Below are 57,671 nucleotides of genomic sequence, written 5' to 3'. Positions count from 1 at the left end.
ATGTTTGTACCTGCAACATTAGGACTATTGTTTATGTCATGGCTTATGTATACGGTTTTGAAGAAAAAACTTCCGAAAAAATTGCCTGTTTCTTCATATGATATTGAAGAAATATTCTTCACGAAAAACTTTCATCCGTTAAAAGGAAAAAATTCAGTTGATACGAAACAAAAACGGACAAGGTTCATGCTAAAAGTATTAGGCTTCGTCTTCCTTATGCGCTGTCTTCTATTCGTTGCATCCTTCTTATCCATCCCAATCGAGATTGTTGCCGTACTCGGTTCACTCATTCTTCTCATTTGGAGATGGTACTACTTACGAACGAACCCTGTCGATATTTTGAAAAAGACACCGTGGCACATTTTGATTTTTGCTTTCTCTATGTATGTCATTATTTACGGGCTCCACAACGCAGGATTAACAGCAGCGCTTGTCCAATGGCTTGAACCAGTTGTAAGTCAACATCTGCTTTATGCTAGCTTTGCAATGGGTGGACTCGTTTCTCTCCTCTCCAATGTCTTCAATAATCACCCTGCACTTATGATTGGGACCATTACGTTAACAGAAATGGGATTAGATCCAGTCACATTAAAAACTATCTATCTCGCAAATATCATTGGTAGTGACATCGGTTCACTATTATTACCAATCGGTACGCTAGCTTCTCTCATTTGGATGTATATCCTGAAACAAAACAAAATTAAAGTAAAATGGAAAGACTATTTAAGTGTATCCCTTATCGTTATTCCACTCACAACAGTCGTTACATTATTCCTCTTATTCTACTGGGTACATCTCTTCTTCGCCTTATAAAGTGAAACTTTAATCAGCCCTAACTAATCGGGCTTTTACGGGCAGTTGCCCCCCACCTAACTTCTTTGCTTCCGCTGAATTTTGAGGCGGGGGTCTTACTGCCCACAAATAGCGGAATAAACAACAGAAGCCCGCTTTGCTACCGTCTTAGCAAAGCGGGCTTCTTCTATATTTAAGTTAGGTACTACAGTGTGATCAATCAAGTAAAGAGGTGTAACGTGTTATTGGTATAAATGACTACCTGTTTCTTTAAATTCTTTCGCTTTCTCTTTCATTCCTTTTTCAATTGCTTCTGTCGTTTCTAAATCATTTTCTTTTGCATATTCCCGAATATCATGTGAAATTCTCATACTACAAAACTTCGGTCCACACATGGAACAGAAATGAGCCGTTTTCGCACCTTCTGCTGGCAACGTTTCATCGTGATACTCCATCGCGCGTTCAGGATCTAAAGATAAATTAAATTGATCGCGCCAACGGAATTCAAAACGAGCTTTTGAAAGTGCATCATCACGCTGATGAGCCGTTTTGTGCCCTTTCGCCAGATCAGCTGCATGCGCAGCGATTTTGTACGTAATAACACCTTCGCGTACATCATCTTTATTCGGTAAACCTAAATGTTCTTTCGGCGTTACATAACAAAGCATCGCTGTTCCAAACCAGCCAATCATCGCAGCTCCAATTGCGGATGTAATATGGTCATAACCTGGTGCAATATCTGTCGTTAACGGTCCAAGTGTATAGAATGGTGCGCCCTGGCAAATATCAAGCTCTTTCTCCATATTTTCTTTAATTAAATGCATCGGTACATGCCCAGGCCCTTCAATCATAACTTGCACATCATGTTTCCAAGCAATCTTCGTTAATTCACCAAGTGTTTCAAGCTCAGAGAACTGCGCTTCGTCATTTGCATCTGCAATCGAACCTGGACGTAATCCATCTCCAAGAGAGAACGAAACATCATACTGCTTCATAATTTCACAAATCTCTTCAAAATGAGTGTATAGGAAGTTTTCTTTATGATGGTATAAACACCACTGCGCCATAATTGAACCACCGCGCGAAACGATACCTGTCGTACGCTTTGCAGTAATCGGAATGTAACGAAGTAATACGCCAGCGTGAATCGTAAAGTAATCTACGCCTTGCTCCGCTTGCTCAATTAACGTATCACGATACACTTCCCACGTTAAATCTTCTGCAATTCCGTTTACTTTTTCAAGCGCTTGATAGATCGGTACAGTTCCAACTGGTACAGGCGCATTACGAATAATCCACTCACGCGTCGTATGAATGTTTTTACCTGTAGATAAATCCATAATCGTATCTGCACCCCAGCGAGTAGCCCACGTCATCTTCTCTACTTCTTCTGCAATAGAAGAAGATACAGCAGAGTTTCCGATATTTGCATTCACCTTCACGTGGAAATTACGTCCAATAATCATCGGCTCTGCTTCGGGATGGTTAATATTCGCTGGTAAAATAGCGCGACCTTCCGCAATTTCCTTACGAACAAACTCAGGTTCTACCCCTTCACGAATCGCAACATATTCCATCTCAGACGTAATGATGCCATTACGTGCATAATGCATTTGCGTAACATTTGCACCTTGCTTCGCTCTAAGTGGTTTACGATCCATTTGCGGGAAAACAGGTGTATGTTTCGAAGCCACCTTCACACCGTCATCCTCTGGTTTCACTTCGCGCCCTTCGTATGCTTCTACATCATTACGCTCCAGTATCCAAGAGTGGCGTGGCGTTGGAATCCCCTTTTCCAGCTCCACTTTATACGCGGGATCCGTATAAGGACCGCTCGTATCATATACGCGAATTGGCGGATTCGGAACGCCGTTTGTATCACTTTGTTCAATCTCACGCATCGGCACCTTCATACCTTCTCGTGGTCCATCCACATACACTTTCTTACTTCCTGGTAAACTCGATTTCAATTCAATTTGCTCAGCTGAAACAGACTGTTTCATAACCTTTGTTGCCCCCCTGTACGTGACAAGGACGAGATATGGCCAGCGTATGCCAAAATAAAAAGAGCCAGGTCCATAAAAAAATAAGGACCTGGCTCATAAAGACATCATTATGTAAAGCCGTTAACTTCCCTACGCTGGTACGAGCCAGATCAGGTCCAAAGGGTTAAGAAGTTCACGCGCTTCTCTCTCAGCCTACGCATACGTTAGGCACCCCTAGTTTATCACTGATTTAATTTTCAATACTTTCTCATCATACACGATAATCTGAAAAATGCAAAGTTTATTTCTTTTGTTGTTTATGGAATCATCCACGTTAAATAATATGCCTGTACATACGTCATAATACCAACAATAATTACGAAGAATAAACTATGCTTCACTGTAAACCGGAATAAATCTGATTCTTTTCCAGCAAGTCCAACTGCTGCACAAGCAATGGCAATCGATTGCGGAGAAATCATTTTTCCGGTTACACCGCCCGTTGTATTCGCTGCAACGAGAAGTACTTCAGATACACCGACTTGCTGCGCTGTAATTGCTTGTAAATTTGAAAATAATGCATTCGCTGAAGTATCAGACCCTGTTAAGAATACACCAATCCATCCTAAGAATGGTGAGAAGAACGGGAATAGTCCGCCAGTTCCTGCTAGTGCTAACGCTAGTGTAGAAGATAGCCCAGAATAGTTTGCGATAAATGCAAATCCTAATACGAATCCAATAGATAGAATTGGCATTTTAAGTTCACTTAAAGTTTCTTTAAATGTTACCACTGCATCTTTTACACTCATTTTCAAAATAAACATGGAAATGAGACAAGCAATTAAAATTGCTGTTCCCGTTGCTGATAATACATCAAACTTCAAAATTGCCTCGTAAGGCGTCGCTTTATTTACAATAGGCTCTGCTTTCATTACTAAATTGTGCAAGCCTGGAATTTCAAACTTAAATACAAGGCTTTCTAACGCGCCTCCTGGAGCAAATAATGCTTTAAAGAAACTTTGACTCCAAATGACTACCATAACCGTTAATACGATAAATGGAGACCATGCCTTTACTACTTTTCCTAACGTTAATTTCGGCATCGATGCCGCTGTTGTTGCAGCTACTTCTCTATTTGCTTGCCCTGATTGATAAATTTCTTTTGGTTGCCATACTTTTAAGAACAGCGCTAAACTAACTAAACTTACAAGTGCCGACGTAATATCCGGAAGTTCTGGTCCTAAGAATGTCGCTGTTATGAACTGCGTAATTGCAAATGAGCTACCTGCTACAAGTAAAGCAGGCCACGTTTGTCTTACTCCTTTCAACCCGTCCATTAAAAATACGATAAAGAATGGAACAAATAATGATAAGAACGGTAATTGATGTCCAGCCATTTGTCCAATTTTATGTGGATCAATACCTGTTACTTGTCCAGCAACTGTAATCGGAATACCCATCGCTCCGAACGCTACTGGTGCTGTGTTTGCAATTAAACAAAGACCTGCCGCATATAAAGGATTTAGCCCAAGGCCTGCAAGAAGCGCTGCCGTAATCGCTACTGGTGCACCGAATCCCGCTGCCCCTTCTAAAAATGCTCCGAATGAAAAACCGATTAAAATAACGAGTAAACGATGGTCATTCGTAATGGATAATACAGATGCACGAATCACATCGAATTGACCTGTTTTCACAGATATTTTATATAAAAATACCGACATAATGATAATCCAAGCAATTGGCCATAGTCCGTATAAAAAACCATATCCAGTCGCTGCCATTGCCATCGTGAACGGCATCTTATAAGCGAATAATGCCACTAAAATTGTAAGTACAACTGTAATAAATCCTGCCACATACCCCTTCATGCGGAAAACTGCTAAAGCTAAGAAAAAAAAGATAATCGGAATAAGTGCGACCGCCGCCGAAATCCAAATGTTTCCGAACGGATCATAAACTTGTGTCCATGTGTTCATTGTTCTCTCCCCCTAAAGAATCCCCTTTTAAGTAGAATAACCTCATCAATAGACTATCAGGTCATCATACCTTTAAGTCTAAAAATAAAAAAACGTTTAAGAAAACGTTTTCAATAACTTTCATTTATACTGTACCATAACAATTTCCATTTAAAAAGATTTTTTTGAAAATTTTATTATTTAACAAAAAAATCTTACAAAACCGTCATGTTCTTGTAATGTTCATCGATAGAAAGCTTGCCAAAACTATTGCATAATAATAGTATAACAACGGACATTATTTATGAGGTGATATATATGAATGGAAACAAAATATTAGCAGCTTTATCATACTTTAGTGTATTATTTGCCCCTATCTTATTCCCTATTATTGTGTGGATTGTAGGCGATGCTGAAACGAAACCACATGCAAAACGTGCTCTATGGACACACATTATCCCAAGTATCGCTACATTCATTGGCGTAACTATTTTAGGAATTATGGGTCTTGGATCTGATCAACCGGATGTAACACTGGGCATCGGTACAATGATTGTCTTATGTATTTGCGGAATCATTAGCTTATACTACTTCATTTGGAACATCGTGAAAGGTATTAAAGTACTGAAAGCTTAATTTTAAACAAACGTTTGATTAATAAGAAAAAACCGTCCCAAAATACTTTTTGGGACGGTTTTTTTATCTTCTGCGTTTCTTCTTTTTTCTCATCATTTTCTTACGGCGCGTATTCACTTTATCCGCTATAATGTGAAGCGTGCTTGCCACAACAATTCCCATTACGAACGTTACAATTTCAACCTCATGTTCCTTCGCCATTTCTATTAAATTCCCGTCAAGCGCGATTACATTTAATAGGAATAAAAACGGAGAAAACACAATTAACATGTATGCAATACGAATCACATCACCAAGTATAATTGTGTGTGTAAAGAAGGAGCGATGCGGCATCACCTTCTTATACGGATACCAAAATATACGCAGGAATCCCCATTTATTATACGCATTACTATACGTATCTAAATCCGGTGTTAAAAATGTAGTACCTACTAAAAAGCCAATTGCAAAAGTTAATAAAAAATCAAAATTTGTTAGTCCATACGAAAAGAGCATAAACAAAACAACCGGAAGGGATATTAAGTTTATTTTCGTATGCGTTCTTCCTGACGGCATAATGCACTTCCTCGCTTACGTTCGCCCTGTCACCATGTGACAGTTCTCACCTATTGATCTAATTTTTGATCGATAAAGGATGTGTCTATATCCGAACCAAACCATTCTGTCAACTTCACTCGCGCCTTATCTTTTACATCATCATCGACGTATAGCGACGCTTGTAATAACGCAGCCATTAACGCCCCTAAATCATCCGTATAACCAATTCCAGCAACGAAATCTGGAATCGCATCAATCGGTGCAATAAAATAAGCAAGTGCTCCAATTACAATAATTTTCACTCGCTTTGGAACATCTGGTTTCTGCAAAACGTAAAACAATAATAAACTTGCATAAATGACCGACTGCCCTGCTTGCTTTGCGACATGTTTTACTTTCTTCCAAAATGCTTCAACTGAAAATTTTTGTTTCATGTAAAAGCCTCCCTATTTTTTTAAAAGAAATAAGCTACAATATGTTTTCAGTAAAAGTTCATCAAAATTACACATAATCTATCAATGAACTTTCATTGTAACAAACAAACCAAAAAAAGAACAAGTGTTCGTTAATTTTTACATACTTCCCTTCATATAATAGGTTTCTAGATAACCACTTACCCATTGTCATTTCTTATTTCTCAACAAAGAAAATTTTCACTTTCACTTAACATTCTGCTCTACCTTTGTTATATTTTCTAGTTGACGGACATATAAACGAATGTTAAAGTTTTCTCTGGTAGTGACAAATCTCATACAAAAAATGTAAAATGTTATAGTGTTTCTCAGAAATGAATTTTGTTGTATAATACAGAAATGACGTTATGCTTATGAGTAACACAAGAAACTAAAAGGGTATGCATAGTTATAGTCGTATATGGGTGAATATAGAACCTCTAATTATGGCCAAGAAAACTATGTATTTTTTATTTTAGCATTTTTCGCTCCAAAATCGACCAAGCCTGATAGAGAAAGGGTGGAAATGAATGAAAGAAACCTTGAAATCACAATTTCAAAATGTGCGTTTCACTGCATTCGTAGCTTTAGCCTTATGGTTGAAGACATATCTTATTACACGCACAAGCTTTGATTTAAAACTTGAATCTTTCATGCAAGAATTCATTTTATTCCTTAGCCCATTAGCAGCATCATTACTGCTTGTTGGTCTTGCATTATTTGCAAAAGGGAAAAAACGTAACTATATAGCACTTGGAATTAATTTTGTCTTAACAATCGTTCTTGTTGGTAATGTAATGTTCTACGGATTCTACAATGACTTCGTTACTTTACCAGTACTAGGACAAACATCTAACTTCGGAAGTTTAGGTTCTAGTGTAAAAGAATTGTTTAACTACAAAATTATCCTCGCATTTGCTGATATTATCGTATTCTTCATTTTATTGAAGAAGATGAAGAATTTTGCACCGACAGAACGTGTAGCACGCCCAATGCGTTCCCTATACTTCGTGTCAACAATTGCTATTTTCTTCGCAAACTTAGGATTGGCAGAAGCTGAGCGTCCAGAACTATTAACACGTTCATTCGACCGCGTTATGCTTGTTAAAAACTTAGGTTTATATGTACACCAAGTATATGATCTTGGCTTACAAGCAAAATCAAGTTCACAAAAAGCATTTGCTGACGGTAGTAAGTTACAGGAAACAGAGAACTACGTAAAAACAACGCAAAGCAAACCAGATCCAAATATGTTTGGTACTGCAAAAGGGAAGAACGTAATCGTTGTCTCTCTTGAGTCATTACAAACATTCTTAATCGGTGCAACAGTTAACGGACAAGAAGTTACACCATTCTTAAACCAATTTACGAAAGAAAGTTATTACTTTGATAACTTCTTCCATCAAACTGGGCAAGGAAAAACATCTGATGCTGAATTCTTAGTAGATACTTCAATGTATCCACTAGACCGTGGTGCTGTATTCTTCACACACGGTAACAACGAATACACAGCAACTCCAGAAATTTTACGTCAGCAAGGATACTACACTGCAGTATTCCACGCAAACAACGCAACATTCTGGAACCGTAACATTATGTATCCGGCACTTGGTTATGATCGTTACTACAACGAGCTTGACTATAAGATTACGCCAGAAACGAAATTAAACTGGGGATTAAAAGATATCGAGTACTTTGATCAATCTATCGATATGTTAAAACAAGTGAAGCAACCGTTCTATACTCGCTTCCTTACTTTAACAAACCATTACCCATTCACTTATGATGACAATACAAAATTAATTGATGAATACAATTCTGGTGATGGCGTATTTGACCGTTACATGGTAACAGCTCGCTACTTAGATGAAGCAATGAAACACTTTATTGAACGTCTAAAAGCAGAAGGTATTTACGACAACTCAGTTATCGTATTCTACGGTGACCACTACGGTATTTCTGAAAACCATAACCGTGCAATGGCACAGTTCTTAGGAAAAGAAGAAATTACTGCGTTTGACCATATGAACTTACAAAAAACACCGATGTTTATTCACGTTCCAGGTCAAAAAGAAGGTAAAACAATTTCAAAACCAACTGGTGAAATTGACATTAAACCAACTATTCTAAACTTACTTGGTGTAGATTCTACGAATGACGTTCGATTCGGTCATGACGTATTCTCACCTGATAATAAAGGATTCGTTGTTCTTCGTGATGGTAGCTTCGTTACAGATAAGTACATGTACACGAACAGTACATTCTACGACCGTGCTACTGGCGAAGTTGTACAACTACCAAAAGAAGAATCTCAACCACTTATTGATCGTGCCCAAAATGAATTGAGCATGTCTGACAAAATCATTGAGGGTGACTTACTTCGCTTCTCTGAAAGCAACAAGATCAAAACTGGTGAAGTAAAGACAGCTATTAAAGAAGAAAAGAAGAGCGCTGAGTAATCTCAGCCTCTTTTTTTATATTCCTCCATACAATTACTTATATTCATTAACTTTAACATTACATAACCTTTACCAAATATTCATATAAAATTAATGAAGTATCTCTATAATAAAATATGTAAACGAGGTTCTATATATTTCTTATCTCTCATCTGTAATAAGATCCCTTAAAGAAATATGTGAATCGTTTATTTCTACTTTCTTATAATTGTCTTTCAATATGTTTTGTTTCCATACACAAAACATTCAATAAGACGATGTCCCTATGAAAGATAGCTACCCTCCTTGTGCAGCATTCCATAAGAATGTTGCTTTTTTTTATTTAAAAGCAGGATTCTTATTTCTTATTTTCGAATTTGTATATACAAAATGCTGTAAATCACTACCACTTCTCTACCATTTACAAATACATATACGTCATATGTAAAGAATTACTCACATAAAAATTACTGTAGTGATTTTTATTCCAAATGAATGAAAACTTCACTTTACTTATGCACTTACGAAAGGATGGGACGAAAATTGGCATATGAAAGATTTGTACTTTGGAATGATGCAGTTATTGATACAACGAAACAAAAAACGTACATAGACCTTGAGGAAAGAGGCTTGCAGTTTGGGGATGGTGTCTACGAGGTTATTCGTCTATATAAAGGGAACTTTCACTTATTAGATCCGCATATCACAAGATTATATCGCTCCATGGAAGAAATAGAATTAACACTCCCTTTCTCAAAAGCGGAACTGATTACCCTACTTTATAAACTAATCGAAAATAATAATTTCCACGAAGATGGAACGATTTATTTGCAAGTATCTCGTGGTGTACAAGCTCGTACCCATACGTTCTCATATGACGTCCCTCCAACAATCTATGCCTATATTACAAAGAAAGAAAGACCAGCGTTATGGATTGAATATGGTGTACGTGCCATATCAGAACCGGATACGCGCTGGCTACGCTGTGATATTAAATCATTAAACTTATTACCGAATATATTAGCTACTACGAAAGCGGAACGAAAAGGTTGTAAAGAGGCCCTTTTCGTACGAAATGGTACTGTAACTGAGGGCAGCCACTCTAACTTCTTTCTCATTAAAAACGGAACTCTTTACACACATCCAGCTAATCACCTTATTTTAAATGGCATTATTCGTCAATATGTTCTTTCTTTAGCGAAAACCCTTCGTATTCCAGTACAAGAAGAGCTTTTCAGCGTTCGTGATGTTTATCAAGCGGATGAATGCTTTTTTACAGGAACGACGATTGAAATTTTGCCGATGACTCATCTTGATGGAACCGCAATCCGAGATGGTCAAGTTGGCCCTATCACGAAAATGCTGCAACGATCATTTTCTCAGAGTTTGTTACAATCCAATATGTCATCTTCTTAAACACGAATAATTTCTATCCTTTCTACATTCAATATATGTATTTAAATGGAAATCAAGGTATAGATTTATGCCTTGATTTTTTCTTGTAATCTTTTTGTCATATTCAGATTCCCGCATAAGTCTTGACAGTAATCGACATGCTCTTTAGAATTTTTAACAGTTGGTAAATATTTCTTCACTACATTACAGACAGAAAGGAATCGACAAATTATGAAAAAATACCTTGCCGGTCTTGCGGCAGTGTCTGTAGCAGGAGGAGCAGCACCTACACTTGATAGTGTTCAAGCTGCCCCTGAACAAAATACACAAAAAGCTGCTACAACTGTCCAAGCTTCTGCATCAAACAGCTCATCTTATAAGGTTAACGCTGACGTATTACATGTTCGTGCAGGATCAAGTACTTCTCACGACATCATCTCGCGCGTTTATAACGGTCAATCACTAAACGTGATTGGCGAAGAAAATGGTTGGTACAAAATTAACATGAATGGACAAACAGGCTTTGTTAGTGGTGAATTTGTATCAAAAAATGGTGCGAGCAATTCAAATGTAAGTACAACAGGTGGAAAAAATAAAGTTACTGCTGATGTATTACGTGTACGTACCGCTCCTAACACTTCTAGTTCTGTTTCAGGACGTGTATATGAAGGACAAACATTAAACGTAATTGGTCAAGAAAATGGTTGGGTAAAAATCAACCATAATGGACAAGTAGGTTATGTAAGTGGTGAATTTGTATCTGGCGTTTCTGCTAATACAGGTTCTTCAAACAACAATACGAATAATAACAACCAAGAATCTGTAAAACCAGCAAGCGGAAACTATACAGTAAATGTATCTTCCCTTCGTGTTCGTACAGGTCCTAGCACTTCTCACACAACTGTAGGTTCTGTTACAAAAGGACAAGTAGTACAAGTTGTTGGCGAAGTTCAAGATTGGTTCAAAATCAATTATGCAGGCCAAACAGCTTACGTAAGCAAAGACTACGTAACAAAAGGCGGTTCTAGCGATAACGCTACACAAGGAAACAACCAAAATAATAACCAAAACAATAATGTAACTGTTCAAACTGGTGGTACTTACGTTGTTAACGCAACATCTCTACGCGTTCGCACAGGCCCTGCTACTTACCATAGCGTAATTGGTGGCGTATTAAATGGTACGACATTAAACGTAATTGGCTCTGAAGGTAGCTGGTTTAAAGTTAACTATCAAGGAAAAACAGGCTACGTTAGTAGCGAATTCATGAAATTCGTTAAAGGTGGCACTACTACTCCTGAGCAACCAAAACAACCTGAACAACCTAATCAAGGTGCAATTGGTGACTACTACATTAATGCTTCTGCCTTAAATGTACGTAGTGGTGAAGGTACAAATTATAGAATCATAGGCGCACTTCCACAAGGACAGAAGGTTCAAGTAATCTCTGAAAACTCTGGATGGAGCAAAATTAACTACAACGGTCAAACTGGTTATATCGGAACACGTTACCTTTCTAAAACACCAGTTGGCGGCGCAGTAGATAATAAGCCTAACAACAATCAAAATAACAATCAAAACAATAACAACAATACAGGTAATAATAGCGGCAACAGTTCTTCTATACTTGCATATGCAAAAGGAATGCAAGGCGTACCATACGTTTGGGGCGGAACTTCTGCTAACGGTGTGGACTGCAGTGGCTACATCTACCACGTATTTAAGAAATTTGGTCATAACATTAGCCGTCAAAGTGTTGCGGGATATTGGGGTAGCCTACCACAAACTTCAAATCCACAACCAGGCGACTTAATTTATTTCCAAAACACTTATAAATCGGGTCCTTCTCACATGGGTATTTACCTTGGGGGCGGATCATTTATCCAAGCCGGAGATAAAGGTGTAGCAATCGCTTCATTAAGCAATTCTTATTGGAGTAAGCACTTCTTAGGTTATACGAAAGCACCTTAAGTTATATTTTTAGAGCCTTCTAGATTACTAGAAGGCTCTTTTTAATGTGTATAACCTATTTCCCTAAAAAAATAATGTATCTATTTTCCTATTTCATACACTATATTCTACAATAATGATCCATAACGTTATCATAATGTATATTTTCACATAAAAAACATAACCTATTTCATGTCTAATCATTTTATATGTGTTTTTTTGAAGAATTTTCTTTTTATTTAAACTTTTCGTTAGACGTTTGACCTCTGATGTCCATTATGATAAGTTACTTAAGATGTTATATTTGCAGAAGTATAGACAACTGTTTTATACATTTTTTTACTATGAGGAAGGAGCATACACTGCATGAATCTTTTATGGGGAATTGGCGGCGTGATTGGAGTATTAGCAATCGCTTTCTTACTATCTTCCAACCGCAAAGCTATTAATTGGCGCACAATTTTAATCGCGCTAGCATTACAAATGTCATTTTCATTTATCGTATTACGATGGGATGCCGGAAAAGCAGGTTTAAAACACGCTGCAGATGGCGTTCAAGGATTAATTAATTTTTCTTACGAGGGAATTAAGTTCGTTGCTGGGGATTTAGTCAACGCAAAAGGACCTTGGGGATTTATCTTCGTTATTCAAGCACTACTTCCAATCGTATTTATTAGTTCATTAGTAGCAATCTTATATCATTTCGGTATTATGCAGAAATTTGTTAGTATCATTGGTGGCGGGTTAAGTAAACTTCTTGGAACTTCTAAAGCAGAAAGTTTAAACTCAGTAACAACTGTATTTTTAGGACAAACTGAAGCTCCAATCTTAATCAAACCTTACTTAGCACGTTTAACAAATAGTGAATTCTTCGCTATTATGGTAAGCGGTATGACAGCTGTTGCTGGATCAGTTCTTGTCGGCTATGCAGCAATGGGTATTCCGTTAGAACACTTGTTAGCAGCAGCAATTATGGCAGCTCCATCAAGTCTATTAATTGCAAAACTAATTATGCCAGAAACAGAAAAAGTAGATAATAACGTTGAACTTTCTACAGAGCGTGAAGATGCAAACGTTATTGATGCAGCAGCACGTGGTGCATCAGAAGGTATGCAACTTGTTATTAACGTAGCAGCAATGTTAATGGCTTTCATCGCATTAATCGCTTTATTAAATGGCCTATTAGGATGGATTGGCTCTTGGTTCGATATTAAACTTAGCCTTGATTTAATCTTCGGTTACTTACTATCACCATTTGCAATTTTAATCGGGGTTTCTCCTGGTGAAGCCGTACAAGCAGCAAGCTTTATCGGTCAAAAACTTGCAATCAACGAATTCGTTGCATACGCAAACTTAGGACCACATATGGCAGAGTTCTCTGCAAAAACAAATCTAATTTTAACATTCGCAATCTGTGGATTCGCAAACTTCTCTTCTATCGCAATTCAATTAGGTGTAACAGGAACATTAGCTCCTACTCGCCGTAAACAAATTGCACAATTAGGGATTAAAGCAGTTATCGCTGGTACACTAGCTAACTTCTTAAACGCAGCAGTTGCAGGTATGATGTTCCTATAAAATAAAACAAGTCCCCTCTTTCTAAAGAGGGGACTTGCTTTATTTTCTCAGTATATATTAAATACTTTATGCTGAAATATAAAAACATTATGATACAATAATTATCAAGTCTGTTTATTTTTTCTTACAAAAGAGGGATACTACTTTTTGTTGCCTCTCAAAAAGAATATAGTCATCCGGTCTATTTCTTAATAATTGCGCATACTACAAGTATCCTTGTATGAATTATCTTTAAGGAGGAAAGTTTTGTGAAAGATAACTTCTATAAAGTCCTCTCTATGTGGATTTTACAAATTTTATTTTATTTTACAACTGTACATGTAACGCAATATGAGCATGCTCTCATTTTTACAATTATATATGTAATTGTTAATGTACTATTTCTATTTTTGCCTGATAAAACTGCATTTGTTTTCTTCATATTAGGAACCATTATTTCGGTATTCTACCTGTTCTACCAAGCATGGCTTTACTTATGGAGTACATCAGAACAATGGGAATACATTATTACTCACTTCCTAATGGCAGCAAATTTCTTCATTGTATATATCTCCACTCATCTATTAAAGAAGGTTATTCATGAAAATAAAGAATTAACCGAACGTGTGAGAACGTTAGAACAATACATCGGAGAATCGAAATTATTAACAAGACAAGAATTTGAGAGACGACAAGCATTATTAATCAATGCAATGAATCGTCGTAATGAAACAGGCGTTATGATTTATTTTGATTTCACTTCCTTTAGTAAATATACGAAGGAAAGTGTTATGGACCGTGTAGCTTCCTTATTAGTTGAAACGGTAAGAGCTGACTTTGACCTTGCTGCTAAATATGATAATAATACGCTCGTTATTTTATTACAAAATACAAATGAAGCCGGTGCTGACATTGTAATGAACCGCCTAAAGCCAAAAATGGAGCAATGGCTTGCTGCTGAAGCGATCCAAGATATAAAAATTTCACGCGAGCAAATTGGGAACAAAGGACAGACGTTATTATGATGACACTCGTTATACTTCTTTTATTCCTCCTGTTTTGCGTACTTGTTTTTTGGATTAGCATCACATTTTCGATTAAGTATGTACTTATTTTTACAGCCTTTCTATTCTCTGGCTTACTCGTTTACTATTCTTTCTTAACACTCGCAGGTTTAGTTCACCGAAGTAGGAAACGAAAAGATCGTACGCTAGAACATTACCCAAGCGTCGATATTTTAATACCAGCTCACAATGAAGGCGTCGTTATTAAAGATACTTTAGAGGCGATGGCAAAGATTGAATATCCAGGCAAACTAACTGTTTATTTATTAAACGATAACTCGCAAGATGAGACACCTGAAATTGGTGACGATTTTGACAAAGCTTATGCTCATATTCGTCACATTCGCGTTCCCCCTGGTGAACCAAAAGGAAAATCACGTGTATTAAACTATGGCCTTAGTATTTCAGATGGTGAATACTTCTGTGTTTATGATGCAGATAACCAGCCTGAACCACATGCATTGCGAATGCTTGTAGAACACGCTGAAACAACCGAGGATGCTGTTGGAGCTGTTGGGCATGTTCGTACTGTAAATGAAAAAAGAAACTGGCTAACACGAATGATTTCGTTAGAATTTCAAATCTTCCAGCTCCTTATGCAATCCGGACGCTGGTTACTATTCCAAACAGGTTCACTAACAGGAACAAACATGCTTCTTCGTCGCGCTGCATTAGAAGAGCTTGGCGGCTATGACCCTTATGCAATTGCTGAAGATGCTGAATTAACATTACGAATTACACAAAAAGGTTATCTCCTGCCAATCGTTCCAGAGTCAATTACATGGGAACAAGAACCTGAGCATTTAAAAATCCTTATTAAGCAGCGTACACGTTGGCTTCAAGGGAACTTGTACATTTTAGAAAAAATGTTTTCTTCATTAAGTTTCTTTAAAGGAAAACTGCTCGTCCATTCTTTACAACAAGTTTTAGTATATGTTGTATTTTGGTTATTCTTAATCATTTCGAACGTTTGGTTTGTAATTGGGTTACTCGGGATATTCCAAATTCAATATAGCATTCCGCTACTATTCATGTGGTATGTCGCATACGTTACATATGTTTCTCAATTATTTAGTGCCCAGAGTGTGGAACGAACCTTTACACCAACTAATATTTTTATTAGTGTGATCATGTACTTTACGTACGCACAGCTCTTTACGTACTTATTCATTCGTAGCTTAATTTTATACTTACGTGCAAAGAGCAAGAAACAAGTCATTGGCTGGGATAAAACTGTTCGATTCAAAAAAGATAAATAATAAAAATAAGCACAGAGCGCCGTATGCTCTGTGCTTATTTATTGCCGTATAAAATATATATCAGACAATACCCCTTAGCTGAAAGTAATTTCACGTCCATCCCCCAACGAACGATCGACCTTCATTTATATACGAAAAAGTGATTGCTATTTTTGTAGAACCAATTGCTTCTCTTGTTGCTCTTTACGCGTTTCAGTCTTAGGTTCCGTGCTTTCTTGGACACTACGATGTGCCACACGTTTCAAACAAATATGCTTCCACTTTCTTTCGTAACGTTTCATTATTCTAGATGTCCCCCTTGAATACGCTTTAAAACTATTTGAAATCGCTTACAGGAAATAATATAGCACATATATATAAACGTGACAACACATTTCCGACAATTTTTTGTCAAAAATACGAATAGAATTTGCAAAACATCGAACATTGTCGAAATATATCGATTTTCATTCGTATAAAAGGCATACTACTAATATAGTATGCCTTTTATTTCCCTTACTTGCAGTTCAAGTTCCTTCTATATAAAAAAGAGCTGATACATAATCAGCTCTTTTTCCTTCTATTATTTATGACGCTTCATACGCCCTTCTTTTTGTAACTCTTTAAATAATGCTGCCATCATAAAGAAAATAACGAAGACGAATGGGAATGCTGCAATGATAGCTGCCGTTTGTAAGGCCTCTAAGCCACCTACATATAATAAAATAGAAGCTAAGGCTGCTAAAACGATACCCCAGATCATTTTAATGCGGTTTGGCGGATTTAAACTACCATGTGTTGTTAACATTCCTAAAACGAATGTCGCTGAATCTGCAGATGTAATAAAGAATGTAGAAATAAGAAGAATAGCTAGAACAGATAAAGCCGATCCAAAGCTTCCCATCTGGTCAAACATAGCGAATAACCCTACTTCTGTTCCCATCTCTTTCACTTTTTCAAAAATATGTGCATCACCGAACAGCTCCATATGAATACCAGTTCCACCGAAAACAGAGAACCAAAGGGCACCAATTACGGTCGGTACGAGTAACACACCGATAACAAACTCACGAATGGTACGTCCTCGTGAAACACGAGCAATAAATGTACCTACGAATGGTGACCATGCAATCCACCATGCCCAATAGAAAATTGTCCACGATTGAATCCATTGGTTTCCACCTTCATCTAATGGACTTAATCGGAAACTCATGCTTGGTAATTCCTGAATGTAAGCACCAATTGTTGAGGTGAAGTAATTCATAATAAAGTTTGTTGGACCTGCAAATAATACAATAATCATAAGTGCAAATGCCAAAATAATATTCGTATTACTTAAATATTTAATTCCTTTATCAAGACCTGTTTGCGCAGATAACATAAATAACACTGTTACGATTGCAATAATAACTAACTGAGTCGTTAATGAATTCGGGATGGATGTTAAATAACTAACACCACCGGCAATTTGTTTTGCACCAAGACCTAATGATGTTGCCACGCCAAACACAGTCGCGAAAACAGCTAACACATCAAATAAATGAGCAATACGTCCATGGTCCCCGCCTTTAAATAACGGTCCTACTGTCGCACTAATTGTACTTGCTTTTCCTTTTCTAAAAGTAAAGTAAGCAATACAAAGCGCTACAAATGCATATAGTCCCCAAGGATGTAATCCCCAATGGAAAAATGAAAAACGCAGTGCAAGACGTGCACTTTCCTCAGTTGCACTCTCTCCAAACGGAGGTGCATACAAATGGTTTAATGGTTCCGCAACGCCCCAGAAGACTAAGCCGATACCCATACCAGCACTAAATAACATAGCAAACCATGTCATATAACTATAATCAGGCTCGTCATCATCTTTACCTAAACGAATAGAACCGTATTTCGAAACAATTAAAAAGATAGACACACCTAAAATAATAGAAACAGAAATAATATAGAACCATCCAAACTTACTAACTAATGCAGTTTGAATTGCGGTTGTTACATTTCCTAGGCTACCTTTTCCCATAATAGATTCGGGAATAATCCCCCAAAGTGTAAATGCAATACATAATGTTAATGAAACGATGAATGTTTTTGTCAGTTTCCTCATCAAATCCCCCTTCGTAGGTTTCACTTTTGTAAATAACATAAATTCCGATATGTAAAATCGGATAGAAAACTATGATTTTTGTGGTGTTTTTCTTACTTTCACCTTCACCAATTCGAATTCTTATGGACAGCCTTACCTTCCGTATAACCTTTTTCACTCTGCAAGAGCTATAAGATCGAAATACTGCTGTCAAATTGTGCGAGAAAAATGCGGATGGGAATATATTTCCCCAAAAAAAGGTGTGTTACAGATGTAAAAAAGGGCATTTTTCTTCCTTGCAACCCTTTCTTTTTGTAACAATTATGCGGTTTTTTTGCTAGTATATAGCACGTGTTTATAATTTCACAAATGAAATGTTTATGTTTATATAACTATATTACCCATAAAACGGTAAAATACTCAAGGAATGTAATCGTTTAGTAAACATCATGTAACACTCCTGTAATATTTTTATTTACGTCGAAAACAATATGTTGTATTAAATATTTTGAATATAAGTAGAAACCTACTAATCATATAGAATGAAAAACGCTTTCCTATATTTTTTGTTATATTACAGCATGTTAACGACTTATTACGAATGGTTTGTAATTGTGTGTTTTCCCCAAATCCGAAAAAATCTGTTGCTATAATGAGGACACGAAAACAAACGCAATGGAGGCTATCATGAAAAAATTAATTGGTATAGCAACAGCAGCAGTTTTTGGTCTTGGGATTTTCACATCATCTGCTAATGCAGAAACTGTTGTAACAACAGACGTACTAAATGTACGCGAAAACCCTACTACTGAATCAAAAGTTGTCGGTAAATTACTAAACGGTAATAAAATAGATGTTCAAAATACAGAGAACGGATGGTCAAAAATCACTTTAGATGGTAAAGACGCATTCGTAAGTGCAGAGTTCACTAAAAGCATCTACTACGTAACAGCTAACGTATTAAACGTACGTGCTGAAGCGAACACAAACTCAGAAATTCTTGGGACGCTTAAGAAAGATGATATGATTGAAACAACGAACCAAGTACAAAATGAGTGGTTACAATTCGAATATAACGGAAAAACAGCTTACGTTCACGTTCCTTTCTTAACAGGTACAGCACCTGTTATTGAGAAACAAGAACAACCTGCTCCTGCTAAAGCTGTAGCACCAGCTAAAGCACCTGCAGCACAAGCAAAACAAGCTGCTAAGCCTGCTGTAAAAGCTGCTAACACTAGCGCACCTGCTGGTGGTCGTGAGTTAACAGTTGTAGCTACAGCATATACAGCTCATCCGAGCGAAAACGGTGGCACATATGGCGGCCGTGTATTAACTGCAATGGGTCATGACTTAACAGCGAACCCAAACATGAAAATGATCGCTGTTGATCCGAAAGTAATCCCATTAGGATCTAAAGTATGGGTAGAAGGTTACGGAGAAGCTATCGCTGGAGATACTGGCGGTGCAATTAAAGGTAACCGTATCGACATCCTACTTGGATCAGATAGCGCTGCTCAAAAATGGGGCCGCAAAACTGTTAAAGTGAAAATTTTAAAATAACCAATGACTGCTAAGGCCAGTTCTCTTTGTTGAGAGCTGGCTTTTATTTTTTATATAATACATATAAGGAGGTTATACCCATGAATGTACAAGCAAAAGTAGACTGGATCGGTACACCAAAACCGTATATATATAAAGATGAAGTAACATATGACGCTACTTCTATTGATTTTTCACTCACAAATGATGACAATCGCTATAAATTAATTGTGCTCAGTTCTGAAGAAAATACACATTACAAAATCGTCCAATATGGAATCAAACCCGGCTCACAAAAACCATTTCCTATCGACATTCCATTCGAACAAAACATGTTACCAATTATAGAGCAAATATTACATGATCCGTATGTACAAGCGATATTAAAGGAAACGCGCTTCTAATCGTAAAAAGGCTATCTCTATAATTGAGATAGCCTTTTTATATTAGCGAGTTGGACCAGATATTTCCTCTGATTTCAACGTATTATTTGCTCCAAGAGAATGATATAGTATATTTCCATTCCCATCCACTGTTACAATATGATCATTACTAAAGCTCTTAAGTTTAACAGAGCCATCACCATAACGAATATGGTACTCTTCATATGTCGTTACTTTATATTTCGTAGCACTTTGACGCTCTACACTACGAACTTCCATTGTTAATAAGTCTTCTGTAATTCCTTTTTTGTATAAATATTGTAAATACTCACGGTCCTGTTTATAAGATGGTCCGCTCTTATCATAATTATTTGCGATAATACTAAAATCATTTGATGAAATCGCACGTACATTATCATAAATATGTGTTCGTACAAATTCACCAGCTGCTGAGCTCGATATTTCTTTTACGCTTGGCGTTTCTTTTGGGAACTTTAAATAATATGTGCTTTGATCCCCAACTTTGATACTTTCGGATTTAATGGTACCAACCTCTGTGTTTTTCTCTAAATGCACTTCTATCGTTTCATCTGTCGCTACAGGTCCCAATTTATAACTTCCGTTACTCAATTTCCCACGCTTTTTACCATTCACAAAAACAGTTGCTTCATTTTCATCAGAAGAGATAGTTACATAATTTCCTTCAAGTGATAAATTCACTTCTACTGTCCCTTTCTTTTCGTCTGCTAAATCCACTTCTTTTTCTGTCTCTAATTGAGTAAGTTCTGCTTTCGCCTTTGCCTTCACAACATAAGAACCTGGGAAATATGGCCCTAATTCTTTTGAAGTTTTACTACTAGAAAGCTCTATTTCTTTTTTATCATTTACATATATTTCAGCATTCTTCGCGGTTGTGCTAACATTCATGTAGTACGATTTCATATTGAACTTATACTTCGGATATAAGAACCATTCTTTCCCGTCCTCTATAATTCTCCCATCTTCAAAGGATACTGTACCACCTACTGAATCTTTAGTTATCGCCTCTTTTTGCAAGTAGTATAGTAATGCTTTATTGTACGAAGGGTTGTCTTTTAAATAACGTATGTATGCCTGAATGTCTTCTGACTTCACCTTTAGACCTGGATCATCTACTTTCACAAACTCATCTATTGCACTAACATCGTTTTTTTGGAATGCCTCAAGCATTTCATTTACTTGCTTCTCTTTTGAAAATTTATATGCCCCGAATTGATATACTCCAAATAGTAAAGCAGCAATTACGATGAAACCAATGAAAAGAAATATATTTTTCTTACTTCGTACTGGTCGTGTCTCTCGCTGTATCTCCTCACTAGAAGCAACCATACTTGCCGAAGTATCTTCTGATTTATTGCGGCATCTAGGGCAAAAATTCAAATGACCTGCAAACTGTTCCTTACAAGTTTCACAAAACTTCAATATGCTCTCCCCCAATTTTTCTCTAACTTTATTGTGATACAATAAAGCTTATACTTTTTCTATAGCAGGTAATTTCAGCCTTCCTTATTCACTTTACTCCCCCAATTCGGGCCTTCTTTCTCCCTATAAACATTATATATATTACCATGATTTTCAAGTTGTGTAATCCAAATTTCATTTTTTCTGTTTTGGGCATTTTTTGTTTATAATGGTAAAGGAAAGAAATATGTGTACGGAGGAATATTATGCTGCAACACTCAATTACGAAAGATGAAATTATGATGATTGCGAATGAGTTCGTTCAAGGACTAGATCCACAGCAAACAGCTGATCAGGAACATGTCGCTACAGCTCGGCACCTATATCGTAGTGGTGTTGTCTACAACGTTGACTTTGATGGCTATACGCTATCAGGAACTGTAGATGCTGAAGGCAGCGTATATAGCGTCCATATCCCGATTCGTAACGTAGCTGAAAGCTATTGCGATTGCTTCGCACCAACGCAATGTGAGCATATGCTCGCTGTGTTACTATCGGCAGCATCTAGTTTCGGGCAAGTAGGAGATGTATTAACTTTATTCAAAAATAATACGAAACCTTCCCTTCCTCCTATTCGAACTGCAAGACAAGTATTGCAATCATCAGCTTTTGAAGAAACGGATTATAAAAGTTGGCAATCCTATTTTGATAACGAATATGAATCATTTAAAAAAGAACAAGCTCGGCTTACTTATAAACAAATGTATTTTCTTATGAGTATTTTTACGGACTTCTATACGAAACTCGAGCGGAAAGCCCCGCGTATCGTTGTAATACATGAATTGTTCAGGCTACATGCAGCGCTTTATTGCTTTCAAAAATTATTAGAAGAAATTCAGGACTTTGAAGCAAATAAAACGTATTCTTATCATCAGCCTGTTAACGTCGTTCGCCTATTTGTAGATAAAGTGGAATCCATCGTTCAGGACTTACAATCAGAATCGATTCCTTCAGAGTCTAAATCAATTCTGCAAGAAACAGCTCGTCTCGTTCACGAAGTATTTTTCTCCACCGATGCCTATACGCAAGAGAGGTTCTTTATTTATCGTCACATATGGAGTGAACTGTTACACAATAACGAGCAACTACAAGAAGAAGAAAAACGAATCGATACGAAAATGAATCCACTTTCCAAAGCATTAGCATCTTCTCATCTACTCTTTTTAAATGACGAAGATCGATTAGCGATGGACTTACTAAAGAAACAACCTGCTTCTGTTGTAAGTCTGTACTTCTATTGGTTAGAGGAATTATTAAATGCAATGAAATGGGATCGTGCGAAAAACTGGCTTTCCTTTACGTATAAACAAGTGAAGAAAACGATACATGAGCACGAAAATACAATTTTCATAAAAGATATCGTTCGCTTATTCGTCATCATGTATGAAACATATGCAACCCATACAAATGAACAAGCAGGACTCGAAATGATTTTGCAAGAGCTATTACCATATAGTTTCGCAAACTATGAACAATACGTACTGGCGAAAAAGCAGTATCGCACATGGGCAGAACTTCAGCTCTTACACGGTTTTGAAGCAATTGAACTTTTGAAAGAACCGCTGAAAGATATTGAGAAGGAAGCACCAGAAGCAGCCCTTCCTCTTTATCACCTTGCTGCTACCGAAGCTATTGAAGAGCGAAATCGCAAATCATATAGACGTGCAGTTCGTTACTTAAAGAAATTACGTACATTATATAAACGATTAAAGCGTACCGATGAATGGGATGCTTTCATTATTCACATCGCAAACTTACATTCACGTCTGCGTGCACTACAAGAGGAATTACGGAAAGGAAAATTAATCGATGATCAATCAAACTGAAGTAACAATTAGGCTCCAGCACGTTAGTCACGGTTGGTTCCTTTGGGGAGAAGATGATAGCGGTACTCCATTATCCGTAACAAGTTGGAAACGAAATGCATTTACATGGCACTCCACTTCCTTCTACGGCACGTTTCTAAAAGAAGCAAGCTTTGAAGGAAGACAAGGTGTTATGCTAACAAACGCACAAGCATTTGAATACATCGCGAATAAACCGATGAACTCCTTTGCCCGTATTCAAATGAACGGCCCTATTACAGCACTTACGGAAGATGCGAACGAATTGTGGGATGCCTTCACAAGCGGTAGCTTCGTACCTGATATGGAGCGCTGGCCTAAACAACCATCTTGGAAAGTTCAAAATACTCCAATCGAAGATGAAACATTGGCATCTCTTTTCTCGGCTGCAGTAAATGAAAGCATATTACAAGATAACCGTTCAAATGACGGATGGGAAGATGCAAAGAGACTTTATGAACATTACGACTTTACGAAAAGACAATTAGACGCAGCACTACATGAAGAAGATTGGCTTCGAAAAATTGGTTACATTGAAGATGACCTTCCCTTTACAATCGGACTACGACTACAAGAGCCGCAAGAAGAATTTGAAATGTGGAAGCTTGAAACAATTGTTACACCCAAGCGCGGGGCACATCGCATATATGTATATGAAAGTATCGATTCTTTACCAAAACGATGGCACGATTATGAAGAACGTATTCTTGAAACACAAGAAAGCTTCAGTAAGCTCGTACCGTGGTTAAAAGAAGGGGATACATTCCGAAGTGAACTCTTTGAAACAGAAGCGTGGAACTTCTTAACAGAAGCAAGTAACGAATTACTCGCCGCAGGTATTACAATCTTATTACCATCGTGGTGGCAAAATTTAAAAGCGACAAAACCAAAATTACGTGTGCAACTGAAGCAAAATGCTACGCAAACGCAATCTTTCTTCGGCATGAATACACTCGTTAATTTTGACTGGCGCATTTCAACGAACGGCATTGATTTATCAGAAAGCGAATTTTTTGAACTCGTTGAACAAAACAAACGGTTATTCAATATAAATGGTCAATGGATGCGACTAGATCCAGCCTTTATTGAAGAAGTACGAAAGCTCATGAATCGTGCTGATAAGTATGGACTTGAAATGAAAGATGTCCTTCAGCAACATTTATCAAACACTGCTGAAACAGAAATTGTAGAAGAGGATAGCCCATTTACTGATATTGAAATTGAACTAGATGGATATTATGAAGATCTATTCCAAAAACTATTGCACATTGGAGATATTCCGAAAGTAGATGTCCCTTCTTCACTAAACGCAACACTCCGCCCGTATCAACAACATGGCATTGAGTGGTTATTATATTTAAGAAAGCTTGGATTCGGTGCATTATTAGCTGACGACATGGGACTTGGAAAAAGTATTCAAACGATCACTTACTTACTATATATAAAAGAAAACAATCTCCAAACAGGTCCTGCTTTAATCGTGGCTCCGACATCTGTTCTTGGAAATTGGCAAAAAGAATTTGAGCGTTTCGCACCGAATTTACGTGTTCAGTTACATTATGGAAGTAACCGAGCTAAAGGGGAATCCTTTAAAGATTTCCTTCAATCAGCAGATGTTGTATTAACGTCTTATGCATTAGCTCAGCTTGATGAGGAAGAACTTAGTACGTTATGCTGGGATGCTGTTATTTTGGATGAAGCACAAAATATTAAAAACCCACATACGAAACAGTCTAAAGCAGTGCGAAACTTACAAGCAAATCACAAAATCGCATTAACTGGAACACCGATGGAAAACCGCCTTGCCGAGCTTTGGTCTATTTTCGACTTCATTAATCATGGATATCTTGGCAGCTTAGGACAATTCCAGCGCCGCTTCGTCTCACCGATTGAAAAGGACCGTGACGAAGGAAAAATCCAACAAGTTCAACGTTTTATCTCGCCGTTTTTACTGCGTCGTACGAAGAAAGATCAAACAGTCGCATTAAACTTACCAGATAAACAAGAACAGAAAGCTTACTGTCCACTAACTGGTGAACAAGCTTCCTTATATGAACAACTTGTTCAAGATACATTGCAAAATATAGAAGGATTAAGCGGAATTGAACGACGCGGATTTATATTACTCATGCTGAACAAACTTAAACAAATTTGTAATCACCCAGCTCTTTATTTAAAAGAAACAGAACCGAAAGACATCATCGAACGTTCCATGAAAACGAGCACGCTCATGGAACTTATTGAAAATATAAAAGATCAAAATGAAAGTTGTTTAATCTTCACGCAATACATTGGTATGGGGAACATGCTAAAAGATGTGTTAGAAAAACATTTCGGTCAGCGCGTCCTCTTCTTAAACGGTAGTGTACCGAAGAAAGAACGTGACAAAATGATCGAACAGTTCCAAAACGGAACGTATGACATCTTCATTTTATCGTTAAAAGCAGGTGGTACAGGGTTAAACTTAACAGCTGCCAACCATGTCATTCACTACGATCGTTGGTGGAATCCAGCGGTAGAAAACCAAGCAACAGATCGTGCATATCGTATTGGTCAAAAGCGTTTCGTTCACGTTCATAAACTGATTACAACGGGGACACTTGAAGAGAAAATCGATGAAATGTTAGAAAGAAAACAGTCATTAAACAATGCCGTCATTACAAGCGATAGTTGGATGACAGAACTATCTACAGATGAGCTAAAAGAATTACTTGGTGTATAAACAAAAGGAGCTAATCTTTTCGAGATTAGCTCCTTTTTCTATTCCAAAACCAATTACTTATTATAATACCTGTTAATCCGCCGCACGTATCCAGTAATGAATCTTGCCACATCGGTGTACGATCGCCCGTAAACCATTGATGAATTTCATCAAATGTTGCATATCCCGCAACGAAAAGGAGAGCGTATATAAAACACCTTTTTCTCGAACAACCTGATCGATGAAAAGCGTAATACGTCAATGAACCGAGCATAAAGAACACCATAAAATGAGCACCTTTACGAAGGAAAAACTCAATAAATCCACCTACACCTTTATTTGCAATACTAACAGGTGTACCACCGCCGTAATCGATAGATACCCATGAAAAATGCTCTTTCACAAACTCCACATTTACATATTGTTCAATATCCGAACGCATATCCTGCTTTTTATACGGTTGTGCCGAGGAATAGAAAATCAGCCCCATCCATAGTAAAACAGGAATCCAAAATAACCATTTACGATTCATTCTTCCGAAACCCCTCTCTTATTCTTTTAAGAGTACCAAAAAAAAGAATAAATTTCACGCCAAAACATGACATTTGCATCCTATTTATATAGTGAAAGGGGGTGATAAACATGGCAGTCGAAACAATCGTAATGGATTTAACTTTACGTCTCGTCTTAAACAATGGATTAGATAAGAATGGAAAAACAGTTTTTAAGAACAAACAATTTAAGCGCGTAAAAACAAACGCAAACTTAGAGAAAGTACAAACCGTAGCTCGTGCTCTAGCTTCTCTACAAGCATCACCACTTCACGCTGTACAACTTGTTAGCACATCAGATCTTTCTAACCTTTAAGGTGGCAATGTAATCAGTGGGGATGTCCCCACTGATTACAAGATAAATAAAAAGGAGGAATCAACGTATGCAAGTACTAGAATTAATTTTCGCGAAAGAAGATGGAAAAACAGTTGTCTTTTCTATCGAGAAGCCGATCACACCTATTGATGCACAAGTCGTAAATCAAGTAATGGATACGATCCTTGCCTCGTCTGTATTTTCATCAATTAATGAAAATACCCGAAAAAAAGGAGCTCGTCTCGTAGAAAGGACTGTATCTGAAGTTCCTATTACCTTATAGACAAAAAGACGAATCTGCATCATTTTGCAGATTCGTCTTTTTTCTTCGGCATTTCAATTGGAATAAAGATTTTTGAAAAACCGACGCATACATATTTATAATGTTCTCCGCCGATATCAAATTCCGTCTTATATGTTGAGAAGAATATATAATCATCTCGCTTCGTATAATGATCGATTAATAATCCAACTTGTGGCTCAACATATTTTTTCGCCAACTTCTTACCAGCCGATGCTAAATCGCCAAGGAGACCCTCTTCATTTTCCTTTTGAACTTCATCTAGCTTCTTACTTACATCATTACGTTTCATAAACTGCTTTGCTGCCCAATCTGTATATTCACCTTTACTCGGATTACTATTTGCTAAATATACTAGAAGAACAACAACTAGAGCCATAATAATATACCTTTTCTTCATACTATCTCACCGCCTACTCTTTTCTATTTTCATATATATGTACAAGCGATGCAAATTAGAAAGACTATCATCTATTGATTGTAAACGAATAACCAAAGTTTACAATACGAAACAGAATATTAACAATCAATTTACTTAATTAGTATATAATTATATATAGAATTATCACTATTTATAAAGGGGGAGTCAAATTTATGAATGACGAAAATGCTATTATTATTTCTAATTCAACAATGATGTTAGAACCTTGCAAGCACCCTTCTTATTACACAAAAGTGATCGACAGTAGTGGGAACCATCTTTACTCCTGTCAAACCGCTCTCCAGCTCATAAAAAAATCTTGTTTAACCAATGTTCACTCTACTTATCAAGGCAGACGGAAAGCAGTTCAAACAAACTTTCATTTCAAACAAAATGTCCCGATTCCAATTAATCATCGAGAATATATTTGTGCTTTCCCAACAGAGTCTCCTTCTTCTCCAAACTGTATATGGCTGTTTTATAACCATATAGATGACATAGAGTTTTTCAAAAAAAGTAAAAAAGCTACCATTCATTTTTCAAATGGCACAACTACAACTATACATATCAGTCCCCATAAGTTAAAACAACAATTATTAAAAGCTGGATATGTATTATCACGTATGAACATGCAAGATTCACTACAATTCAAAAACCTCTTATTACATTTACTACCTTAACAAAATAAGTAGAATGGAAAGCAATATCTCTTGCCTTCCATTCTTATGATACTATTTATCCTCTTAAGCTATTTCGCATTTTCTCAAGCGCCTGCCGATATATCCACCTCACTTGATAATAGGTCATCTCTGTCTCTAAAGCGATTTCCCCCATCGTCTTTCCTACAAAAAAACGTTCAAAAATAATATACTTCTCCTTCTCATCTAATACACTCATAAAATCCTTCACTTTCATTTCAATATCTTCAAAACGAAAGATATCCTCATACTCTCCTACACATACACACTTTTCTTGCACTGTGAATTCTTTTTTCAACCTCTCTAATATATAACCACGTACCGTTACAACTGCATATGCAGGAAAGCTCCCTTTCTCCGCATCAAACTTTTCATACGCATGCCAAAGACCGATTAACCCACATTGATAATACTCTTCATAATCTTGATAAATCCCTAACTTCTTTATTTGATTCACAATCATACCTTCATACAACACAACTGCCTCTTTAAAAGTCGCTGGTTTCACACAGTACCCGTTTCTAAAAGGTATACCTTTCTAATATTCCGCGGTACCTTCACAATATAAAAATAAAGAAAGGATTTCACTGTGGGTAATTTTAAATACTATCACCGAAATTTGAAATTACATGAAGTAGAATTTGAAATTCTGTTAGTGGTATTTGAAATAGGGGTAAAAATAAAAAAGGTGACTCCGAAGAGCCACCTTTTTTATTTTATTTCCTTATTGGAACATACCTTGTAAAGCTCCCATTCCAAGAGTTAAGACAAAGAAAACAATAGTAATAATTGTTGCCTGTTTTTTAGTTAAGCCTGCTGTAATTTGAAGACCTAGCCATGTAACCACATATCCCCAAATCGTAAACACTTCAAATTTACTTACAATACCTTTTACAACACCACTACTCGAGGCGAAAATTGGTCCTAGGCCAGTGTACATTTCTTGACCCGATCCACCTAAAATATAGGCTAAAATTATATTTATTAATACACCAATTAATGAAATAACACTTGAATATACAGTAATCGTCAATAATTTTTTATAAGAAGTATCATTGCTCATAAACACCATTAATACTTTATACACTACAGCACTTATTAAGAAACTAAATCCCATACCAAGAGCACCTACACCGAATCCCATACCATATGTCATTCCAGCTGAAACAGTAACACCTAGTTCCTTATTAAGCTTAATAGCTTCAGGTGTTAGAGAATATACATAAGCAGCAAATCCCCCAACAAGTCCACCTAATAAAACAAGTATCCAAAATGCACCCCAAACTGCATTACTAGTCTTCATTCTCTCAAACTGTTCACCTGGAGAAGTAATCATTCCAAATAATGATGGCTTTTTTGAACCTGCATCTTGCGTATTAATATTCGTTTCCATTATAACGCCTCCTTATTTATACTGGCATATTTGGTAAAAATGCCGCAATTAACATAACAATTGCTGCTAAGAATAATGCTTTAATGATAAATAAAACGATAATCGGAATAGCTGCTTTTACTTTACTTACTCCCGCTGTAATTTGTAGTCCTAACCAAATTAAAACGATATTCCATAAATAGAACACTTCAATTGTATTACCGATTCCATAAGCGAGTGAACCTTGCTCAAATAGTGGTCCTAAACTTGTATATGCATTTGGTGCTTCACCTAAAATTAAAGCTATAATTCCATTAATAAATCCACCAATAATAACAACAATGTTCGCATATACAATAATCGTTACTAGTTTTTTATAAGGGGTATCATTCCCATAGAACATCATAAATATTTTATAAATAGCTGCAACAATGAACGTTACCAGCATACCACCTATAGTACCCGACACAAGACTGGAAATAACATCGGATGTCAGTGAACTCTGTCCCGCAAATTCACCTAGTTCTTTTTTCACTCTCACCATCTCAGGTGACGTATTCGTAACGTACGTAGTAAAAGCACTTAAAAGCCCTTGTAATAGCGCCATTAAGAAGAACATACCCCAAACTTTCTCGCTCGTCTGCATTCTCTCAAACTGTAAACCAGGGGAAGTAATCATTCCAAACAATGACGGTCTCTCTCCGCCAGCTTTTTGTGTATTCACATTAGCTTCCATTATACGCCTCCTTCTATGTATATAACCCGTTCTAACGGGCGGTTCACTTCCTCATATAGAGGCTACGAACCGCCCACTAGAACGGTAGTGTGTAGTTCTACTACACGATTACTTACTCATAACGAAGTGCTTCAATTGGATCTAATTTCGCAGCTTTGTTTGCTGGAATTAATCCAAAGATAATACCGAGTGTCATAGAGAACAGTACGCCTCCAACGACAACTTCCCATGAAACGAGTGGTGGCCATTTTGCGAACGTGGAAACGATATATGCTCCGCCATATCCAAGACCAATTCCGATCAAACCACCTAGAAGAGTTAACATAACTGCTTCAATTAAAAACTGTAATAAAATTTTACTACGCGTTGCTCCAAGTGCTTTACGTATCCCAATTTCGCGCGTACGCTCCGTTACAGATACGAGCATGATGTTCATAACACCAATACCACCAACGACTAATGAAATACCAGCAATACCGCCGATAATCATCGTCATAATATTAGTTACCTTAGAAACATTTTCCTGGAATTCTTTTAAGTTTACCAGTTCATATTTACCTGGAATTTCACTTGGCTTACGACTATTTAATACATCAACAGCCTGTTTCCCAGCTGCTTCTAAATCGTCTACATTTTTAGCTTGAATTGCGATGTTTTGAATCTCATCTGTTCCGTATAAAACAGGCCATAACGTAAGAGGGATTAGCGCTTCTTCCATTTCAAATCCCATAAACTCATTATCTGAGGTATACACACCAACAATTTGCATTGGCTGCCCCTTCATCTCAATAATTTGTCCAACTGGGTTTACGTCCTTAAATAACGTTTCTTCTGTTTTTGTGCTAATCATCACAACGTTATTTGCATGAGTAATATCTGATTCACTTAAAGTACGTCCCTTTACGACCTTTACTTTATTAACTGCAAAATATTCATTATCAAGACCAATAACATTCAGATTTGCCTTTTTATCATTTACATCAAGCACCTCTGAATTCCGGTTTGTCGTAATAACGTGTGAAACATCTTTCACTTGTTTTACTTCCAAAATATCCTCTTCCGTTAACTTTGGCATTTCAAATCCACCCATAGCAAACTCATCATTAATATCTGGTTGAAATTGAATTGGCATAAGATTATTACCACCAGAACCTGCGAATTTCGACTTCAGCATTGCTTCCCCGCCTTGCCCAATTGCAACGACAGTAATAATGGAACCAACACCGATAATAATACCGAGCATCGTAAGAGCTGAACGCAGTTTATGAGCTAAAATAGAAGAGAGGGCAATTTTTATACTATCTAGTAAACTCATACCGCACACCTTCTATCTTCTGTAATTTTCCCGTCTCGCAGTACAATGCGGCGGGAAGAATACGCTGCTACTTCCTCTTCATGCGTAACCATAACAATCGTCGTACCTTCCGCATTAAGCTTCGTGAAAATATCCATAACTTGCTCACCAGACTTCGTATCAAGTGCACCAGTCGGCTCATCGGCCATAATGAACGTTGGATTATTCGCAATCGCTCTTGCAATTGCGACACGCTGCTTCTGTCCACCTGACAATTCGTTCGGTAAATGATGCACGCGATCCGCTAATCCAACTTTACCAAGCGCCTCTAAAGCACGCTGGCGACGTTCTGCTTTCTTTATGCCACCATATACGAGCGGAAGCTCAACATTTTCGACTGCTGAAAGACGCGGCAGCAAATTAAAGTGCTGAAACACAAAACCGATATATTCATTACGAATTAAAGCAAGCTTTGACTCGTCTGCTGTTAAGATATTCACATCATTGAGCATATATTCGCCTTCTGTTGGACGATCTAAACAGCCGATAATATTCATAAGCGTTGACTTACCAGAACCAGACGGTCCCATAATTGAAACGAACTCCCCGCCTTGAATTGTTAAACTAATACCATGCAAAATCGGCACTGCCAATTTTCCTTGATAATACGTTTTAGCAATATTATTTAACGTAATCATTTCTCTTTCACTTCCATTCCGTCATACACATCGTCGGAAGGATTTTTAACCACCTTTTGCCCCACTGTTACGCCTTCAGTAATCTCTGTCCAGTCTCCATCAGTAGAACCTTTTTTCACATTCTGTTTGCGAAGCTTCCCTTTATCCTCAACATAAACAAATGCATCATCGTCTTTTTCTACGATGCTCTTAGTCGGAACAGCAACCATCTTCTTATTCTCTAAATTTACTTGCAGAGAAACGTGATAACCTGGAGATAAACCATCTTGACTATCTAGACTTGCTTTATATGTATATTGAGACATATTTTGAGTCGCTTCACCCATACCGCCAGCTTGCGCCATCTCTGCACTCGTTGGGAATTCACTTACTTCTGTAATCTTACCTGTCCACTTCTTCTTATTATTTGCTTTCGCAGTTACAGTAAATGTTTGATCCTTTTGAATTTGTGATTTTTGAAGCTCCGTTAACGTACCTTGAATTTGGAATGGATCTTTAGAAGCCACTTGTAAAAATGCTTTCCCTTGACCACCTAACGCTTGAGATGAACTTTGCGCCGCATCTTTATCTAACTTTTGAACGACACCAGCAAAATTACTATAAATCGTAAGCTCTTTCTGCTTTTTACTTAACTCTTCTTTCTGCAACTTCCCTTTTTCTTTCTCAAGATCAGTTGTCTTTTGCGCTATCTCTAACTCACTTACTTGCTCTTCCATCGGATCTGTTACTTCTTTCCCAGCTCCGCTATCTTTCGCTTTCTTAATTTCTTTCTTCAGCGAATCAATTTTCTTCTTCCCTTGATCATAACGCATATCTGCCATCTTCTGATCAAGCTCAGCTTGCTTCATTTGAAGATTAATCTCTTCATTATCATAAGAGAATAACTTCGCACCTTTCTCAACCTCTTGTCCTTCTTTTACCTGAATATCTTTCACTTTTCCTTTGGCCGGATCCGCATAAAAACTTTCAATATTCCCAGGTTTCACCTGACCAGAAATTAACTTCGTATTATTCAGCTTACGCTCCGTTACCTTCTCGAAACTTACAGCATCAGCAGATGTTGATGCCCCCTTCTTCTTACCTTGCATAACAAAAATATTAACTGCTGCTACAATAACAATTAGTGCAATAACCCCGATAATAATCCATTTCTTCTTCTTGTTTGGAGTACGAACCGTATTTGGTACCATATTCTCTCTCCTTTTTATAACTTAATAGTTTAATATAAAAATTGTATAAAACTTTCTGAAAATGAATTACATATTATTACATTCTTTTTACAAAGTTTTACACATCCATTTATATTGTAACAAAAATTCCAATGATTAGAAATATGACATTATATCTTTTAAGATAGATTTAAGGAAAGATTATAGTAATATAAGAAAAGCTATCCAAAATAATAATTGGATAGCTTTTCAAACAAAATATTACGCCGCTTTAGGCGCTTTGCTTTCATGTCCACGTTGAACAATGAACAAGAAGATCGTTGATAAAATAGCACCTGTTAATAGTAAGATGAAGCATCCATCCCAGCCAGAACGATCAACAATAACACCGATTGCTGCGTTTGCTACAAGACTTCCGCCTACGTAACCGAACAGACCACACATACCAACTGTCGTACCTACTGCAAATTTTGGTACTAATTCCATCGCACTTAAACCGATTAAGAATTGTGGTACATAAATTAAACAACCGATAATAGAAACTGCAATACTTACAACAAGTATACTAGTTGCTTGCCAATATACAAACGTACCAATAACAACTCCGACCATACTAATGATACATAATGGCATACGTTTTCCTTTAAATAATTTATCACTTAAAAGACCAACGATTAATGAACTTGGAATTGCCATACCTTCAAAGATTGCATACGCCGCATGTGCTTCATTTTTTGAGAAACCTTTAACTGTCGTTAAATAAAGTGGAACCCAGTTAATAACGCCGAAACGAATTAAATAAACGAATGCATTTGCAATACATAAGAACCATACAAATTTATTTTTCACTACATACTTCATTAAAATTTCTTTTGGTGACATCTTGTTAGCATGATCTGCTTTTTCAAGATTTTCATAGTCATTACGATACTCATCAATTGGAGGAAGACCTTCTGATTCCGGTGTATCCTTCGCATTAATCCAAACAAGAACTGCAATTACCATTGCGATAATCGCTGGGAAAATAAACACGCCGCCTTGCCAATGGTTTTCACCAAAAATACCTACACCAATTCCGACAAGTGGTGGCACAAGCATTCCACCAACGTTATGTGAAATATTCCAAAGACCTGTTTTCGTACCACGTTCTTTCTTCGAGAACCATTTCGTCATAACGATACTACAAGGAGGTGCACCCATACCTTGTACAATACCATTCACAACAAGTAATGTAACGATCATCCCAAATGAAGATGCAAAACCGAAGCAAATATTTACAAGACCTGATAAGAATAAACCGACTGCGATAAAGCGCTGGGCGAAAGCTTTATCTGATAAATTCCCCATAAAGAACTTACTAAATCCATAAACAATTGCCATTACTGAACCTAATAGACCAATTTGAGCTGTACTAAAACCATATTCTTGTACTAAATACGTACTTGATAACGTAAAGTTACTACGAACTAAATAATAAGCAGCATATCCAACTGAAATTCCGATTAACACACGAATACGTAGTAATCGATATACACGGTCGATCATATCCGCAGGCAATCTTTCAATTGCAGGTGCTGGCTTGAGCCATTTAAACATATTCTTTCGTCTCCTTTTCTCACTTCTGAGAGAGACGTTGTCTATTCCATATCTCGATTATTCCACTATTTGATATATGTTGGTTCGTTCTTCTAACCGGCTGTCCTTCTATTTCTTTCTCGTTCTTCGCAAACATCGTTGGTACGCCAAACGAAACCTTTTCTAAAATGTGACCCGCTTCTTCTGATAAACAATAATCAATAAATAAATCCGCAATAATACCATTCGGTGCACGCTTTAGTTTCGAAATCGCATTAACAGATAGCCCTGTTTGCTCAGGTACGATACTTACAACTGGAAAGCCTTGTTTTTGAAGCATTCTCTGATCTCCCATGAAATTGATGCCTATCATATACTCACCACTCGCAACAAGCTCTACTGGCATGTAACCATTCACCGTTACTTCACCAACTTGCCCTGCAAAGTTCTTAACATATTCTTTCGCTTTCTCTTCACCTACAGTATCAATAAGTGATTGAAAAAACGTATAGGCTGTTCCTGAAACATTTGGATCTGGCATAACAATCTGTCCCTTATATACTGGATTTAATAAATCTTGCCACCTTGATGGATAAGGAAGTCCGAGCGGTGCTATTTCTTCGTTCCACCGCTCTTTATTGATTGCAATTGCCAGCTTCTCTACTTCATAACCGTTCCAATAACCATCTTTATCTTTCACAGTTTTTGAAATACGGTTCGCATGCTGACTCGTAACAGGAATAGATAGATTTTTTTGCTTCATCATTTGATGCGCGTCTACCGTACCGCCAATAATAATATCCGCTTTCGGATTTCCAGCTTCCTCTTCTACCCTCCGAAGAAGCTCTTCTGTCGAAAGACGAATAAATTCATACGTACAGCCGCGTGGTTTACAAAATGATGAAAGCAACGCTTCCCCAACTTCCTCGCGAGCCGCTACATACGCAACAAGATGACGATCATTCAAAATAGGGAGACCACTTTTATTATATTTAATAGAGGTCGTATCTCGAGAGCAACTAGACATCGCTCCTCCAATTACTAGCAAAAAGAAGAAAAAGGCTATCTTTCTCATGACACATTCTCCTTTACAAATACATTTGCGAGGGAGCTTTTCATATACATGACATTCCCATTATTATCACCGAGATATTGCACAACAAAATACGATGGATACACAGAAATAGTAAGAATGTCTTCACGCTCATTCTTTATACGCTTACCAGTTTTATAAGCGGTAATATAAGCAATCGGTTCATTCTGTGATTGTAATAACTTCTGAATTTCTCCGTAATCTGTAATTTGCTTTGCATACCGAATCGAATCAAGTATGTGCGTAACATTCACCGCACGTTCTACATCACCTTGACGTACTATGACATCCTGTGCTGACGCAAAGAAATCACTAATACGTTCTGGTGTGTAATACAGGCTTAATAAATACGTTTGAAATGCTGAAATCATAGGATCCGTACCATTCTTTCCGTACATATCAGCCCCGTACTGGAACAAGTCACCTACTGCAAAAGTACGCTTCTGTCCATTCAAGTACGTTACTTCTCCAGTAAATACTTGTTCTTGGTCCTTAGCTTCTCTCGGTTCTATTCTAATTCGATCAAAGAATGAAACAATCGTATGCAAACGAACTTCATCCGTTATAACAATTTCTCCCCACTTTTCATGCCTAACCTTCATTTCAGTAGGCAGGGATTCATTCACTCTTTGTAAAACAGCTTGTTTGTCATTCACAATTGTGATCCGATTATATATTTGCTTCTCCATCACATAAAACAAAATAAGAGAAACAATTATACAAAAGACAAACATAAGAATTTGAAATGATAGCCTTTTCATTTCTGCCTACCTCCAAGATAAAAAAACGTTGTTTCGAAAATACCGCATAATTGTTTCATAAATGTATCATTTAACCGCTTTCAAGTTTTTTATGTCTTCCATCCGTCTCGGAAGTAAGAATGTAATAAATATGGTAGTACCAACCTCTTCACTACTCTCAATCCGCATACTTCCGCCCTGCTTATTCATAATCTCCTGACAAATATACAAACCATACCCATTCCCGTAACTAGAAGGAAGTACCTTCCCTTCTGGCGATTCATTCCACTCTGCCAGCACCCCTTCATCGATACCAATGCCATCATCATGAACAAACACCTTCGCCTCATGCTCATTTACAATGACATTCATACGAATTTGCGTAGCATCGCTATATTTTATCGCATTATCAAGTACGTTTAAGAAAATCTGTTTCGTCTTATCGAAATCGGCAACAACATATACATCTGTTAACTCATTGATAACTTCAATCTCAAACTTCTGCAGACGAGGTTTCACGATTGAAACTGCTTCTTCGGCTAACTCCTTTATATTCACAACTGTAGGTGATATTTCAAACGTACTCGTCCCGTACTTTGAAGACTTAAGTAATTCCTCTACAAGTGATAATAAACGCTCACTTTCTACAGCTACATAACGCAAGCTCTCCTGTACATCTTCCTGCGCCTTTAACTTCGGAATTAAATCCACATAGCCAATAATCGCCGTTAGCGGTGTTTTTAGCTCATGCGTAATACGGTCTAAGAAATCTTTCTGCTTCTCTTTCTCTTCCTTCAATTGCTTAATATGTAGTTCAATCCCATCAGCCATCGCATTAAAAGATGCGGAAAGCTGCGCAATTTCCACATATTCATTTAGCTCAATCTTACTTTTATAATCACCATTCGCAAGCCGGTGCGCCATTTGTCTTAACTGATCAATCGGCTTATGAAGAGACTTTGCCAAACGAATTGCAAAGAAAATACCTGCAGCTACAAGGCAAAGAGACGTCATTAAAAACGTCCAACCGACATTTGTTAACACTTCCTTCTCACCCGTTAACTCATTTATAAAACGAACACTACCAATGACATCGTTTCCATAATACACTGGGCTTGAAAACAAAAGAATTGGAGCTGGGTCTCCCTCTTCAAACACATAAGATTTCTTCCCCTTCAAAGAACTCTCAATATCAATATTCCGATGAAGAAGCGCTCCCTTTTGCGTATCCGCCACAACATCTCCATTCTTCCCAATCATCTGTACACGGACATCCATGCGCTTCGCTAAATACGAAGCAATTAAAAGTGAATTCGGACCGAGCGTCTCTACCTCTGCTTCCTTCTCTAAATAATTCATCGTATAAATTTGTGCTTCTACACTTAACTTTTCTAAAGAATTTGCCGCATTATGATACATATTCTTCTCTAACGTAATATAAACAACTGCGTACAAAAGGACAAAAATCGGGATTAACAGTCCAACGATTCCAAATACCATATTTCTTTTTAAAGACATACCATCACCACTTAACAATCTAGTTTATAGCCAACGCCATAAATTGTCTTAATATATTCCCCGCTACTCCCTAGCTTCTTCCGCAATCTTTGCACCATAATATCAACCGCTCTCGTATTTCCGATATACTCAAATCCCCATACTTTCTCAAGTAACTCATCTCTCATAAATACACGCTGCGGATTGGAAACAAACAACTGACATAAATTAAACTCCCGGTACGTTAACTGAACCTCTTGTCCACTCACATGCACTTTTCTTTCCTTAGGACAAATCGTTATCTCTCCCGCCCCGATTACTTCATGGCTTACCGTTACCTCTTTCTTCTTCACGCGGCGCGTCATATTCTTAACCCGAAGAATAAGCTCCGCATAATTAAACGGCTTCGTCACATAATCATCTGCACCAAGCTGCAAACCGAGCAATTTATCATTCATCTGACTCTTCGCAGTTAACATGAGTACTGGAATATCCCGATCCTTCTCCCGGAACAAACGAAGTAACTCATACCCATCTGTATCCGGAAGCATAACATCCAAAATCAAAACATCCGGCCCTTCATTCCATCTCTCTAAAGCTTCTCTCCCGTCAGCCGCCGTAAGCACTTCATATCCTTCCATCTCAAGCTGCATCCGAATCAAATTACGAATACTCGACTCATCATCCACTACAAGTATTTTCATTATTCTCCTCCTTCCATCCTGTATTATAGTACAGTTTAGTATAGCAAAAATCTTATAAAAAAAGAGAGGGTATTGTCGAACATATGTTGAACGACAATACCCTCTCCTTCACTTATTAGTCTTACTTATCATACCCATTAGGTTTCTTCTGATGCCAATTCCAAGCATGCTCAATGATTGTCTTCACATTTACATACTGTGGATCCCAACCTAACTTCTCTTTCGCTTTCTGAGAAGAAGCAACTAAACGTGCTGGATCTCCCGCACGACGCGGCGCTACTTCAGCTGGAATTTCATGATTTGTAACTTCACGAACTGCATCAACGATTTCTTTAACACTGAAACCATTACCATTTCCTAAGTTATAGAAATCACTTTCTCCGCCGTTCTGTAAGTCCTTAAGACCTAAGAAGTGAGCCGCTACTAAATCTTCAACATGAATATAATCACGGATACAAGTACCATCTGGTGTATTATAGTCATCACCAAACATCATAATCTTCTCACGTTGACCTAACGCCACTTGCAATACAAGAGGAATTAAATGCGTCTCTGGACGGTGATCTTCCCCAATAATACCATTTTGAGTTGCACCAGCCACATTAAAGTATCTGAAAATCTTATAACGTAAATTAGAAGCTTGGCTATACCAATGAAGCATCTTCTCGATTGCTAACTTCGTCTCTCCATACGTATTCGTTGGATTTGTCATCGTTTCCTCAGTAATAAGGTCTACATCTACCTCACCATACGTCGCCGCAGTAGAAGAGAAAATAAACTTATCTACCTTAAACTCATCCATTACCTCTAATAAGCAAAGGGCACCATACACGTTATTATTATAATATTGCAGAGGCTTCTCCATACTAACTCCAACTAAAGAATCAGCTGCGAAATGCATAACCGCCTCAATATTTTCTTGTGTAAACACATCTCTTAAAAATGCTTTATCACGAAGGTCGCCATTATAAAACTTCGCACCTTCCGTAATTGCATCCTCATGACCCGTTTGTAAGTTATCTACTACTACTACAGATAAACCTTCGTCTACTAACCTTTTCACAGCGTGAGAACCGATATAACCAGCTCCGCCGCAGATTAGGATTGAATTCATAGTTTTCACCTAACTTTATTTTTTATTAAATACCTTTTATTCTTCTAGCAAGTTTAATATCCATTTTCATTATACATAACTTTAATAATTAAGAAAAATTTTTATTATAATAATGCTTCATTATAAAATATCATTTAATTTTTTTACAGTTCACAATAAATTATAATTTGATGTGAATTTATTAATAATGTAACATAAATCTTACATATAAAAAGTTAGGAGTTATGAAATTGAAAGATGCACTAAATTCTTCCTCTCGAATACAAGCAATAGATATTGTGAGAGGGATAACTATTTCACTAGTAGTTATGGGACACACAGAAATGCCCTCACAATTAAATAACGTCTTTTCCGCTTTTCGGATGCCGCTATTTTTTATGGTCTCTGGTTACTTACTTAACGTAACTAAGTACTCTGGAGATTTTTTAGGATTTATACACACTAGAATATGGAGATTATTGATTCCATATTTTTCAGCTAGTATATTCTTTTACTTAATCTGGATAATAAAACAGTATTATAATCCAATTAAGGAACTTTTTTGGTATGAGCCCCTAATAGGAATTTTATATGGGAATGGCGAAACTTTATACGTTAATGTACCTATATGGTTCTTAATTTGCTTATTTTGCTCAGAAATACTATTTTTAATGATAATGAGTCTAATACATTCCTACAATACTTTGCTTCAAGCTCTTCTCTTCATCGTGGTAGGTTATATAGGCTTTTGTATCGGTAATTATATACATTTACCATGGGGATTAGATATTGCTTTTGTTATCCAATTATTTTTATATATTGGGAATAAATTCAAATCAATTGGTTTATTTAAAACCTTCTATTTTCCAATTAACTTTATTATAGTAAGTATTATTCTATTTATTATTACTAATCCAATTAATGGACTTATCGATATCAATAATCGAATTTATGGTAACATCTTTTTATTCTATATTAACGGTATCCTAGGTAGTATAATTATGCTCTATATAGCTCAACTATTAGGGGATTTTAAAGCTTTTTCTCAAACTTTTATTTATTTTGGTAAAAACTCAATAAACATATTGATTTTTCACACCGCTACTTTTTCACTTCTTAACATGTTAAATAAATTAACATACACAACCCTTCTATCTCATTGGTTGGTCTATACCTTATTTGGAATCCTTATGAGTCTCTCTATTTCTTACATTGTCAAAAGGCACCCTCTACTTCGGATGATATTTAATGGTGTAAGATAAACAAGTACGCAAAAAGTTACCATCTTATATAATAGAAAATTAATAATAAAAATGACTCAGTAATTAATTACTGAGTCATTTTATACCTTTATTTAAACACACTTAATCTATATATATCTATTTGTACCAAACATCTTAATTAGATATGAAATAACTATTTATATATTGCGCCCAAACTTCGTGCCCTTTAGCACTTGGGAAACCGAACTCTTCTTGTAAGTACGGTAAAATTGCCTTTGTTGTTGAATCAGGCCATGCTCCCCAATGATCCACATATGTATAACCATTTTGCGTCGCAAATTGCTTTAACGCCTCAATTGCCTTCGGATAATTCTTCGCACCATACACTGGATTTGATGGTTGAATCATAATTGTAGCACCCTTTGCACTAGTAGAAAGTGCTTGCACAAACTTCTGTGTACTTGCTACAGAGTTTCCATTACCAGTTTTACCATTGTCAGTAATAAATGGTGGTTCGAATAAAATCACATCTGGCTTTTCTTTCGCAATCTCTTTATCACGTTTATTTGCAATTAACTCGTCTGTGCTTTCGCCCTTATATTCCTTTACCGTCACATTCCATAAACCTTTACCATAAGAAGCATCTAGGTTAGCCGTTAACTTAGCTGCCCAAGCATCTTTTTCAGATGAAGAAGCTTCATCACCAACAATAACAAGGTTTACTGCCTTTTTATCCTCAGCGGCTTTCTTTAACTTCTCTTTCACTTCATCTGGTAAATTCTTCGCATATGCTTCATTAAAAGATGCTTTCGCACCTTGCTTCTTCTCTGATTTCTTCGTTACACTATCTTTCACTTCAGACTTCGTTTTCGTTACTTCACTCGTCTGCCCTGTTGCATTCGCAATCTTCTTATTCCAGTATAATTTACCGCTCACAACCGAAGCGACAAACAATACAAAAATAACTAGGACAAGTACTGCTTTCTTATTCATCGATTCACCTCATCTATTATTCTCACAACATATAATACTAATATAAATTCACGCAAAAATAAACCCAACTCCTACCAAAGGAGTTGGGTTATTACATATTACTTAGTCACTTCAAGATGCGCTCTTAACTTATTCGTAATATCTTGTTTTGCTGCATCTGGAACATAGTAATACCAGATACCATCAGCAGCTTTGTGTCCATCACCTGGAATTTGGATTTCTTCACTATTCTCCATGCAGTCTTTATAGTTCTTTTGAATCTCAAACATTTGATCCTGAGTTAAACTTGTTTTAACGTTTTTCTCAATCGCTTTTAACACATCACCGTAACTAGCTAGAGAAGATACACTTGCACCTTTTTTAATTACAGCTTGGATAACTTGACGTTGGCGCATTTGACGACCGAAGTCACCTCGTGGATCCTCGTAACGCATACGTGTATATTTTAAAGCTTTTTCACCATCTAAATGAATTTCACCTTTAGCAAAGTGAGTATCTCTTGATGTAAAATCTAGATCATTATTTACATCCACACCACCAACAGCATCTACAATATCTTTAAAACCAGCCATATTCACTTCAATGTAATGATCCACTGGTAAATTAAGAAAATTCTCTACTGTTTTTACAGACATGTCAACACCACCAAAGGCATACGCATGATTGATTTTATCCTTTTTACCTTTACCAATAATTTCTGTATAAGTATCACGAGGAATACTTGTAATCTTCATTGATTTTTTTTGTGGGTTCAATGTAAATAACATTAAAGAATCAGACCTAGAAGTTTCACTCTCTCTTTGGTCAGTTCCCATTAATAAGATTGAAATTGGTTTTTGATCTGATATGTTTACTTTTTGTTCTCTTTTTTCTGATTTATCTCGGTTCAATGGCTGATGTACTGCATCTAGTGTATTAGATACCTTTGAATAAACATTATATGCATATATGCCACCAGCAATTAAAATTAGCGCCAGGGTCCCTAGAAGTACAAATATTATTTTTTTCCTCATTCAATATCCTTCTTTCCAATATATAAATATATAAAGATACTTTATTCCTCACCTTATCTAATTTATTATTATGGCGTTACACGCTTCCCTCTCTTACGCAATAATCCATCCTTCAAAGCTTTCATTAATAATTTATAATCTTTAAATCTAAACTTTTTGATTTCTTTAATACACTTTAAATTATAAAAAACAAACTGGAATAGTGCTCTCGTATATACAATATATAAATTACCGTATCTATAATCTAATTCTATCCTATTTCTAAGCATGTAATAATCTTTCCAATTGAAAACTTCCTTTTTTTGCAAATGAAGGGAGTGCCTTTTCATAATAGCATTTTTTACAACAGCAAGTTTAAAACCTTTTTCTTGTGCACGAATTGAAAAGTCCGCGTCGTCACAAATAATAAAATATGAATCATCAATATCCCCTACTGTCTTTAATACTTCTCTCTTTATTAGAGGACCCTCAAACGGGATTGATACTATTTCTTTAAATAAATCATTCATTTTATCAGGATATATACAATCAGTAGATTCTAATTGGAATGGATTTCTAAAATTTAACTTAGTAGTATATGGCAAACTCTCATTGGATGCCACATCAACTCTATTAGTTTGTAAAATTGAATACTCACCATTTGATTCTTCATACACCTTTAATAAATTTTCCAAGCAATCCGATTGTGGATAAACATCATCATCCATCAACCAACACCATTCAAATTCATAATTATTAGCTAATTGTACCCCAGCTTTAAATCCACCGGCTCCTCCCGTATTTTCCTCTAACCGATTATATTCTATATTCTCATTATCAATATACCCTTTTTCCTTTAGGTACTTTTCAGTACCATCAGTAGAGGCATTATCCACAATAATAATTTTCTCAATTTTTTTGGATTGCTTTAATAATCCCTCTAAACAGTTACATAATAATTCTTTCCTATTATAAGTTACGATGACAGTAATTACACTCACTTTAATATACTCCTTTATATGTTTCTAACTCACAAATTATCCATTCTACTATATGATGAAATCAACAGAACAACTTTTCAAACGCCTAATGTACGAATTTGCTCAATAATATTCTATCTTACTACATTAATTTCTTACAAATAAGATCATCTATATCCATCATTTTACTTTGCCAAGAATTTTTCAGCGCCGTTTCTTTTCTACAAATAATAGCGTCTTCACTGTCCAGCATATGTAAATCAGATAAGATATCCATAAATTCAATTTTACTATTAGCCGTATATATTGATTTCATTTCTAATAGATCCTCAAAAGGAGTGGTAATTAGTGGTTTTCCAGCAGCTAAGCACTCAAATGTTTTAACTGGAAAAACTCCTTTATTAAATTCATTAACTTTATATGGAAATATAATGGCATCAGCTTCTCTTATATAATTAACTAACTCTGTTCTAGGCATAGCATCCATCAAGTGTAAATTGGAATATTTATCACCAAAGGGATTTTTCAGTTGCCAATCTCCTATCATACTTAACTCATAGTTTTTATCTAAAATCATTCTTATTAAATCAAAATCTAATTTATTTGATATAGAACCATAATATAGTAATTTCGAGTATTTTTTTCTAGGTTTTGTTAATTCATCATAAAAGACATCTACATCCACACCATTTGTTACTAATTGAACTTCTTTATTAACCAAATTGCCTTTCTCTCTCTTATGATATAAACCGTCTGCAATTATCACATCCGCTAATTCCAAAAGTGCTTTTTCACTATCCTTTATCGACTTCATTGTATTTTCCGCATGTACAAAATTATATGCTACATCATAAACTAAAACTTCTGGATTAAGCTTTTCTGTAATATCAATTGTCGTTTTTGTTGGTAAATATGTGATGACTATTGGTTTTTTTTCCTTGTATACACACTTCTCTTTAATTTCAGAAACGATTTTATTAATAAAGTATAAATTATTTATACTAATAAAAAGCCCGCTAGTAGGAGGTAACGCTACAGGGGAAACAATTTTGATATTTTCACCTAGGGGGTTTCTACCATCCACATTTTTTTTCTTCAATAATCGATTGAATATACGCTTCATATCCCCAAAGTTTGGATTTCTTTTCGCTGTTGTTTCAACGTATACAACATTGTTTTTTTTTGAAAAATATGTAGCAACTTCATGATGTCTCTGCCACATAAAACTCCAATCAATAGACGATAATATTATTACATCCCGATTCTCTATATTTCTTTTCATAAGGACTCCTTACACTTCAACCCACTAATTTATATTTACAATACTCATAAACACTAAAAATCTTTTAACAAACTAAGCCAATATATCTTGAATCATTTTTTTAAATTTCTCAATAAAAACTGGATTGTTTGTTATAAATTCGCTTTTTTCTAATGTATTATCTTTTAAACATATTTGTATTTTTTCTCTCATTTGATTTATATCATATACTGCTATAACTTGTCTCTTTTTCTCTAGTCTTTTGACAAAATCTATTTGATGATTGTCAACATGTTCATCAAAATCTTTATTTCTTGGTACAACGATAGGTGTTTTTCCTAGTGATAATGGGGTCATTATACTCCCAGGCCCACCATGAGTAATAATCACAGATGCCTCTTCCATTTTTTTCATCATTTCATTATATCCAATTAACTTAGAGCCTTTGCAGTACTTTGGGATATATGTAGAATAACCATATTGAATAAAAACCTCATCTGTAATTTCTTTGTTTTTTTTCATTTCATCTATTTTTTTTACTAATCTATTAAATTGCTGCTCATGTGTACCTGTGGTGACAAAAATCATAGCAATCCTCCTAACACTTCTCCTTTTGGATAGAACTTTTTTTGCTCTTCCCATTGTAATACAAATTTATCACAAATTGGATAAACCAGTTTACCTGTAAGTGTCGGTGAATCTATCCTATCATATACTTCTATATAAACTACTTTAGATCTAAAAAAGAATTTTCCTAAATAAAAAAATGGGATAGCTGGAGCTGCCCCCGTTGAAACAATAACATCCGGTCTTTCCTTAAATAATACCTTAATAGCCAAAAATGAATTTCTTATTAAATTTTTTATATTTCTATTTGAAGGATAATAGCACCATATAGTTTTTTCCTTTTCTAAAAGGGATTTACTATCCTCTTTATTAAATGTTACCCATGTTCTTTCATGATTTTCCCACCAAGGTTTCAACTGATATAGTTGAGTTAAATGACCACCACTAGAACCCACTAACAAAATTTTCATTACTCTTCTCCTTTCAATTGTTTACTAACTCCAAACATTAAACCAATCGATATAAAATAAAAATATGCAACTGTTTGTGGTGCATCTATGTCCTCAGTTAACATCCAAAATACCACTGTTAATACCGAGATACCTAAATACTTTAAAATATATTTTTTAAAATATACATTTTCATAAAAAAACATTTTCATCCAACTATATAAAGAGTATAGTATGAATGAAATAAACAAGAAAAACCCTATAATTCCTGTTTTCATTAAAACACCAATATAAGTAGAGTGTGATCCAATTGGTACCTCTATCCAACTAACATATGGCTTCATGCCTATACCTAAAAAGGGAGAGGACATAGCATTTTGAATTGCCATCTTATAGATTATTTGTCTCTGTCCTGTACTTGCTTCCCTAGAATCTAACATAAAGCTTGCGAAATCATCTAAAAAGAAATACATAACAATAAATAAGACGGCACCTACACACATACCTTGGGATATCCTCAAATAAATCTCTCTGTTTTTCGGGACAGCCATAGCAGTTACCACTATAATAGCAACTATTAATGACATTACTGCCGTACGTGATAATGAAAAAATTAGAGGCAACATTATAATTAAAAGTTCAAAGAAACTTCTCACTTTCCCCCTCTTAACAAATTTATAGTATACAATTGTCAAAAAAATAATAATACTAGTTCCGACCCCTGTTGCTGTTGGATAAAGGAAAAAACCTGTAAATCTTGGGAAATCTGATTGTAAAAACCAATCTGTTTTTACAATATTTAAGTTCATTGTGCTTTCAATAATATCAAACCTTAATGCCTGTGGAATTGCGTTATATAAAAGAGACTTTATTTCTACAAAGTATTCTCCCTTTTTCCAAATATAAATTGAATATATACAAAATACACCTTGTATTAACCCGACAATTCTAAAGGAATTTAGTAGTTTTGTTAAATTTTTAAATTCTATTTCAGTATTATTAATTGAAACTATAATACAAAAACCCATAATCCAATAACTTAAATTATATATAGATCCAACTACCCTATTCATTTCAAAAGCTGATGAATTAATCACAATTGAACTGGCATATACAAAAATAAAAAATAATAATAATTTACTATATCCTTTATAAATAACTTTTTGATTACTTTTTTTACAGTATAAAAGAGCAGATATAAACATCAACAAAGAAATCACATGAAAAATTATAATGTTTAAACCTAAAATCCACCATAAGGGAATCAGCAGTATCCCTATTCTAGCAATGCTTATTGGTAACCTTTTATATTTCATACCTAACCTCTTATAATAATTTAATATAATTAGTACAAAATAAAGTTTCTATGCAAAATGCCTAGAAACTTTATTTATATTAATTATTCTATTTATTGATTTTCTCATTAAAAATCTTTATTGCTCTAGCAATAACCATATCCATATCATAGTATTGATATTCCGCCAATCGTCCAATACAAATCAAATTATCATGCATCTTGGCTTCCTTTCTATATTTATGATATAGCTCTTGATTATCATCATTTTTAATTGGATAATACGGAGTATTTTCCTCTGGGATATAATCTTGAGAAAACTCTTTAACAGTTGTTGTTACATTTAATTTTTGATTTGTTAAATGCTTAAATTCCGTTACTCTTGTAAAATTATAATCATTAGGATAATTAACAGTACCCACTTCCTGCACATACTCTTCGTTATAGCTTTCAAATTTAAAGTCCAATGAACGATATGGCAGTTGACCATATTTATAATCGAAGAAAAAGTCAATCGGTCCTGTATATATTACCTTCCCCTCAAATTCATTGCCAAATAATTTTACCTCTCCAGTTTTAGTATCAAAATCAACAACCTCTTTATAATCTGTATTTAACATTACCTTTATATTGGGGTGATTTAACATTTTTTCGAAAATCTTTGTATATCCCTCTTTCGGCATACCTTGATACGAATCTTGGAAATAACGATCGTCCCTACTAATGTATACAGGAACACGACCAGTTACTGAGGAATCTAACTCTTCTGGCGTAATCCCCCATTGCTTTAATGTATATCCTAGAAAAACTTTTTCATATATATATTCCGCCAAGAATCTAAGATCTTCATCTTCAACTTCTCTCAATTTTAATATAGGTACTTTTTTATTATAGCCAAAATTACTAATTAGCTTTTTCTCCAATTTTGTTGCCAACTCTTTAGGGAAAATTTGATCAATTGAGTTTAAATTGAATGGAATCGGTACCTTTTTCCCATCTATTACTCCAAGTACTTCGTGGTGGTAGTGAAGCCACGGTGTGAAGTTTGATAAATAATCCCATACATTCTTCATTTTCGTATGGAAAATATGGGGCCCATAATTATGGATCAACACTCCATTTTTATCGTAAGAATCAAATGCGTTACCACCTATATGATTACGTTTTTCAATAATTAGTACCTTTTCATTTAATTGAGAAGCTATGCGCTCAGCAATAACGCTTCCAGCAAATCCAGCACCGACAATAACATACTTAAACATAATTACCTCCATAAATTAACTTTCTTCTTACTCAAATAAATTACCATTATTCCTGTAACTATTAATTCTATCAATAACAACGCTATCGCTGTCCCGATATGATTATATAAAGGAACCAATATAGCTGCCAATATGATATTAATTGCACTAGAAAACATTAAAATTCTTGAGAAAACCTTTTTATAACCGAAATTAATCATAACTTGAACACCTAAAATATTACTAATACTCACTAATAACGGTAATGGTGATAGGATTCTCAAAACTAATATAGATTCCCTGTAATCAGGACCAAAAACTAAATCCACAATCAACTCTGAAAATAAAAATACTAGAATAGAAATCCCTAAAAATATAATACTATTCAATTTAAGAACTTTTCTTATAAATTTTAAAGCCTCATCTTTTGAATCCCTTACTATTCGACTGAGATGTGGAAATATTGTTTGTGAAATAGGATTAATTAATCCATTTATCGCATTTATTAGCTTCTCAGCACTTGCATAATAACCTGTAATTAAATTATTGGTAAAAATACCTAAAATAAATGTATTACTAATCGTATACAAGCTAACTGCAATTGTTGAAATAAAGATATCCCATCCCTCTCTTAATTCTTTCTGCATATCTCCAAATTTTGGTTTTACAATTATCAACTGATATTTTTTCTTTATAATTACTAAAGAAATAATACCAACTGCAATATAACCAACAGAAGTAAGTGCTGGAACTAAATAAAAATCTCCTGCTGTTTTAACAAAAATAAATAAACTAATAGTAAAAAACAGCTTAGAAATTGCATTTAAAATTGAAATAACCTTCATACTTTCTAATCCCTGAAAAAACCAAATTGGGAACAAGACATTACCTAGTACCATTCCAAAGGTTAGTACATACACTTCCCAATAATAACCAAATTTATCAAATACACATAATATACATATTAAAATTATAAAACTAATAACCATTAGAATTAATTTTATACTCATCACGGTTGAAAATATACGCGACAGTTCTCTTTTATCTTCACGATTAATTGAAATTGATTTCGTAGCAGTTAGATTAAATCCATAATCAGTTAGTAAAACAAAGTACTGGATTAATGCTTGTGCAAAAGCAATTACCCCAAACTTTTCTGGCCCTAAAGTTCTAAGTAAATATGGCAGAGTTATTAATGGCAATAAATAATTTACACCTTGGACACTTAATAATGATAAAAAGTTCATAAATAATCTTTTATTGTGCATCTAAATAAACCAATCCATTCAAGGGCTTGTAGCCTAACGAATACAAGCTCATAATTTTAGCAACATTTACAACTATATAATTTAATATCAAAATGCATCTTTTGAGCCAATAAGTACAGTCAATGTTCGCAATATAATTTTTATATCAAAAAGGATATTTCTACGCTGAATATAAAAGATATCTAGATCCACCATCTCTTTAAATCCGGTATTACTTCTTCCACTGATTTGCCATAATCCAGTACACCCCGGTGTAACAAGTAATCTTTGTTTATCATAGGAAGTGTATTGTTTGACTTCTCTAGGAAGTGGCGGGCGCGGTCCAACTAGACTCATATCCCCCTTTAAGACATTTAATAATTGCGGTAATTCATCTATGCTTGTTTTACGAATAAATTTGCCTATTTTAGTTACGCGCGGATCTTCTTTCATTTTAAACATGGCACCTGATACTTCATTATATTTTAATAAATCCTTTAACCGTTCTTCCGCATCTGTAACCATTGAACGAAACTTATACATGCCAAATTCTTTACCATCTTTTCCAACACGAATTTGTTTAAATAAAACAGGTCCTTTCGGATCCTCTAATTTAATAACTATAGCAATAATAATAAAAATTGGTGAAAGAAAAACAAGACCACAAATTGCACCAACTATGTCCATTAAACGTTTCGTAAACAAATATAAACTATTTTGATTTACCTCTTCAGCAGCAAGTAATCCTTGTTCTTTTATAGTTCCACTTGATACTTTCGTTAAGGTCAATATGTTTCCCCTCCCATTTTATACATACGCTTTTTCTTTATTTACAATATCATTCATATACTTCATTAATTCAACTTTAAGCTCCTCGTGTTGTAAAGCCATTTCTATTGTAGTCTTAATAAATCCAAACTTCTCTCCAACATCATAACGAACACCCTCAAAATCATAAGCAAACACACGTTGAATTTCATTTAATCTTTGAATCGCATCTGTTAACTGAATCTCTCCACCTGCACCTGTCTGTTGATCCTCAAGGAACATAAAGATTTCTGGTGTTAATACGTAACGACCCATAATTGCTAAATTGGATGGTGCTGTACCTTCTGCCGGCTTTTCAACAAATTGACGTACTTGATAACGGCGATCGTTTTGTTCAACTGGATCGATAATACCGTAACGGTGTGTTTCATTTTCAGGCACTGTTTGTACCCCGATAACAGATGATTGCGTATTTTCATATTCATTCATCAACTGACGTAAACATGGTGTATCTGCTTGTACAATATCATCACCAAGTAGTACTGCAAATGGCTCATTTCCAATAAATTTACGTGCACACCATACTGCGTGCCCTAATCCTTTTGCTTCTTTTTGTCTTATGTAATGAATATTAATTTTTGAAGAAGCTTGTACTTTTTCAAGCATTTCATACTTTCCTTTTTCTAAAAGGTTTTGTTCTAGTTCAAAAGAATGGTCAAAGTGATCTTCAATTGCACGTTTTCCTTTTCCTGTTACAACGATAATGTCTTCAATTCCTGATTCTATTGCTTCTTCTATTATGTATTGAATTGTTGGTTTATCCACAATTGGTAACATTTCCTTTGGCATTGCTTTCGTTGCTGGTAAAAATCTTGTTCCAAGACCAGCAGCTGGAATAATTGCTTTTCTTACTTTTTTCAAATTTATTCCCTCCAAATTCCTTTATAAAATATAACAATAACAAAAAACCCTACCTATAGAGTCATATTTATAACTCCATAGGTAGAGTTTCTAAATATTAATAAACTATGGGCATCTAACCCAACCTCACGTCATACTCCCGACGACAAGCGTCTAAGGTAGGTTCGAAATAAAAATTTCTACCCACAGCACGACCGAGTGCCTCCGTTGATAACGGTTAGGAGGCATCACCAGTTCTTTATTTAAAAAATGCCGAACAATTTCTTACGACGAATTTGTTCCGGATCTTCTTTATAAATTGCTTTCCCGCTAATGATTAAATACGGATTCTCTCTTAAATCATTCATAACACTAGCACCAAATTCTTTCTCTATTAATTCATAGCTTTCTGCTAGATGAAATCCTCTTGACGTTGTGTTATGTGCATCCGATGCGATCATATGCGTTAAATTATGTTCCACAAGCTGTAGTGAAAACTTTTTAATTTTTTTACCAAACTTACCTAGTAAACTACCTGCCGTTACTTGTGTTAATGCACCTTTATTAACAAGATTATATAACTTATCTGGCCTCTCGATTAACTCGGCATTACGTTCAGGATGAACGATAATTGGGATCATTCCTTTTACACGTAGTTCATAAAATAGTTGTTCTGCATAACGAGGTACATGATTAGATGGAAATTCAATGAATATGTATTTGTTTGTTTCATTTAAAGTAACAATTTTACCAGCTTCATAGTCTTCTAATAAATCACCGTATAACCTGACTTCTTGTCCTGGTAAAACTTTCAACGGGATTTCATGTTGCTCTAATTCATCATTTAATCGCTTCACTTGATGAATAATAGAAGTACGTTCATTTACATATTTTCCATTTTGATGGTGTGGTGTTGCGACAATTGTATGTATTCCTTCTGCCACAGCTTGTTGCGCCATTGCTAAACTATCTGTCACTGTTTGTGCACCATCATCGATACCAGATAAAATGTGGCAATGCAAATCAATCATTTGTTTTTCCTTCCCTCTCTTATAGTAATCTTTTTCCCCTTGAATATGAGACATTCCTCATATTCAAGGGGAAAAAGGAGATATGTTCTTCCCATATCTCACTCTTTTCATTAATTTGCACCGTAGTAATAATATAAGCCTTGTTCACGTTCACGATCATTCAGAACAACACCTAACAATTTACCCTTTGCAGATTCTAATAGCCCTTTTGCTTTTAGCGCCGTTTCCTTTTCTGTTGCTTCACTACGTACGACAAGAATAGATGCATCGCATACATTTGCCAGAATCTGTGCATCGGTTACAGCTAAAATTGGTGGTAAGTCAAAGATGACTAAGTCGTACATACTGTATGCTTGTGCAAGAAGTTCTTGCATCGATTTTGATCCTAACAATTCTGCCGGATTTGGCGGGATTGGACCACAAGCTAAAAAGTGCAGATTATCAACTGATGTTGTTTGTACACATTTTTCTAAACGTTCACTATGTGTTAATACGTTTGTTAGCCCGAAAATATTATCTAATTGAAACATTTGATGCATCGCTGGTTTACGCATATCTGCATCAATTAATAATACTTTCTTTCCTTGTTGGGCGAACACGACTGCCATATTCGCTGTCGTCGTTGTTTTTCCTTCACTTGGGTTCGCAGATGTTACCATTAATGAGTGTAAATTCCTATCAACAGCTGCAAACTCAATACTTGTTCGAATATTACGATATTGTTCTGAAATTGGTGATTTCGGTTGTTGATGAGCAATTAATTGACGGCGTTGACGATAAATTTTTTTCTTTTTAAATAAATTAAGAGCCAATTGTTTGTCCCCTCACTTTTCTTGATGATAGAGCATGCGATTTTACATTTGTTGTTTCTTCATCCATACGAGCTACAATACCTAACACTGGTAATCCAAGTAAATTTTCTACATCTTCTTCTTTTTTTACTGTGTTATCTAAATATTCTAGTAAGAATGCAAGACCAACTGAAGCCATTAAGCCAACAACGAAGGCAATTGCTACATTAATCATTGGACGGGGCTTAATTGGAGATTGGTTTTCAGTAACCTCTGCTTTTGATAATACAGTTACGTTATCAACACTCATAATCTTTGCAACTTCACCTTTAAATACTTCTGCAGTCGCATTAGCGATATCACGAGCTATTTTTGGATCTTTGTCCTCTGCTGTAACAGAAATAACTTGCGAATCTTTTTCATTCGCAACATTAATTTTTCCTGTTAACGCTTGCGCTGTCATATTTAAATTTAATTTTTCATTCACTTGATCTAAGATTACTGGACTTTTAATAATAACCTTATATGTATTCGTTAATTGAATATTTGTTTGAATTTCACCAGCCTGAATCATTGTCCCATCTTGTTTCTTCTGATTCACAAGGATTTGTGTTGAAGATTGATAGATTGGTGTCATAAAGAAAAAGCTGATAATAGCGCTTATGATTGCCAAACCGAATGTCACAGTGAGGATCATTGCTAAACGTTTTCTTAAGATATCGAATAAATCTTTTAAACTAATTGTTTCTTCCATAAGTTCCTCCAACTTTCTAAAATTTGCACATAAGAAAAATTATAACATATAAATCTTACATTTTTTTATTTTAGTAATATCTATGTACGATTGTTATTTAAAAACCATATATAATCTTACAAAATAATCTTAAATATGACAACACATTCCATGGAATTCCCAAATTTTCCATTATAACATGTTTTTTGTATAATACAATAAATAATTTTAAAATAATTCAAAAAAGCCAATAAAAATACTTATTGGCCTTAAAAATCATTATGTCATACATTATTTTCTAATAATATCCATATTGCCCCTTTTCTTCCCTCTTATCATTTAAAACAACACCAAGTAATTTACCAGACGCTTTGTCTAATATTTGCTTCGCTTTTACGATTTTATCTTTTTCTGTTTTTTCACTACGTACGACCAGTACGATTCCATCGCATTTGTTCGCTAAGAGTTGTGCATCGGTAACCGCAAGGACTGGTGGTGTGTCGATTAAAATAATATCAAACATGTTATATGCTTCTAGTAATAGCTCGTCCATTGCCCGGCTACCTAATAGTTCAGCCGGGTTTGGCGGGATTGGACCCGAAGTCATTAAGTATACATTCTCTATATCTGTTTTTTGAATGCATTGCATCAATTTTGCTTGTCCTGATAATAGGTTCGTTAAGCCATTAGGGCTATGAACAGCAAATAAGTTTTGAATCGTCGGCTTACGCAAATCAGCTCCGATTAGTAAGACTTTCTTTCCTTGTTGTCCGAAAACAACTGCTAAGTTCGCAATTGTCGTTGTTTTCCCCTCGCCTGGATCTGCCGAAGTAACAATAATAGAACGAACATGATTATCTACAGATGTAAATTCAATATTTGTACGGATGTTACGGTACTGTTCCGTAATGCGTGACTTAGGCTCTTTATGTGTAATTAATTGTCGTAATGGTTTTCTTTTTTTTCTCCCGAACATGGTATGATCTCCTCTTTTCAAAATGCGACACTTTCCCCTTTATCTCTCTATGTTCGATATGCTACGCTCATTTTTCATTTGTTTATACTGTTAATTTTCCCCATCACTTTCCTCTACACTTCATCATAACCAATCATAATAAGTTTTGTCCTATCTCATACCCTTTATAATGTGACAACCGCGTCTCTATTTTTATCGCGCTATCATTTATCTTAATTTCAAGATATTTATAGCGTCATTATATACGAACTTCCATTCATTTACAACAAGAATTCTGATTAATCTGTATTTTAATGTTTCGGACATAAAATATATGAATGAAAAAAAATTCTCCTGCATGTTGCAGAAGAATTTTTTTCATTCACATCTATTCTTTTTTATCACCAATCGCAAATGTAATTTCAGCTTCACATGCAACTTCACCATCTACTGTTGCGATTGCTTTTCCTTTTCCGATTGGACCACGTACACGTGTCATTTCTACTTCTAGACGAAGTTGATCACCTGGACGTACTTGTTTTTTGAAACGACAATTGTCGATACCTGCGAAGAAAGCAAGTCTTCCGCGGTTTTCTTCTTTCTTTAATACAGCAACTGCTCCAACTTGTGCTAATGCTTCTACAATAAGTACACCGGGCATAACTGCGTAGTCAGGAAAGTGCCCGTTAAAGAATTCTTCGTTTGCGGATACATTTTTAATTCCAACCGCTCTTTTTCCTTCATCTACTTCTAATATTTTATCAACAAGTAAAAATGGATAGCGGTGAGGAATGATTTCTTTAATTTGTTCTATATTTAGCATATAACAATCGCCCCTTTTGTAATATTGGTCTTACCACTTGGACATATTGTCTATTATCCCATTTTGTTTATTGTTTGTCATTATAAAGTGAAACTTTACTTCCTATTTATAAAAAAATGCATACACTCTATTTTCTTAAAATAGTTGCATATCCTTGCAACTGACACGGAGGTAGAAAAGAGTGTATGCCCAGATTAGGGAAAGGCAATATGTATTTGAACATGATTTGCCTTAATGTCGTATTCGACTCATTATATTATAAACGTTTTCAAATACGGAAATATTAAATTTAACCATATATATGAATATTTTACCTATATTCTTTGTTTTTCTTTATTTTTCTTCTATTTTCTCAATAAATCAAAATACAAAAATAAAAATAAAAAAAAGAACTAAGGCTTACACCTTAGTTCCTTTCACTTTATCGTAAAGCACGCTTTGGTAATCTATCGATATTCTCTAACATAATACCTGTACCAACCGCAACGCAGTGCATTGGGTTTTCAGCAATTAATACTGGTACTTTTAGTTCTTCTGCTAGGAGCATGTCAATGCCGTGTAGTAAAGCTCCACCGCCTGTTAGAATGACACCGCGGTCGATGATGTCCGCTGATAATTCTGGTGGTGTGCGCTCTAGTACGCCTTTTGCAGCTTGTACAATAACAGCCGCATTTTCTTTTAATGCTTCTGTAATTTCTTCTGAGCATACTGTAATTGTGCGTGGTAAACCTGTTACCATGTCACGTCCGCGAATTTCAAGTTCTTCGCTACGTGCACCTGGGAATACTGTACCAACTTTAATTTTAATATCTTCTGAAGTACGTTCTCCGATTAATAGCTTATACTTACGTTTAATGTAGTTTAAGATCTCCATATCAAACTTATCGCCAGCCATTTTGATAGAGGAAGAGGTAACAATATCACCCATAGATAGTACAGCGATATCTGTTGTACCTCCACCAATATCAACAACCATGTTACCGCTTGGTTGGAAGATTTCCATACCAGCACCAACTGCGGCTACTTTTGGTTCTTCTTCTAAAAATACTGTTTTACCACCTGAACGTTCAGCAGCCTCACGAATTGCTTTTTGTTCTACTGATGTGATATTTGTTGGAC

The 57,671-nt window shown here is 35.7% G+C and carries 54 protein-coding genes and 1 riboswitch (2 of these 55 cut by a window edge); of the genes, 16 read left to right on the top strand and 38 right to left on the bottom strand.

The genetic code is table 11. The annotated features are described in order from the left end of the window. Positions 1-813, top strand: partial view of an arsenic transporter gene (locus PDQ40_RS15705; RefSeq protein ID WP_048557370.1) — the 3' portion only. 546 nt of this gene lie to the left of the window's left edge; only the last 813 of its 1,359 coding nucleotides appear in the window; its start codon lies off the left edge, out of view; it ends in the stop codon at positions 811-813. A gap of 221 nt (positions 814-1,034) precedes the next feature. Here the strand turns inward: PDQ40_RS15705 and thiC are convergent, their stop codons facing one another. Beyond that, on the bottom strand, positions 1,035-2,795 hold the full coding sequence (gene thiC, locus PDQ40_RS15700) for a phosphomethylpyrimidine synthase ThiC (RefSeq protein WP_000814470.1): 1,761 nt from the start codon (positions 2,793-2,795) through the stop codon (positions 1,035-1,037). A 112-nt stretch (positions 2,796-2,907) separates the two neighbouring features. Further along, positions 2,908-3,023: riboswitch (TPP riboswitch) on the bottom strand. A gap of 71 nt (positions 3,024-3,094) precedes the next feature. Further along, positions 3,095-4,753, bottom strand: coding sequence for an L-lactate permease (lldP, locus tag PDQ40_RS15695; RefSeq protein ID WP_001099319.1), 1,659 nt, complete (start codon positions 4,751-4,753; stop codon positions 3,095-3,097). 297 nt (positions 4,754-5,050) lie between these two features. Between lldP and PDQ40_RS15690 the strand changes: the two genes are divergently transcribed. Next, positions 5,051-5,368: a DUF4870 domain-containing protein gene (locus PDQ40_RS15690; RefSeq protein ID WP_001014100.1), complete on the top strand. Its 318-nt coding sequence runs from the start codon at positions 5,051-5,053 to the stop codon at positions 5,366-5,368. Between the two features lie 63 nt (positions 5,369-5,431). Here PDQ40_RS15690 and PDQ40_RS15685 read toward each other — a convergent pair whose 3' ends face one another. Further along, complete coding sequence (locus tag PDQ40_RS15685; protein WP_001139083.1) at positions 5,432-5,923, bottom strand: metal-binding protein; 492 nt, start codon at positions 5,921-5,923, stop codon at positions 5,432-5,434. 50 nt (positions 5,924-5,973) lie between these two features. Next, a complete protein-coding gene (locus PDQ40_RS15680) occupies positions 5,974-6,339 on the bottom strand; it encodes a YkvA family protein (RefSeq protein ID WP_163257852.1) in 366 nt (121 codons plus the stop codon). Positions 6,340-6,887: 548 nt separating this feature from the next. Here PDQ40_RS15680 and PDQ40_RS15675 point away from each other — a divergent pair. The 6 genes from PDQ40_RS15675 to PDQ40_RS15650 all read left to right on the top strand — a co-directional run bounded on the left by PDQ40_RS15675 (position 6,888) and on the right by PDQ40_RS15650 (position 16,020). Further along, entirely contained in the window at positions 6,888-8,816 is a 1,929-nt protein-coding gene (locus tag PDQ40_RS15675; RefSeq protein ID WP_000665331.1) for an LTA synthase family protein, read from the top strand. Positions 8,817-9,326: 510 nt separating this feature from the next. After that, positions 9,327-10,211 (top strand): D-amino-acid transaminase, encoded by an 885-nt coding sequence (locus PDQ40_RS15670; protein WP_001998631.1) that lies wholly within the window; start codon positions 9,327-9,329, stop codon positions 10,209-10,211. A 210-nt stretch (positions 10,212-10,421) separates the two neighbouring features. Next, positions 10,422-12,161 carry a C40 family peptidase gene (locus PDQ40_RS15665; protein WP_000760286.1) on the top strand — a complete coding sequence of 580 codons (1,740 nt, stop codon included), beginning with the start codon at positions 10,422-10,424 and terminating at the stop codon, positions 12,159-12,161. A gap of 345 nt (positions 12,162-12,506) precedes the next feature. Beyond that, positions 12,507-13,718, top strand: a complete 1,212-nt coding sequence (locus PDQ40_RS15660) for a NupC/NupG family nucleoside CNT transporter (protein WP_001051012.1) — start codon at positions 12,507-12,509, stop codon at positions 13,716-13,718. A gap of 248 nt (positions 13,719-13,966) precedes the next feature. After that, the gene (locus PDQ40_RS15655) at positions 13,967-14,722 is read left to right on the top strand and encodes a GGDEF domain-containing protein (protein WP_000654292.1); all 756 of its coding nucleotides are present in this window, start codon (positions 13,967-13,969) and stop codon (positions 14,720-14,722) included. Continuing rightward, positions 14,719-16,020: a glycosyltransferase family 2 protein gene (locus PDQ40_RS15650; protein ID WP_000988773.1), complete on the top strand. Its 1,302-nt coding sequence runs from the start codon at positions 14,719-14,721 to the stop codon at positions 16,018-16,020. Before PDQ40_RS15655 ends, PDQ40_RS15650 begins: the two co-directional genes overlap by 4 nt. A 146-nt stretch (positions 16,021-16,166) precedes the next feature. Here the strand turns inward: PDQ40_RS15650 and PDQ40_RS15645 are convergent, their stop codons facing one another. Both PDQ40_RS15645 and opuD read right to left on the bottom strand, forming a co-directional pair. Further along, positions 16,167-16,301, bottom strand: coding sequence for a hypothetical protein (locus PDQ40_RS15645; RefSeq protein ID WP_000833067.1), 135 nt, complete (start codon positions 16,299-16,301; stop codon positions 16,167-16,169). A 281-nt stretch (positions 16,302-16,582) separates the two neighbouring features. Continuing rightward, positions 16,583-18,100, bottom strand: coding sequence for a glycine betaine transporter OpuD (gene opuD, locus PDQ40_RS15640; protein ID WP_001230133.1), 1,518 nt, complete (start codon positions 18,098-18,100; stop codon positions 16,583-16,585). Positions 18,101-18,766: 666 nt separating this feature from the next. Here opuD and PDQ40_RS15635 point away from each other — a divergent pair. Next, positions 18,767-19,639: a cell wall-binding protein EntA gene (locus tag PDQ40_RS15635; RefSeq protein WP_000733324.1), complete on the top strand. Its 873-nt coding sequence runs from the start codon at positions 18,767-18,769 to the stop codon at positions 19,637-19,639. A gap of 80 nt (positions 19,640-19,719) precedes the next feature. Beyond that, on the top strand, positions 19,720-20,022 hold the full coding sequence (locus PDQ40_RS15630; RefSeq protein WP_001102534.1) for a DUF3910 family protein: 303 nt from the start codon (positions 19,720-19,722) through the stop codon (positions 20,020-20,022). A 42-nt stretch (positions 20,023-20,064) separates the two neighbouring features. Here PDQ40_RS15630 and PDQ40_RS15625 read toward each other — a convergent pair whose 3' ends face one another. Further along, positions 20,065-21,462 (bottom strand): zinc ribbon domain-containing protein, encoded by a 1,398-nt coding sequence (locus PDQ40_RS15625; RefSeq protein WP_000666846.1) that lies wholly within the window; start codon positions 21,460-21,462, stop codon positions 20,065-20,067. A 245-nt stretch (positions 21,463-21,707) separates the two neighbouring features. Here PDQ40_RS15625 and PDQ40_RS15620 point away from each other — a divergent pair, with 245 nt between their 5' ends. Both PDQ40_RS15620 and PDQ40_RS15615 read left to right on the top strand, forming a co-directional pair. Beyond that, positions 21,708-23,327: an SWIM zinc finger family protein gene (locus tag PDQ40_RS15620; RefSeq protein ID WP_270691495.1), complete on the top strand. Its 1,620-nt coding sequence runs from the start codon at positions 21,708-21,710 to the stop codon at positions 23,325-23,327. Continuing rightward, positions 23,311-26,067, top strand: coding sequence for a DEAD/DEAH box helicase (locus PDQ40_RS15615; protein WP_270691494.1), 2,757 nt, complete (start codon positions 23,311-23,313; stop codon positions 26,065-26,067). Before PDQ40_RS15620 ends, PDQ40_RS15615 begins: the two co-directional genes overlap by 17 nt. Positions 26,068-26,092: 25 nt before the next feature. On the opposite strand, the gene PDQ40_RS15610 is transcribed toward PDQ40_RS15615, so the two are convergent. Then, on the bottom strand, positions 26,093-26,578 hold the full coding sequence (locus PDQ40_RS15610) for a VanZ family protein (protein WP_001080713.1): 486 nt from the start codon (positions 26,576-26,578) through the stop codon (positions 26,093-26,095). Positions 26,579-26,688: 110 nt separating this feature from the next. Here PDQ40_RS15610 and PDQ40_RS15605 point away from each other — a divergent pair, with 110 nt between their 5' ends. Then, a complete protein-coding gene (locus PDQ40_RS15605; protein ID WP_000257701.1) occupies positions 26,689-26,913 on the top strand; it encodes a DUF1659 domain-containing protein in 225 nt (74 codons plus the stop codon). Positions 26,914-26,980: 67 nt separating this feature from the next. Then, the gene (locus tag PDQ40_RS15600) at positions 26,981-27,196 is read left to right on the top strand and encodes a DUF2922 domain-containing protein (protein ID WP_001197597.1); all 216 of its coding nucleotides are present in this window, start codon (positions 26,981-26,983) and stop codon (positions 27,194-27,196) included. Between the two features lie 19 nt (positions 27,197-27,215). On the opposite strand, the gene PDQ40_RS15595 is transcribed toward PDQ40_RS15600, so the two are convergent. Beyond that, entirely contained in the window at positions 27,216-27,614 is a 399-nt protein-coding gene (locus tag PDQ40_RS15595; RefSeq protein ID WP_000747726.1) for a DUF4359 domain-containing protein, read from the bottom strand. A gap of 194 nt (positions 27,615-27,808) precedes the next feature. Between PDQ40_RS15595 and PDQ40_RS15590 the strand changes: the two genes are divergently transcribed. Continuing rightward, complete coding sequence (locus PDQ40_RS15590) at positions 27,809-28,315, top strand: competence protein ComK (protein ID WP_000997432.1); 507 nt, start codon at positions 27,809-27,811, stop codon at positions 28,313-28,315. Between the two features lie 55 nt (positions 28,316-28,370). Here the strand turns inward: PDQ40_RS15590 and PDQ40_RS15585 are convergent, their stop codons facing one another. The 12 genes from PDQ40_RS15585 to galE all read right to left on the bottom strand — a co-directional run bounded on the left by PDQ40_RS15585 (position 28,371) and on the right by galE (position 40,325). Continuing rightward, positions 28,371-28,841 (bottom strand): sigma-70 family RNA polymerase sigma factor, encoded by a 471-nt coding sequence (locus PDQ40_RS15585; RefSeq protein WP_000801289.1) that lies wholly within the window; start codon positions 28,839-28,841, stop codon positions 28,371-28,373. A gap of 216 nt (positions 28,842-29,057) precedes the next feature. Further along, positions 29,058-29,726: a Yip1 family protein gene (locus tag PDQ40_RS15580; RefSeq protein ID WP_270691493.1), complete on the bottom strand. Its 669-nt coding sequence runs from the start codon at positions 29,724-29,726 to the stop codon at positions 29,058-29,060. Between the two features lie 16 nt (positions 29,727-29,742). Then, positions 29,743-30,441: a Yip1 family protein gene (locus tag PDQ40_RS15575; protein WP_270691492.1), complete on the bottom strand. Its 699-nt coding sequence runs from the start codon at positions 30,439-30,441 to the stop codon at positions 29,743-29,745. Between the two features lie 112 nt (positions 30,442-30,553). After that, positions 30,554-31,756, bottom strand: a complete 1,203-nt coding sequence (locus PDQ40_RS15570) for an ABC transporter permease (protein WP_000054372.1) — start codon at positions 31,754-31,756, stop codon at positions 30,554-30,556. Next, positions 31,753-32,433 (bottom strand): ABC transporter ATP-binding protein, encoded by a 681-nt coding sequence (locus tag PDQ40_RS15565; RefSeq protein WP_000631616.1) that lies wholly within the window; start codon positions 32,431-32,433, stop codon positions 31,753-31,755. Before PDQ40_RS15565 ends, PDQ40_RS15570 begins: the two co-directional genes overlap by 4 nt. Continuing rightward, complete coding sequence (locus tag PDQ40_RS15560; RefSeq protein WP_270691491.1) at positions 32,430-33,623, bottom strand: efflux RND transporter periplasmic adaptor subunit; 1,194 nt, start codon at positions 33,621-33,623, stop codon at positions 32,430-32,432. The genes PDQ40_RS15565 and PDQ40_RS15560 overlap by 4 nt, the downstream gene beginning before the upstream one ends. Positions 33,624-33,863: 240 nt before the next feature. Beyond that, complete coding sequence (locus PDQ40_RS15555) at positions 33,864-35,198, bottom strand: MFS transporter (RefSeq protein WP_000477605.1); 1,335 nt, start codon at positions 35,196-35,198, stop codon at positions 33,864-33,866. A 19-nt stretch (positions 35,199-35,217) separates the two neighbouring features. Beyond that, positions 35,218-36,252 (bottom strand): ABC transporter substrate-binding protein, encoded by a 1,035-nt coding sequence (locus tag PDQ40_RS15550; protein WP_270691490.1) that lies wholly within the window; start codon positions 36,250-36,252, stop codon positions 35,218-35,220. Continuing rightward, positions 36,249-37,031, bottom strand: coding sequence for a DUF3919 family protein (locus PDQ40_RS15545; RefSeq protein ID WP_270691489.1), 783 nt, complete (start codon positions 37,029-37,031; stop codon positions 36,249-36,251). The genes PDQ40_RS15550 and PDQ40_RS15545 overlap by 4 nt, the downstream gene beginning before the upstream one ends. Positions 37,032-37,097: 66 nt before the next feature. Next, on the bottom strand, positions 37,098-38,528 hold the full coding sequence (locus PDQ40_RS15540; protein ID WP_270691488.1) for a HAMP domain-containing sensor histidine kinase: 1,431 nt from the start codon (positions 38,526-38,528) through the stop codon (positions 37,098-37,100). Positions 38,529-38,539: 11 nt separating this feature from the next. Beyond that, positions 38,540-39,211 (bottom strand): response regulator transcription factor, encoded by a 672-nt coding sequence (locus tag PDQ40_RS15535; RefSeq protein ID WP_270691487.1) that lies wholly within the window; start codon positions 39,209-39,211, stop codon positions 38,540-38,542. Between the two features lie 121 nt (positions 39,212-39,332). Next, entirely contained in the window at positions 39,333-40,325 is a 993-nt protein-coding gene (gene galE / locus PDQ40_RS15530; protein ID WP_229136935.1) for a UDP-glucose 4-epimerase GalE, read from the bottom strand. Positions 40,326-40,555: 230 nt separating this feature from the next. Between galE and PDQ40_RS15525 the strand changes: the two genes are divergently transcribed. After that, positions 40,556-41,566 (top strand): acyltransferase family protein, encoded by a 1,011-nt coding sequence (locus tag PDQ40_RS15525; RefSeq protein WP_229136934.1) that lies wholly within the window; start codon positions 40,556-40,558, stop codon positions 41,564-41,566. 135 nt (positions 41,567-41,701) lie between these two features. Here PDQ40_RS15525 and PDQ40_RS15520 read toward each other — a convergent pair whose 3' ends face one another. From PDQ40_RS15520 to PDQ40_RS15440, 17 genes are all read right to left on the bottom strand, one after another. Then, entirely contained in the window at positions 41,702-42,520 is an 819-nt protein-coding gene (locus tag PDQ40_RS15520; RefSeq protein WP_229136933.1) for an SGNH/GDSL hydrolase family protein, read from the bottom strand. Between the two features lie 98 nt (positions 42,521-42,618). Next, entirely contained in the window at positions 42,619-43,533 is a 915-nt protein-coding gene (tagU, locus tag PDQ40_RS15515) for a polyisoprenyl-teichoic acid--peptidoglycan teichoic acid transferase TagU (RefSeq protein WP_229136932.1), read from the bottom strand. A gap of 68 nt (positions 43,534-43,601) precedes the next feature. Beyond that, the gene (locus PDQ40_RS15510; RefSeq protein ID WP_229136931.1) at positions 43,602-44,513 is read right to left on the bottom strand and encodes a glycosyltransferase; all 912 of its coding nucleotides are present in this window, start codon (positions 44,511-44,513) and stop codon (positions 43,602-43,604) included. 121 nt (positions 44,514-44,634) lie between these two features. Beyond that, a complete protein-coding gene (locus tag PDQ40_RS15505) occupies positions 44,635-45,774 on the bottom strand; it encodes a glycosyltransferase (RefSeq protein ID WP_229136930.1) in 1,140 nt (379 codons plus the stop codon). Between the two features lie 72 nt (positions 45,775-45,846). Then, complete coding sequence (gene pssE, locus PDQ40_RS15500) at positions 45,847-46,341, bottom strand: PssE/Cps14G family polysaccharide biosynthesis glycosyltransferase (RefSeq protein ID WP_270691486.1); 495 nt, start codon at positions 46,339-46,341, stop codon at positions 45,847-45,849. Beyond that, a complete protein-coding gene (gene pssD / locus PDQ40_RS15495; RefSeq protein ID WP_229136928.1) occupies positions 46,338-46,790 on the bottom strand; it encodes a PssD/Cps14F family polysaccharide biosynthesis glycosyltransferase in 453 nt (150 codons plus the stop codon). Before pssD ends, pssE begins: the two co-directional genes overlap by 4 nt. Then, on the bottom strand, positions 46,790-48,085 hold the full coding sequence (locus PDQ40_RS15490) for an O-antigen ligase family protein (RefSeq protein ID WP_229136927.1): 1,296 nt from the start codon (positions 48,083-48,085) through the stop codon (positions 46,790-46,792). Before PDQ40_RS15490 ends, pssD begins: the two co-directional genes overlap by 1 nt. 88 nt (positions 48,086-48,173) lie before the next feature. Further along, positions 48,174-49,325, bottom strand: coding sequence for a UDP-galactopyranose mutase (gene glf, locus PDQ40_RS15485; protein WP_229136926.1), 1,152 nt, complete (start codon positions 49,323-49,325; stop codon positions 48,174-48,176). A gap of 2 nt (positions 49,326-49,327) precedes the next feature. Continuing rightward, a complete protein-coding gene (locus tag PDQ40_RS15480; protein WP_270691485.1) occupies positions 49,328-50,572 on the bottom strand; it encodes a flippase in 1,245 nt (414 codons plus the stop codon). Positions 50,573-50,659: 87 nt separating this feature from the next. After that, a complete protein-coding gene (locus tag PDQ40_RS15475) occupies positions 50,660-51,340 on the bottom strand; it encodes a sugar transferase (protein WP_229136924.1) in 681 nt (226 codons plus the stop codon). Between the two features lie 18 nt (positions 51,341-51,358). Further along, positions 51,359-52,240: a UTP--glucose-1-phosphate uridylyltransferase GalU gene (galU, locus tag PDQ40_RS15470; protein ID WP_229136923.1), complete on the bottom strand. Its 882-nt coding sequence runs from the start codon at positions 52,238-52,240 to the stop codon at positions 51,359-51,361. A gap of 242 nt (positions 52,241-52,482) precedes the next feature. Beyond that, entirely contained in the window at positions 52,483-53,250 is a 768-nt protein-coding gene (locus tag PDQ40_RS15465) for a tyrosine-protein phosphatase (RefSeq protein ID WP_229136922.1), read from the bottom strand. A gap of 110 nt (positions 53,251-53,360) precedes the next feature. Further along, a complete protein-coding gene (locus PDQ40_RS15460) occupies positions 53,361-54,062 on the bottom strand; it encodes a CpsD/CapB family tyrosine-protein kinase (RefSeq protein ID WP_229136921.1) in 702 nt (233 codons plus the stop codon). Then, positions 54,052-54,795 (bottom strand): YveK family protein, encoded by a 744-nt coding sequence (locus PDQ40_RS15455; RefSeq protein WP_229136920.1) that lies wholly within the window; start codon positions 54,793-54,795, stop codon positions 54,052-54,054. Before PDQ40_RS15455 ends, PDQ40_RS15460 begins: the two co-directional genes overlap by 11 nt. A gap of 277 nt (positions 54,796-55,072) precedes the next feature. Next, on the bottom strand, positions 55,073-55,750 hold the full coding sequence (locus PDQ40_RS15450; RefSeq protein WP_229136919.1) for a CpsD/CapB family tyrosine-protein kinase: 678 nt from the start codon (positions 55,748-55,750) through the stop codon (positions 55,073-55,075). 367 nt (positions 55,751-56,117) lie between these two features. After that, positions 56,118-56,552 (bottom strand): 3-hydroxyacyl-ACP dehydratase FabZ, encoded by a 435-nt coding sequence (gene fabZ, locus PDQ40_RS15445; protein ID WP_000931959.1) that lies wholly within the window; start codon positions 56,550-56,552, stop codon positions 56,118-56,120. Positions 56,553-56,973: 421 nt separating this feature from the next. After that, positions 56,974-57,671, bottom strand: partial view of a rod shape-determining protein gene (locus PDQ40_RS15440; protein ID WP_000457987.1) — the 3' portion only. Its footprint extends 304 nt past the window's final position; the window shows 698 of its 1,002 coding nt (coding positions 305-1,002); its start codon lies beyond the right edge, outside the window; its stop codon occupies positions 56,974-56,976.

It is taken from the genome of Bacillus cereus group sp. Bc061 (assembly GCF_027715825.1).
Classification (GTDB): Bacteria; Bacillota; Bacilli; order Bacillales; family Bacillaceae_G; genus Bacillus_A; species Bacillus_A paranthracis.
This window is presented reverse-complemented; position numbering and strand designations above follow the sequence as displayed.

What these genes read in the sequence shown, in the direction of transcription:
- thiC (WP_000814470.1), bottom strand. Translation starts at nt 2,795, where the DNA reads ATGAAACAGTCTGTTTCAGCTGAGCAAATTGAATTGAAATCGAGTTTA.
- PDQ40_RS15465 (WP_229136922.1), bottom strand. Translation starts at nt 53,250, where the DNA reads ATGATTGATTTGCATTGCCACATTTTATCTGGTATCGATGATGGTGCA.
- PDQ40_RS15505 (WP_229136930.1), bottom strand. Translation starts at nt 45,774, where the DNA reads ATGAAAAGAAATATAGAGAATCGGGATGTAATAATATTATCGTCTATT.
- PDQ40_RS15555 (WP_000477605.1), bottom strand. Translation starts at nt 35,198, where the DNA reads ATGTTTAAATGGCTCAAGCCAGCACCTGCAATTGAAAGATTGCCTGCG.
- galE (WP_229136935.1), bottom strand. Translation starts at nt 40,325, where the DNA reads ATGAATTCAATCCTAATCTGCGGCGGAGCTGGTTATATCGGTTCTCAC.
- tagU (WP_229136932.1), bottom strand. Translation starts at nt 43,533, where the DNA reads ATGAGGAAAAAAATAATATTTGTACTTCTAGGGACCCTGGCGCTAATT.
- PDQ40_RS15610 (WP_001080713.1), bottom strand. Translation starts at nt 26,578, where the DNA reads ATGAATCGTAAATGGTTATTTTGGATTCCTGTTTTACTATGGATGGGG.
- PDQ40_RS15545 (WP_270691489.1), bottom strand. Translation starts at nt 37,031, where the DNA reads ATGAAAAGGCTATCATTTCAAATTCTTATGTTTGTCTTTTGTATAATT.
- PDQ40_RS15690 (WP_001014100.1), top strand. Translation starts at nt 5,051, where the DNA reads ATGAATGGAAACAAAATATTAGCAGCTTTATCATACTTTAGTGTATTA.
- PDQ40_RS15535 (WP_270691487.1), bottom strand. Translation starts at nt 39,211, where the DNA reads ATGAAAATACTTGTAGTGGATGATGAGTCGAGTATTCGTAATTTGATT.
- PDQ40_RS15645 (WP_000833067.1), bottom strand. Translation starts at nt 16,301, where the DNA reads ATGAAACGTTACGAAAGAAAGTGGAAGCATATTTGTTTGAAACGTGTG.
- PDQ40_RS15605 (WP_000257701.1), top strand. Translation starts at nt 26,689, where the DNA reads ATGGCAGTCGAAACAATCGTAATGGATTTAACTTTACGTCTCGTCTTA.
- PDQ40_RS15615 (WP_270691494.1), top strand. Translation starts at nt 23,311, where the DNA reads ATGATCAATCAAACTGAAGTAACAATTAGGCTCCAGCACGTTAGTCAC.
- PDQ40_RS15650 (WP_000988773.1), top strand. Translation starts at nt 14,719, where the DNA reads ATGATGACACTCGTTATACTTCTTTTATTCCTCCTGTTTTGCGTACTT.
- PDQ40_RS15600 (WP_001197597.1), top strand. Translation starts at nt 26,981, where the DNA reads ATGCAAGTACTAGAATTAATTTTCGCGAAAGAAGATGGAAAAACAGTT.
- PDQ40_RS15540 (WP_270691488.1), bottom strand. Translation starts at nt 38,528, where the DNA reads ATGTCTTTAAAAAGAAATATGGTATTTGGAATCGTTGGACTGTTAATC.
- glf (WP_229136926.1), bottom strand. Translation starts at nt 49,325, where the DNA reads ATGTTTAAGTATGTTATTGTCGGTGCTGGATTTGCTGGAAGCGTTATT.
- PDQ40_RS15490 (WP_229136927.1), bottom strand. Translation starts at nt 48,085, where the DNA reads ATGAAATATAAAAGGTTACCAATAAGCATTGCTAGAATAGGGATACTG.
- lldP (WP_001099319.1), bottom strand. Translation starts at nt 4,753, where the DNA reads ATGAACACATGGACACAAGTTTATGATCCGTTCGGAAACATTTGGATT.
- PDQ40_RS15550 (WP_270691490.1), bottom strand. Translation starts at nt 36,252, where the DNA reads ATGAGAAAGATAGCCTTTTTCTTCTTTTTGCTAGTAATTGGAGGAGCG.
- PDQ40_RS15480 (WP_270691485.1), bottom strand. Translation starts at nt 50,572, where the DNA reads ATGCACAATAAAAGATTATTTATGAACTTTTTATCATTATTAAGTGTC.
- PDQ40_RS15685 (WP_001139083.1), bottom strand. Translation starts at nt 5,923, where the DNA reads ATGCCGTCAGGAAGAACGCATACGAAAATAAACTTAATATCCCTTCCG.
- PDQ40_RS15450 (WP_229136919.1), bottom strand. Translation starts at nt 55,750, where the DNA reads ATGTTCGGGAGAAAAAAAAGAAAACCATTACGACAATTAATTACACAT.
- PDQ40_RS15520 (WP_229136933.1), bottom strand. Translation starts at nt 42,520, where the DNA reads ATGAATAAGAAAGCAGTACTTGTCCTAGTTATTTTTGTATTGTTTGTC.
- PDQ40_RS15580 (WP_270691493.1), bottom strand. Translation starts at nt 29,726, where the DNA reads ATGGAAACGAATATTAATACGCAAGATGCAGGTTCAAAAAAGCCATCA.
- PDQ40_RS15670 (WP_001998631.1), top strand. Translation starts at nt 9,327, where the DNA reads ATGGGACGAAAATTGGCATATGAAAGATTTGTACTTTGGAATGATGCA.
- PDQ40_RS15590 (WP_000997432.1), top strand. Translation starts at nt 27,809, where the DNA reads ATGAATGACGAAAATGCTATTATTATTTCTAATTCAACAATGATGTTA.
- PDQ40_RS15675 (WP_000665331.1), top strand. Translation starts at nt 6,888, where the DNA reads ATGAAAGAAACCTTGAAATCACAATTTCAAAATGTGCGTTTCACTGCA.
- PDQ40_RS15665 (WP_000760286.1), top strand. Translation starts at nt 10,422, where the DNA reads ATGAAAAAATACCTTGCCGGTCTTGCGGCAGTGTCTGTAGCAGGAGGA.
- PDQ40_RS15660 (WP_001051012.1), top strand. Translation starts at nt 12,507, where the DNA reads ATGAATCTTTTATGGGGAATTGGCGGCGTGATTGGAGTATTAGCAATC.
- PDQ40_RS15635 (WP_000733324.1), top strand. Translation starts at nt 18,767, where the DNA reads ATGAAAAAATTAATTGGTATAGCAACAGCAGCAGTTTTTGGTCTTGGG.
- PDQ40_RS15455 (WP_229136920.1), bottom strand. Translation starts at nt 54,795, where the DNA reads ATGGAAGAAACAATTAGTTTAAAAGATTTATTCGATATCTTAAGAAAA.
- opuD (WP_001230133.1), bottom strand. Translation starts at nt 18,100, where the DNA reads ATGAGGAAACTGACAAAAACATTCATCGTTTCATTAACATTATGTATT.
- PDQ40_RS15595 (WP_000747726.1), bottom strand. Translation starts at nt 27,614, where the DNA reads ATGAAGAAAAGGTATATTATTATGGCTCTAGTTGTTGTTCTTCTAGTA.
- PDQ40_RS15630 (WP_001102534.1), top strand. Translation starts at nt 19,720, where the DNA reads ATGAATGTACAAGCAAAAGTAGACTGGATCGGTACACCAAAACCGTAT.
- PDQ40_RS15560 (WP_270691491.1), bottom strand. Translation starts at nt 33,623, where the DNA reads ATGGTACCAAATACGGTTCGTACTCCAAACAAGAAGAAGAAATGGATT.
- fabZ (WP_000931959.1), bottom strand. Translation starts at nt 56,552, where the DNA reads ATGCTAAATATAGAACAAATTAAAGAAATCATTCCTCACCGCTATCCA.
- pssD (WP_229136928.1), bottom strand. Translation starts at nt 46,790, where the DNA reads ATGAAAATTTTGTTAGTGGGTTCTAGTGGTGGTCATTTAACTCAACTA.
- PDQ40_RS15620 (WP_270691495.1), top strand. Translation starts at nt 21,708, where the DNA reads ATGCTGCAACACTCAATTACGAAAGATGAAATTATGATGATTGCGAAT.
- PDQ40_RS15680 (WP_163257852.1), bottom strand. Translation starts at nt 6,339, where the DNA reads ATGAAACAAAAATTTTCAGTTGAAGCATTTTGGAAGAAAGTAAAACAT.
- PDQ40_RS15575 (WP_270691492.1), bottom strand. Translation starts at nt 30,441, where the DNA reads ATGGAAGCTAATGTGAATACACAAAAAGCTGGCGGAGAGAGACCGTCA.
- PDQ40_RS15570 (WP_000054372.1), bottom strand. Translation starts at nt 31,756, where the DNA reads ATGAGTTTACTAGATAGTATAAAAATTGCCCTCTCTTCTATTTTAGCT.
- pssE (WP_270691486.1), bottom strand. Translation starts at nt 46,341, where the DNA reads ATGATTTTTGTCACCACAGGTACACATGAGCAGCAATTTAATAGATTA.
- PDQ40_RS15565 (WP_000631616.1), bottom strand. Translation starts at nt 32,433, where the DNA reads ATGATTACGTTAAATAATATTGCTAAAACGTATTATCAAGGAAAATTG.